Here is a 56233-nt window from a genome sequence, read left to right as displayed (position 1 = left end):
CGCCAGCCCGGCGCCGCGGGCGTCATCCTCGGCCTCCTGGCGCGGCATCAGACGCGGCGCTTCCCCGGGCAGGGCGGCATAGACCTGATCGCGCGGCGCAGGCACGGCGGGCAGGGTGCCTTCGGCAGCGCGGGCCTCAAACCCGTCAACGCCCACGGCCGGAACCTCCAGCCCCAGCGCAAGACCGCGCGCCGCGGAGACCGCGATGCGGATGCCGGTAAAATTGCCGGGGCCGACGCCAACGCCGATGGCATCGAGGTCTTTCCAACTGGCGCCGCCCTCGGCCAGCACCTCCTCCAGCAGCGGCATCAGCCGCTCGGCCTGGCCGCGGGTCATTTCTTCCAGCCGGGACGCCAGCACGGCGTTCCCGCGCAGCAAAGCGGCCGCGCAATGCGCGGCCGATGTGTCAAACCCCAGAACCAGTGGTTCGGACGCCATCAGATGTCCTTTCGCAGCCGGTCAGACGGCAACCGGGCGCACCTCGGTGACTTCCGGGATGTAATGGCGCAGCAGGTTCTCGATGCCCATCTTCAGGGTCAGGGTCGAAGACGGGCAGCCCGCGCAGGCGCCTTGCATGTGCAGGTAGACAACGCCGCGGTCAAAACCGTGGAAGGTGATGTCGCCGCCGTCCTGCGCCACTGCCGGGCGCACGCGGCTGTCCAGCAGCTCCTTGATCTGGTTGACGATTTCGGCGTCTTCACCGGAATGCTCAGCATGGCCCGACGCCGGATCGGCAGAGCCGTCCGCCATCACCGGCTGGCCGGACTGGTAGTGCTCCATCACCGCGCCCAGGATGGCGGGTTTGATGTGGTCCCAGTCAATCCCCTCCGCCTTGGTCACGGTCACGAAATCATTGCCGAAGAACACGCCGGTCACGCCGTCGACCGCAAAGATGCGGGAGGCCAGCGGCGATTTGCCCGCGGCGTCTGCGCTGGGGAAGTCGGCGGTGCCCGCCTCAAGAACGGTCTGGCCCGGCAGGAATTTCAGCGTCGCCGGGTTGGGCGTGGATTCAGTCTGAATGAACATGTCGGGTCTCCGTTAAGCGTGCTCCCGATATGCGCCTTGCAGCGCGCCAAGTCAAGATTTGGAACTATTCTAAATCTGGTGGCCCGCAGCGTGCTCCAGGGCCTGCTCCAGCCGGTCATCGCCCCAGAACAGTTCCGCCCCGCTGATAAAGCTGGGGGCGCCGAAGATGCCAGCCGCAATCGCCTCTTCTGTCTGCGTCCGCAGCGCCGATTTGATGGCAGGCGCCCGGGCGCGCAGCATAAGCGCCTCGTCAAGGCCCGCCCGGCGCAGGCAGCCCTGAAGGACAGCGTCGCTGGAGATATCCGCGCCATCGCCGAACTGCGCCTGAAACACCGTCTTCGTGAAAGCTTCGATGCGGTTCTGCTCCGCAGCGGCAAGTGCCAGGCGCGCCGCCTTCAATCCGTTTTGCGGGAAGGGATCGGGGCGCCGGAAGGGCAGCCCGCGCGCCGCGCAGATTCGTTCCATGTCGCGCCACATGTAGCGGCCCTTGGCGGGGTAGATATTGAACGGGGAGGTGTCCCAGCCCTGGGCGGCAAACACCGGCCCCAGCAGGAACGGCTTCCAGGTGACGGCAACAGAACGGCCGGCGGCCATCTCGCCGATCCGCATCGCGCTGAGATAGGAATAGGTGGAGGCGAATTCGAACCAGAATGTCAGTCTGCCGCGCATCGCCGCCGCCCCGCCGCCCCGGTCAGGTGATCGCTTCCAGCTTCTCTTTGCTGAGGTCGCCGGGCACGATGGTGATCGGCACCGGCAGGGTGCCGGAGTTCTTGGTCAGCTGAGTGACCAGCGGGCCCGGTCCCTTGCGGCCGGTGCCGGCGCCCAGCACCAGCACGCCGATTTCCGGATCGCCCTCGATAAAGTCGAGGATCTCCGGCACCGGTTCGCCCTCGCGGATCACCAGTTCCGGGTCGACGTTCTGGCGGTCGCGCATCCATTTGGCAAAGACCTCGAAATGCGCATGGATCCGTTCGCGGGCTTCTTCCCGCATCACTTCGCCGACGCCGATCCAGTGGTTGAACTCATCCGGCGGGATCACCGACAGGATGGTGACGCCGGCGCCGGTATGCGCCGCGCGCATGGCGGCGAACCGCATGGCGTTCAGGCATTCGCGGCTGTCGTCCAGTACCACAAGGAATTTGCGCATTTTCGCTCTCTCGTTGTTCCACCGCGGATCATGACGCATGCGGGGGCATCAGGCAATAGAGCCAAACCCGCTGAGCCGTTTCAGAAAACTGGCGCTAGGCCGGGGCAGGGAACGCTCCCGCGCCCGCAGGGCCTCCCGGCTGCGCCGGCAGACCCTTGACGGCCTTGGGCCCGGCGCCGCGCAGGGCGCAGCGCGGCACCGTGCGCAGGCACGGTGCGATGCCCAACCGTGCAGCGGCCTTTTGCAAAAGGCCCGCAGCGGGCGGGAGCCTCCGCATCCGGCGCAGCGCCTGGTGTCAGGTCCGGCTGCGGGCCCAGTCCCAGTACATCTCGCGCACCCGCTTGGCGACGGGGCCGGTTTGATACTGGCGGCTGTCGAAGGCGGTGACCGGTGTCACCTTGCTCATGTTACCCGACAGGAAGACCTCGTCGGCCTCCTCAAAGTCCTGATAGCCCAGCACGCATTCATGCACGGCAATGCCATCGGCACGCATGTTGCTGATGTGGCGGGCGCGGGTGATGCCGGCCAGGAAGGTGCCGTTGGGGATCGGGGTAAAGACCTCTCCATCGCGCACCATGAAGACATTTGTGGTGGCGGTTTCCGCCACATTGCCCATGGCATCCAGCACCAGCGCATTGCTGAATCCCTTGCTGCGCGCCTCGCGCAGCATCCGGGCGTTGTTGGGATAGAGGCAGCCGGCCTTGGCATTCACCACCGCGTTTTCCAGCACCGGACGGCGGAAGCGGGTGCGGGTCAGCGTGGCGGTGGCCTCAGGCGCCGCCATCGGGATTTCCTCCAGGCTGACCGCAAAGCGGGTGCTGTCCGGGTCCGGTGCGATCAGCGTCGCGTCGCCGTCGGTGGCCCAGTACATCGGCCGGATATAGACGGCAGCGCCGGGGGCAAACCCCTCCAGCCCCTCGCGGATCAGCGCCGTCATCTGCTCCGCCGAATGGGTCGGTGTCATCAGCAGCGCCTCCGCCGAGGCATTGGTGCGGGCGCAGTGCAGGTCGAGGTCCGGCGTCACCCCGTCAAAGAAGCGCGCGCCGTCGAACACCGAAGAGCCCAGCCACATCGCATGGTCCGCCGCCCGCATCACCGGCAGGTCGCCGTCGTGCCAGCTGCCGTTGAAGTAGGTCCGGATTGTGCCGCTTACAGCCATGTTTCCCCTCCCTTTGCTTGCCGCTAGGGTAGGCAGGGAAAGGTCATAGGTCCAGACCTAACATCGCCCCCGATGGCGTCGGAGACGGCGGCGGCTTCGCTGCTTTTCCTATTCTTTTCAGTATGCTGGCGATAATATTGGCGCATTCTGACGCTGCGTCTTTTGGGTCAGTCCTGCTGACCAATTGTTTCGCGCGCGAAACATTCGGGCAGCAGGGCTGACCTACTCAACCTCTGCGAGCAACGCCTGCAGGTCCAGGGCCTCCGTGCCCATCGCCAGGCTTCCGTCCGCCGCTCGCGGCCACTCCGCCTCCGCCCGGTCGCGGTAAAGCTCCACCCCGTTGCCGTCCGGGTCGCGCAGGTAAATCGCCTCGGACACGCCGTGATCGGCGGCGCCCTCCAGCGCAATGCCTGCGTCCAGCACCCGGAGCAGCACCGCGGCCAGGCTCTTGCGGTCCGGCAGCAGGATGGCGGTGTGGTAGAGGCCGGTCGCATTGGCCGCCGGGGCAGGACCGCCGCGCGACTGCCAGGTATTCAGGCCGATGTGGTGGTGATAGCCGCCCGCCGACAGGAAGGCGGCGGAGCTGCCCAAACGCTGGGTCACTTCAAACCCCAGGACGCCGCTGTAAAAGCCGATCGCCCGCTCCAGGTCCGAAACCTTCAGGTGGACATGGCCGATGCGGGTGCCTGCGGGAAGGGGTGGTGTGCGTGTGCTCATTGCAGCCTCCATCTGTCTGGTGCTGCAGATATGGCCGCTGTGCGGCCCGGCTGCCATTCCGCAGCGCCGCACCATGTGCCTGTGGATTTGCACAGCCGCAGCGGTGCTGCGCGCCGGACGCGCCGCAAGGCGCGCCGGGCCCGGGCGAAAGTTTTGCGGGTGAGGATCAGGCGGCCGGTTTCAGGCCGGCCTTGCCCAGAATGGCCTCGGCCTCCTGCTGCCAGCGGGCCTTCAGATCCGCATTCGGGGTGCGGCGCAGGCCCATGGCCTTCAGCCCTTCGAATTTCTCGGAGTCCTCCTGGCCGAAACTGGCCGCGACCCGCGGCCACCAGTAGTCAACCAGCTCCTGCAGCCCATCGGGGCCCTGGGCCTCGACCAGCACCATCAGGCCTTCCTCGGCCAGCTCCGCGTGCCGGGTCTCCACCGGCAGGATGGCGCGGAAGGCTTCGGCCAGCGGCTGGTAGGAGACATGGCTCAGCTCCTCCAGCTGCAGCGCCACCGCGCGGCCCATCAGCAGGTTCATCACCACCGCATCGGCCCAGCCTTCCAGCGGGTAGTTGAACACCGCCAGACGCATGTCGTGCTTGGTGCGGCTCTGGCCGATATCGGCCTCCCGCTCCAGCCGCGCGGTCCAGGGGTGATGGTCGGCATAGCGCTCGGTATCGGCGCCGAAGTCGCCCATGATCCGCAGCACCTTCTCGGCGTGGTCGGTCTTTTCCAGCACGATCCGCGCCGCGGCGATACGGGCCTTGATGCCGGGGCCTTCGTTGATGATGTCGGCAAAGCCCGCGGCCCCGGCCAGTTCGCTGTCGACGAAGGTCGCCATCAGCTTCATCAGCTCGGCGCGGTAGCGCGGCGGCACGTTGGACGGGTTGCTTAGCACGCCGCCCTGCGCCAGATAGCTGGTGATGCTCATCTCGTCAGTCATGATCTTTCCTCCCTCGGGCAGGTTTTACTGGTCGTAATCGACCACGACGGTATCGGTCACCGGATAGGCCTGGCAGGACAGCACATAGCCCTTTTCGACCTCGTAGTCCTCCAGCGCGTGGTTGGCGACCATCTCGACCTCGCCTTCCAGCACCTTGCAGCGGCATGTGGAGCACACCCCCGCCTTGCAGGCATAGGGCGCGTCCATCGCGTTTTCCAGCGCCGCATCCAAGAGGGTCATGTCCTTGCCCATCTGGATGGTCTGAGTGGCGCCGTCCAGGGTGATCGCCGCCTTGGTCTGGTTGGCGCTGCTGGCCGCACCGGTTGCGGCGGCCTTGCGCTTGGCCCGGCCCGGCTGGGCAGAGGCAAACAGTTCGAACTTGATCTGGCTGTCATCAAGCCCCGCATTGCGCAGGGCGGCGGCGATGCCCAGCATCATCGGCTCCGGGCCGCAGATGAAGGCGGTGTCCACGTTTTCGATGTCGATCCAATGCTTGAAAAGCTGAGCGCATTTCTCCTCTGTCACCAGGCCGGTGAACAGGTCGATTTCCTGGGCGTCGGATTCCAGAATATGGATCACGTTGAAGCGGCCCATGTAGAGGTTTTTCAGATCCTCCAGCTCCTCGCGGAACATGATCGTGTTCACGCCCTTGTTGGCGTAGACCAGCGTGAAGGAGGATTTGGGCTCCGCCGCCAGCGTGGTCTTGAGGATCGACAGCACCGGCGTGATGCCGGAGCCGCCGGCAAAGCCCAGGTAGTTTTTCTCTGCACCTGCATCGAGCGGGGTGAAGAAGGTGCCCGTCGGTGCCATCGCCTGCAGCGTGTCGCCGGCCTTAAGCTCGGTGTTGGCCCAGGTCGAGAACGCGCCGCCGTCGACGCGTTTGATGCCGACCTGCAGGATGCCTTCGCCCTTGCCCGCGCAGATCGAGTAGCTGCGGCGCAGCTCCTCGCCGTCGAAGTCGCGGCGGAAGGTCAGGTACTGGCCTTGGGTGAAATCAAATTCCTCAGCCGCGCCGTTCACGGGCTTCAGGGTGACAACCACCGCATCGCGGATGGTCTTGCGGACATCGGTGACTTCAAGGTCGTGAAAGCGCGCCATCAGGGTCTCCTCAGATGCACTTGAAATAATCAAAAGGTTCGAGGCAGTCCTGGCAGCGCCAGTGGGCCTTGCAGGGGGTCGAGCCGAACTGGCTGACCTTGGTGAGGTTCTTGCTGCCGCAACGCGGGCATTTTTCCGGGCCGCCCGCGGGCTGGGGCGGGGCGATGCCGAACTCCTCCAGCTTGGCGCGGCCCTTTTCCGACAGCCAGTCGGTGGTCCAGGCGGGGGAGATCTGGGTTTCGATCTTCAGGTCTTCGATCCCCTTGCTGCGCAGCGCAGTCTCGATGTCGAGGCTGATGATCGAGGTCGCCGGGCAGCCCGAGTAAGTGGGGGTGACGGAAACAACCAGGGTTTCGCCCTGCCATTCCACACCGCGGACGATGCCGAGGTCGACGACCGAGATCACCGGGATTTCCGGATCCGGCACGGCGTCGAGCCACTCCCAGATCTGGTCAGTGCTTGGCTGAGTTGTCACTTGGCTCATGCGGTTACCCTCATTGGCTGTTCCGCCCGGCAGTGCGCCGGGCAACGCCCATTGCGCCCCCGCGGGGCGGGGGTCCAACGCCCGCCGCTCGTGACGGGCGTTGCCTTCAGTTCGCTGGCCGCGGCCTTACCACTTGGCGCCGGGATAGGCGCGCTGCAGCCATTGCATCTGGGTCAGCAGATGGCCCAGGTGCTCGGTATGCATTGCACCGGTGCGGCCGCCCTTGTGGGCAAAGCTGCTGTCCGGAACGGTCAAGGTCGCATCGCTCAGGATGCGGGAGATCAACGCGTCGTATTCTTCGCGCAGGCTCGCCGGGTCGGGCGCGATGCCTGCCTTGACCATTTCGGCGTCGGTCTCGTCCGACTGGAACATCTCGCCCACATAGGGCCACAGATAGTCCAGCGCCTCCTGCATCCGCCGGTGGCTTTCCTCGGTGCCGTCGCCCAGGCCGACCACGGTGTCGGCGGAACGCTCCAGATGATAGGCCACCTCTTTCGAGGCCTTCTCGGCAATTGCGGCGACCCGCTCGTCCGAGGATTTCATCAGCCGGCCCAACTGGATCGAATGCCAGGCGTCGAACAGGAACTGGCGCATCAGGGTGCGGCCGAAGTCGCCGTTGGGCACCTCGCACAGCAGCACGTTGCGGAAATCCCAGGCGTCGCGCAGGAAGGCGAGGTCGTCGGCGGATTTGCCTTCGCCCTGCACTTCACCGGCAAGGCCAAGCCACATCTGGGTCTGGCCGATCAGGTCCAGCGCGGTGTTGGCCAGCGCGATGTCCTCTTCCAGCACCGGCGCGTGGCCGCACCATTCACTGACCCGGTGGCCGAGGATCAGGGTGTTGTCCCCCATCCGCAGCAGGAACTGGGTAAATGCGTCGTCGCGGGTCATTACATTGCCCCCACTTCTTCGGGGATGTCGAAGAAGGTCGGGTGGCGGTAGACCTTCGACTCGGACGGCTCATAGAGCGGGCCCTTGTCGCTGGGCGAGGAGGCGGCGATGTGGTTCGCCTCGACCACCCAGATCGACACGCCTTCGTTGCGGCGGGTATAGACGTCGCGGGCGTTCTTGATCGCCATTTCGGCGTCCGGCGCATGCAGCGAGCCGACGTGGCGGTGGCTCATCCCGTGCTGGCCGCGGATGAAGATTTCCCAGAGGGGCCATTCGTTTTTCATGTCTCAAATCCTCCTGGCTGAGGGGGCGCTGCGCCGGGTCCCGGCAGGGGAGCGGAGCGCCGGAATGCTTGGGGTTACTCGGCGGCGTGCTGGCGCGCGGCTTTCTTCCTGGCGTGGGCCAGCAGGCCGTCGCGGACCCAGGCACCGTCGTCCCAGGCCTTGTTGCGGGCGGCGAGCCGGTCGACGTTGCAGGGGCCGTTGCCCTGGATCACGTCGAAGAACTCCGACCAGTCCGGGTCGCTGTAGTCGTAATGGCCGCGCTCCTCGTTCCACTTGATCGTGGGGTCCGGCAGGTCGAGACCGAGGAATTCGATCTGCGGCACCGTCTGGTCGACGAATTTCTGGCGCAGCTCGTCGTTGGTGTTGATCTTGATCTTCCAGGCCATCGACTGGGCGGAATGGACCGAGTCCTTGTCGGACGGGCCGAACATCATCAGCGCCGGGAACCACAGCCGGTTGACCGCATCCTGCGCCATTTTCTTTTGAGCAGGCGTGCCCTCGGCCATCTTGCGGATAGCGTCGAACCCCTGGCGGGCGTGGAAGCTTTCTTCCTTGCAGATGCGGATCATCGCGCGGGAATAGGGGCCGAACGAGGTCCGCTGCAGCGGCACCTGGTTCATGATCGCCGCGCCATCCACCAGCCAGCCGACTGCACCGATGTCGGCCCAGTTCAGCGTCGGGTAGTTGAAGATCGAGGAGTATTTCATGCGCCCATCAAGCAGCATTTCGGTGAGCTCGTCGCGCGACACGCCCATGGTCTCCGCCGCGCAGTAAAGGTACAGGCCGTGGCCTGCCTCATCCTGCACCTTGGCGAGCAGGATCGCCTTGCGCTCCAGCGTGGGGGCGCGGGTGATCCAGTTGCCCTCGGGCAGCTGGCCGACGATTTCCGAATGGGCGTGCTGGCCGATCTGGCGGATCAGCGTCTTGCGGTAGCCTTCGGGCATCCAGTCCTTGGGTTCGATCTTTTCTCCGGCATCAATGCGGGCCTGAAAGGCGGCCAGCTTTTCCGGATCGTCCTGGGTCGCTTCGGATTGGACCATCTGAGCATACATGTCTGGGACCTCCTCAGGGTTTCGTTAAACGCGTTCGAGGATCAGGGCGGTGCCCTGTCCGACGCCGACGCACATGGTGCAGAGCGCGTAACGCCCGCCGGTGCGCTGCAGTTGGTAGGCGGCGGTCAGCACCAGCCGCGCGCCGGACATGCCGAGCGGGTGGCCCAGTGCAATGGCACCGCCATTGGGATTAACATGGGGCGCATCGTCCGGAAGGCCAAGCTCGCGCAGTGTCGCAAGGCCTTGGCTGGCAAACGCCTCGTTCAGTTCGATCACGTCCATCTGTTCGATGGTCAGGCCGGTGCGGGCCAGAACCTTGCGGGTGGCGGGCACCGGACCGATGCCCATGATGCGCGGCTCGACGCCTGCGGCGGCCATGCCGACGATGCGGGCCATCGGTTTCAGACCGTTCTTCGCCGCAGCCGCTTCATTCGCCATCAGGATCGCTGCGGCACCGTCGTTGACGCCGGACGCATTGCCTGCGGTCACGGTCTTGTCCGGGCCGTTGACGCCCTTGAGGCCCGCCAGCTTCTCTGCCGAGGTGCCGGGGCGGGGGTGTTCATCGGTGTCCACCACCAGATCATCGCCCTTGCGCTGCGGGATGGTGACCGGGGTGATTTCGTCCTTGAAGATGCCGGCCTCATGCGCGGCGGCCCAGCGGGCCTGGCTGCGGGCGGCGAATGCGTCCTGATCCTCGCGGGAGACGCCGTAGTCGTCGGCCACGTTGTCGGCGGTCTGCGGCATCGAGTCGGTGCCGTACAACTCGTGCATTTTCTTGTTCACGAAGCGCCAGCCGATGGTGGTGTCGTAAACCGCATTGGCGCGGGTGAAGGCAGAAGTTGCCTTGGGCATCACGAAGGGCGCGCGGCTCATGCTTTCGACGCCGCCGGCGATGGCCATGTCATAGTCGCCCGCCTTGATCCCGCGGGACGCCATGCCGACCGCATCCATGCCGGAGGCGCAGAGACGGTTGATGGTGGTGCCGGGCACAGAGGTGGGCAGGCCCGCCAGCAGCGCCGCCATGCGGGCCACGTTGCGGTTGCTTTCACCGGCCTGGTTGGCATCGCCAAAGATCACATCGTCAAGGGAGCCCCAGTCCACGTCCGGGTTGCGCGCGGCGAGCGCGGCAATCGGCAGGGCGGCAAGATCATCGGTACGCACCTGGCTCAGCGCGCCGCCGTAGCGGCCGATCGGGGTGCGGGTGGCATCGCAGATGAAAGCATCCATGGGTGTTCGCGTCTCCTGTGGCGGCGGCGGGATAAGCCGACCGTTGGGTCGGTATTACGCCGGAAGATGATTCGCGGCAAGTGAAATGTAACCTGAAACTTTCACCTTTGAAAATTCTGTAACGTGTTGGGGCGGAACGCCCCCGCTGCCGCAGCGAACGCGGGGTTACAGTTGCAAGGCCAAGGCCTTGGCGGTCAGGCTGGCAGCAGGGGGCCGCCGTTTGCGGGCAAATCCGTGTATGCTGTGCACCGGATGGCGGCCAAGGGGAGGAGCAATGCCACAAGGACTGCGCATCGGCGGCGCTGCCGGGTTCTGGGGGGAGGCCGCCCTGGCCACGCCGCAGCTGCTGGCGGCGGGGGGCTTGGATGTCCTCGTCTATGATTACCTGGCCGAGATCACCATGGCGGTGCTGGCGCGGGCGCGGGCAAAGGATCCGCAGGCGGGCTATGCAACAGATTTCGTGACCGCGGCGATGGCACCGAACCTGGCGGAGATCGCCCGGCAGGGGGTGCGGGTCATCTCCAACGCGGGCGGCGTCAACCCGCAGGCCTGCGCCGCGGCCCTGCGGCAGGAGATCGCTGCGCAGGGGCTGGAACTGAAGGTGGCGGTGGTCGAAGGCGACGACCTGCTTGGACGCGCGGCGGAGCTGGCGGCGGCCGCGCCCGAGGATATGTTCACCGGCGCGCCGTTTCCGCCGCTGGAGGAGATCGCCAGCATCAACGCCTATCTCGGCGCCTTTCCCATTGCCGCAGCCCTGGACCGCGGCGCGGACATTGTGGTGACCGGGCGCTGCGTGGACAGCGCGGTGACGCTGGCGGCCTGCATCCACCGCTTCGGCTGGGGGGCGGCGGACCTGGACCGGCTGGCGGGCGGCAGCCTGGCGGGCCATATCCTGGAGTGCGGGCCGCAGGCGACCGGCGGCAACTTCACCGACTGGCAGGCGGCGGCTGCGGGCATGGCCGCGATCGGTTACCCCATAGCGGAGATCTGCGCGGATGGTTCGTTTGAGGTGACCAAGCCCGCGGGCACCGGCGGCTTGGTCTCCCGCGCGACGGTGGCGGAGCAGCTGCTGTATGAGACCGGCGATCCGCAGGCCTACGTGCTGCCGGATGTGGTCTGCGATTTCTCTGCCGTCACGGTGACGGAGACCGGGCCGGACCGGGTGCGGGTGGCCGGCGCCAGAGGGCGCGGGGTGCCGGGTGCGTATAAGACCTGCATCACCTGGCAGGACGGTTTTCGAAGCGGCCATTACTTTACCTTCTACGGCCTCGATGCCGAAGCCAAGGCGCGGGCCTTTGCCAAGGCGGCGCTGGCCCGGTCGCGGGAGGTTCTGCGGCGCATGAAGCTGCCGGATTTCAGCGATGTGAACATCGAGCTGATCGGCAGCGAAAGCCAGTTCGGCGGGCTGCGGCAGAGCGAGCCCGCGCGGGAGTTGGCCGCCAAGATCGCAGTGCGCCATCCGGAGGCCAGGGGAGTGGGCGTGTTCCTGAAGGAGGCAGTGGGCCTCGGCCTGTCGGCGCCGCCGGGGCTTAGCGGGTTTGCAGGCGCGCGGCCCCGGCCGTCGCCGGTTCTGGCCTTGTTTTCCTGCCTGCTGCCCAAGGCAGAGGTGCCCGTGACCGTGCGGGATGCGGCGGGCACCTGCGCTGTGCCTGCGGCGGCGGGTATCCCGGTGCAGACGGCGGAGCCGCCTGCGCCGCCGCCGGTGCCGCAGGCGAAGCGGCTGGCGGAGGTCCCCTTGATCCGCCTCGCCTGGGCGCGCAGCGGCGACAAGGGCGACATCGCCAATATCGGCGTCATCGCGCGCCGGCCGGAGGTGATGCCCTGGATCTGGGAGGCGCTGAGCGAAACTCATCTGCGCCGGGTGTTCGGGCATTTCTGGGACGGGCGGATGGAGCGGTTTTATCTGCCCGGCAGCCACGCGATGAACATTCTGCTGCACGGCGCGCTGGGCGGCGGCGGCACGTCGTCCTTGCGCAATGATCCGCAGGCCAAGGGCTATGCGCAATTGCTGCTGGCGGTGCCGGTGCGGGTGGATGCGGACTTGCTGGAGGCAGCGGTATGATGTGCGCCGGGCGGAAGGCCAATTGGGAAAGCAGTTCATGAGTGAATTCCAGACCAAAATCAGCCCGGACAGCGAAACCTTCGCCCGAAACCGCGAAGACATGCTGGCGCTGGTCAAGCGAATGCGCGATTTGGAAGCCCGCGCGGCAGCGAAATCCGAAGAACGCCGCCCGGTCTTCGACAAGCGCGGGCAGCTGTCGCCGCGGGAGCGGGTCTCGGCACTGCTGGACCCTGGGCTGCCGTTCCTGGAACTGTACAACATGGCCTCCTACCTGGTGGATGATCCGGACCCGGACACCTCGATCCCCGGCGCCTCGATCATCCTGGGGATCGGGTATGTCGAGGGCGTGCGGGCGATGGTCTTTGCCGATGATGCCGGGATCAATGCGGGGGCGATGACGCAGAAATCGGTGGACAAGGCGCTGGGCGCGATCGCCATCGCCGAGCGGCAGAAGCTGCCCTTCATCCATCTGGTGGAAAGCGCCGGGGCTGACCTGATGCGCTACACGGTGGAGCTTTGGGCGCATGGCGGCGGCATGTTCGCGGGGCTGGCGCGGCTGTCGGCGGCGGGCATTCCGGTGATCACGGTGCTGCATGGCGCCTCCACCGCGGGCGGGGCCTATCAGCCGGGGCTGTCGGATTATGTGATCGGGGTCCGGGGCAACGGCATGGCAATGCTGGCGGGCGCGGCGCTGGTGCAGGCGGCGACCGGCGAGACGGCGCAGGACGCGGACCTCGGCGGCGCGGAGATGCATGCCGCAACCACAGGCCTGGTGGAGTATCTGGCCGCAAATGACGCCCATGGCATCGAAATCGCCCGCGAGGTGGTGGCCGGGCTGGGCTGGACACCCTGCGGGCCCGCGCTGGCGGATTACGCCGAGCCGGTGCTGCCGCCTGATCAGATTGCGGGCGTGGTGCCGGTCGACTACCGCACCCCCTGCGACATGCGGGAGGTGGCGGCGCGGATCGCGGATGGCTCGGACTTGCGCGAATTCAAGCCGGATTTCGGTCCGGCGACGCTCTGCCTGCAGGCGCGGGTCATGGGGCAGCCGGTTGGCCTGCTCGGCAACAACGGCCCGCTGGACCCGGACGGGGCGGCCAAGGCCACGCATTTCCTGCAGGCGATGGACCAGGCCGGCACGCCGGTTGTCTTTTTGAACAACACCACCGGTTACATGGTCGGCACCGCCTCAGAGCGTGCGGGCATGATCAAGCACGGCGCCAAGATGATCCAGGCGGTGACCAATCTGCGGGTGCCGAAGATCGCCCTTTATACCGGGGCCAGCTTCGGGGCGGGGAATTACGGCATGTGCGGCTATGCCTTCGGGGCCGATTTCCTGTTCACCTGGCCCAATGCGATGACCGGGGTGATGGGCGGCGCGCAGGCGGCGCTGACGATGGAGCAGGTCGCCCGGCGCACGGCCGAACGCAAGGGCGTGGAGGCGGACGAGGCGCGGCTGGCGGGGCAGCGCGCAAAGATCACTGCGCATTTCGACCGGCAATCGGATGCCTTCTACACCTCGGGGCGGGTGCTGGACATGGGGATGATCGACCCGCGCGACACCCGGGCGGTGCTCGGCTTCTGCCTGCAAACCTGCCAGGAGGCGCGGGCGCGGCAGCTGAACCCCAACAGCTTTGGCGTGGCGCGGATCTGAGGGGGGCGGGATGAGCAGTTTTGACACGATCCTGGTGGCCAACCGCGGCGAGATCGCGCTGCGGGTGATGCGCACGGTGCGGGCGATGGGGCTGAAAAGCGCTGCGGTTTATACCGATGCGGATGCCGGCAGCCCGCATGCGGATTTTGCCGGTACCGCCATCCGCATCGGCGCGGGCCCCGCGGCGGACAGCTACCTTGCGATAGACAAGATCATTGCGGCAGCCCGGGAGGCGGGCGCGGGCGCGGTGCATCCGGGCTATGGCTTCCTGTCGGAAAACGCGGAATTCGCCCGCGCTTGTGCGGCTGCCGGGCTGGTCTTTATCGGCCCTGCACCGGAGGCGATTGACCTGATGGGAAACAAGGCCGCGGCCAAGCGCAGGATGCTGGCGGCGGGTGTTCCCTGCGTTCCCGGATATGAGGGTGCGGATCAGGCGGCGGATGTGCTGGCGGCAGAAGCGGCGCGGATCGGCTTTCCGGTGATGATCAAGGCCGCTGCGGGCGGCGGCGGCAAGGGGATGCGGCTGGTGCGGCAGGCGGCGGATTTCGGCGCTGCACTGGATCTGGCCCGCAGCGAGGCGCTGGCCGCCTTCGGCTGCGGGGATGTGATCCTGGAAAGGGCGCTGCTGCATCCGCGCCATGTGGAGGTGCAGATCTTTGGCGATGCGCATGGCACTGTGATCCACTTGGGCGAGCGCGACTGCTCTATCCAGCGCCGCCATCAGAAAGTGGTGGAAGAGGCGCCAAGCCCGGCCGTGGACGCAGCCTTGCGCGCCCGGATGGGGGCGGCGGCGGTCACGGCGGCGCAGGCCATCGGCTATCAGGGGGCGGGCACGGTCGAGTTCCTGCTGGACCGGGACGGGGCGTTCTATTTCCTGGAGATGAACACCCGGCTGCAGGTGGAGCATCCGGTGACGGAGATGATCACCGGCCTGGACCTGGTGGAACTGCAGATCCGGGTGGCGCGGGGTGAGCCCTTGGGGCTGGCGCAGGGTGATGTGCAGCTGGAAGGCCACGCGATCGAGGCGCGGCTCTATGCGGAGGATGCGGCGCAGGGCTTCCTGCCGCAATCCGGGCGGATCGCCCATTGGCAGCCGCCCTGCGGTGACGGTGTGCGCGCCGATAGCGGGATCGTTTCGGGGCAGCAGGTGCCGGCATTCTACGATCCGCTGCTGGCCAAGCTGATCGCGCATGGCCGCACCCGGGCAGACGCGCGGCTGCGCCTGATGGCGGCGCTGCAGGACTGCGTGCTGTTCGGGCCGGTGTGCAACCGGGATTTCCTGCTGCAGGTGCTGGCGCATCCGCAGTTTGCGCAAGGGGATATCACCACCGCATTCATCGCCAGCCATTTTCCGGACGGGCTGGCGGTGGCGGTGCCCTCCAGCATCTGGGCGCTGGGTGCAGCCCTGATCCACCGGGCGGAACAGCAGCGCTGCGCCGCCGCGGCGGGCGGCGTGGCAGCGGAACTGCTTGGCTGGTCGAGCCGGGGCAGCCTGCACGCCTTTGTCGGGCTGAGCTGCAACGGCGAGACCCAAAGTGTGCAGGTGAGCGATGAGCCGGGCCGGCTGCGCGTCGCTGGCCCCGGGTGGCTGCACCGCGTGACGGGAGAGGGCGAGGGCCTGCGGGTGGACGGCAGGCGGGCGGACCTCAGGTCCTGGCGGCTGGTGGGGGACAGGCTGCAGGTCGCAACTGCTGCGCAGATCGTCACCTTCACCCGCCAGCGGGCCACCTGCGGCGCGCAGACCGCCGGGCAAGCCGGGCAGGTCGTTGCGCCGATGCATGGGGTTGTCCGGGACATCTGCGTGGCAGAGGGGGACCGGGTCGCCGCGGGCAGCCGTCTTGCGGTGATGGAGGCCATGAAGATGCAGCACGAGATCCGGGCGGCCGCGCCGGGTGCCGTTGCGGCGGTGGCGGTGCGTTCCGGGGCGCAGGTGCAGGCGGGACAGGTGCTGCTGGTGATCACCCCGCAGGAAGACGCCGGCACGTGATCCCGCAGCCGCCGGGTTCAGGTTTCTGCAGGGGGCCAGCTGCCGCGATACTGCAAAACATCGTTGAGGTACTGGCTGTCCTGAACCTGAAAAAAGGTCTGCCCTGCCGGTTCAAAGCCGTGCCGGAGATAGAAGGCAATGGCGCGCGTGTTCTGCGCGTTGGCCGCAAGCCACGGCGCGTCCCAGCCTTCTGACCGGCAAGTCTTTAAACCGGCTTCCAGAAGATGCCGCCCGATGCGCCTGCGCTGATGCCGGGGCTGGACATAAAGCGTCGAAATCTCGGTGCGCGAGGGGCCGCCCGCCGGGCTTGGCCTGCCATGGCTGATACGGATGCAGCCGTCGATACCTTCCTGGTTTTGCGAAACGATCAGGCGTTCGGCAGGGTTTTGCAAGGCACCGGCAAAATGGTCCGGCGTGTAGGTGGAAAGGACGTAATCCGAGAACAAGCGGTTGATGCCGTTGCGCAAATAAGTGCCCAGCCAGACCTCTATGGACAGGGCGGCCAGGCTGGAACAGTCGTCCTGGGTCGCGGGCCGCAGGGAAACGGCGTGCAGTTCCGGGGTCATGATGGCTTTCTGAAACAGTCTCACAATGTGCTCCACTGTTCGGCTGCATTGGCCGGGCAGTCAAGGAAACACCCTCGTCAAGGTTGCTTCACCTGTTTATCAATGTGGCAGCACTGTGCGGGAGGCGCCGATGAACATCCTCTACATCATGTTCGACCAGCTGCGGTTCGATTACCTGAGCTGCGCGGGCCATCCGCATTTGCAGACGCCGCATATCGACGGGCTGGCCGCCAAGGGCGTGCGCTTCACCCGCGCCTATGTGCAGTCGCCCACCTGCGGCTCGTCCCGGATGTCGAGCTATACCGGGCGCTACCCCTCCAGCCACGGGGTGCAGTTCAACAGCTACCCCCTGCGGGTGGGCGAGTGGACGATGGGAGACCATCTGCGCAAGGCGGGCATGGGCTGCCACCTGATCGGCAAGACGCATATGGTGGCGGATGCGGAGGGGATGCAGCGGCTGGGGCTGGCGCCGGACAGCGTGATCGGCGTGCGCCAGTCGGAATGCGGCTTTGACCCCTGGGTGCGCGATGACGGGCTGTGGGCGGAAGGGCCGGACGGGTTCTATGACAGCAAGCGCAGCCCCTATAACGAATACCTGAAGGGCAAGGGCTATCCGGGTGAAAACCCCTGGAGCGACTTCGCCAATGCCGGGGTGGAGGGGCAAGACATTGCCTCGGGCTGGTTCATGGTCAATGCGGACAAGCCCGCCAACATCGCCGAGGAAGACAGCGAAACCCCTTGGCTGACCACGCAGGCGATGGAGTTCATCGCGCAGGCCGAAGGCCCCTGGTGCGCGCATCTGAGCTATATCAAGCCGCATTGGCCCTATATCGTGCCGGCACCCTATCACGATATGTACGGGCCGGAGCATGTTTTGCCGGCGGTCCGTTCGGACGCGGAACGCGAGGATGCGCATCCCGTCTTTGGCGGCATGATGAACAACATGATCGGCAAGACCTTCAGCCGCGATGAGGTGCGCGAGAAGGTGATCCCCGCCTATATGGGTCTGATCAAACAGGCCGATGATCAGATGGGCCGCCTGTTTGCCTGGCTGGAGAAAACCGGCCGGATGCAGGACACGATGATCGTGGTGACCTCGGACCACGGGGATTACCTGGGCGACCATTGGCTGGGTGAGAAGAACCTGTTCCACGAGCCGTCGATCAAGGTGCCGCTGATCATTTATGACCCGCGCGCTGAGGCCGATGCCACCCGCGGCACCACCTGCGATGAGCTGGTGGAGGCCATTGATCTGCTGCCCACCTTCCTGGAGGCGGCGGGCGGCGAACCGGCGCCGCATATCCTGGAAGGGCGCTCGTTGATGCCGTTGCTGCGCGGCGAAACCCCCAAGTGGCGGGACTATGCGATTGCCGAGTTCGACTATTCCACCATGCCGCTCTGCGAAAAGCTGGGGCTTGAGCCCAAGGACGCACGGCTGTTCATGGTGACGGACAAGCGCTGGAAGTTCATGCACGCCGAGGGCGGGCTCAGGCCGATGCTGTTTGACATGGAAAACGACCCGGATGAACTGGCGGACCTGGCCAAGGGCGGCGGACATCAGGGGATCATCGACCTGATGTACAGCCGTCTGCTCGAATGGGGGCTGAGGATGTCGCAGCGGATCACCCTGTCCGATGCGCAGATCACCGCGCGCCGCGGCACTTCCGGGCGCAAGGGGATCCTGCTGGGGGTTTATGAGGCCGATGAGGCCGCGCCCGAGCTGACGGCGAAGTACCGCGGACCGGTGCCGCGATAACCGCCTGGCATTTTCACCTTTTCACAAATACTCCGGGGGAGCCCGCAGGGCGGGGGCAGCGCCCCCAGCCTGCGTTGCCAAGCGGCGGAGGGGCGCCTAAATTGGCCGGAAACGCACAAAAGGCGGCACAATGGCAGGGCAGACGGAACAGGTTCTGAACGCAATCCTGAGAGATATCGAGACCGGCCGGCTGGTGCCCGGCGCGCCGCTGGAGGAGAGCGAGCTGGTGGAGCGTCACGGGGTGTCGCGCACGCCGGTGCGGGAGGCCTTTATCCAGCTGGAAGCGATCGGGCTGATCAGGCGGCTTCCGCGCAAGGGGGCGGTGCTGTTCAAGCCGACGCTGGAGGAGTTTCTGGCCATTCTGGAGGTGCATGCCCGGCTGGAGGGGCAGGCGGCGGCGCTGGCGGCGCGGCGGCTGTCTTCGGCGCAGGCCAGGGATCTGGAGGCGGCGGTGGCCGCCTGCGAGACACACGCGGCGGAGAAGGGCGATGGCGATCCGGCCGGGTATTATCAGCTGAACCTGCGGTTCCACGCCTGTGTGGCGGAAGGGTCCGGCAATCCGTTTCTGGTCGAGATGATCAAGACCAATGCGCGCAAGCTGATGGCCTATTACCGGGCGCGCTACCGCTATCCCGGGGTGATTGCACAGTCGGCGAGGGAGCACCGGGAAATTGCCGCGCTGATCCTTGCCCATGACCGGGAGGGCGCTGAGGCGGCAATGATTGCGCATGTGCAGTTCGATCAGGTCACGGTGATGGATCTGCTGGCGGCGCTGGGCTGAAAGCGCGCTGAACGGCGCCTTGCGGCCCCGTGCCTGCGGCGCGAGTATTTTTCAGAAAGATGAAATCTCAGCAGGCTGACTGCTCGAAGAAGCACGCGAGGCTTTCCGCAAAGGCGTGCTGATCGGAAGGCTCTGCCAGGCTGTTCAGGGCGCGGGCATGGACAGCCGGGCCGAGTTCGTCCCGCATCTCATGGCTTAGCGCGAGGATGAAATCATGGGACATCTCCGGGTGGTGCTGGGTGGTGAAGATGTGGCGGCCCTGGGTGAAGCCCGTGTTCATGCCGTTGCTTTCGCTGAGCGCTGCTGCGCTCTCCGGCAGCGCGCTGACGCATTCGCTGTGGGAGCCGTAGAGTTTGACTTCGTCCGGCAGTCCCGCAGCCCAGTCCGGACGGTAGAGCAGTTGGTTGCGGGTCAGCCCGTGGACCCAGCCGCCGGGGTTGCGGTCAAGGCTCCCGCCGAGCGCCAGCGCGATGGCCTGATGGCCGAAACAGGCGCCGAACAGCGGAAAGTGCCGGGCATGGGCGCCGCGGATCAGCTCCAGCAGTTGTGAGATCCAAGGGGCGCCGGATCGGACGGAGGCCGGGCTGCCGGTGATCATCGCGCCATCGAAGTCAAACAGATCCCGTGGGAACTCCCCGTCCTTCACCGCAAACACCGTGGCGCGCCAGTCCGGCCGCGCCATCTGGATCAGGCTGGTGAATTTCTCGCCATCCTTGGGGTGCCTCTGGGCGAAGTCGCTTTCGTCGGTGTTGGTCATCAGGATGGCCAAGTGCATGAGGCAGCTCGCAAGATTTCGTTTTACATATTTATAGTCAGCAATAATATACATTGAGCCAGCAGGACAGGAAAGCCCGCCATGACAGTTTGGACCCCGACGGATGACGGCCATGCGGATCTGAGCAGCCATGACGCCTTTGCAAACGGCGCGCCTCATAACACTTTTGCCCGACTGCGGCGGGAGGACCCGTTGCACTGGACCGAATACGAAGGCGGCAAGAACTTCTGGTCGGTGACCCGCTATGCGGACATCACGGTGATGAACAAGAACACCGAGGTGTTTTCCTCCGCGCGCGGGATCCGGATGGAGGATCAGTCCTATGAGGAATACCTGGCGCGGCGCACCTTTCAGGAAACCGATCCGCCGGAGCATTCCAAGGTGCGGATGAAACTGCTGAAGGCGTTCTCGAAGACCACTATGGCGCAATATGAGCAGGACATCCGGGACCTGTGCGCGGATATTCTGGATCAGGCGCTGGCCAAGGGGGAATTCGATGCCACCAAGGAGATCGCCCGCCAGCTGCCGATGCGGATGCTGGGCCGGGTTGTGGGCCTGCCGGAGGCTGATCTGCCCTGGCTGGTGGAGAAGGGCGACGCGCTGATAGCCAATACCGATCCGGACTTCACCTCCCATGTGCTCGACAAGATGCAGACGGATGAGTTCCGGATGATGCCCTTCAACTCGCCTGCCGGGGCGGAGCTCTATGTCTATGCCAAGGAGCTAATGGAGGAGAAGGCGCGCAAGGGCGATACCTCGGGCGTGCTGAACCTGATCCTGGAGCCGGCCAAGGACGGCTCGGTCATCACCGAGACCGAGTTCCGCAATTTCTTTTGCCTTCTGGTGGCGGCGGGCAATGACACCACGCGCTATTCGATCGCTGCGGGCATTCAGGCGATGTGCCATCAGCCGGACCTGCTGGCGCAGATGCAGGCGGGCGGGGCAGTGTGGGAAACGGCGGCGGATGAGATCATCCGCTGGGCGACGCCTGCGCTCTACTTCCGCCGGACCGCGACGCGGGATCATGAAATGCACGGCAAGACCATCCGAGCGGGCGACAAGGTGCTGTACTGGTTTGTTTCTGCCAACCGGGACGAGACGCAGTTCGACGATCCATTTCACGTGAATCTGCACCGCAGCCCGAACCGGCACCTGTCGTTCGGGCAGTTCGGCCCGCATGTGTGCCTTGGCATGTGGCTAGCACGGCTGGAGGTCACGGTGCTGTTCCAGGAACTGGCCAAACGCCTCCGCCATATCGAGGCGGCAGGTCCGCATAAGTTCCTGCGCTCGAACTTCGTGGGCGGCATCAAGGCGCTGCCGGTCAGGGTGGAGGCCGCGTAGCTGTCAGGCCTGCCGGCAGGAAAGACTCTGAGAAAACCGCTAAATATGTTAAGCAAAACAGTACGGGAAGACGCTGCCGAAGACTGTCCAGCAGGGAAGGACCTTGAGCCATGAAGACCCGCTTGCGCGCGATGTTCTGCGACCACCTCAGCATCATGCGGGGGAAATACCTGCCAAATTCCAAGATCGGGGATGACTCGACACGGTTCTGCCGGTCGGTTTTTGGCACCCATTACGACAAGGATCTGCTGGATGCGCCGGGTGCGATGGTGAAGCAAGGCCTGCCGGACATGGAACTGCGATGGCTGCATGACGACATCCGCGACAGCTGGCATGCCTCCACCAAGGTGGTTCTGGGCGATCTCTATGACGATGAGGGGGAGCCGCTGGCGCTGTGCCCGCGCCGGGCGCTGAAGCGGGCGGTTGCGGATTGGCAGAAGCTTGGGTTGACGCCGAAGGTCGGGATCGAGCTGGAGGCCTATGCCTTGCAGGCGGACGACCGCGGGCGGCTGATGCCCTATGATGCGCCCGGCGGCGTGGTTTACGGCACCGGTCCCTTTGCCGACCCGTTGCGGTTCAACGACCGGATCTGGGCGATGGCGGATGACATGGGCTTCTCGCTCGACATGATCACTGCCGAGTTCGACAGCCCCCAGTTCGAGTACACGCTGACCTTTGATGATGCGGTGAAGGCGGTGGATGACATCGTGCTGTTCCGCCTGATGGCGCGGGAGGTGGCGCTGGAGTACGGCATCGTCCTCACCTTCATGCCGAAACCGGTGGCAGAGGCCGGAGGGTCCGGGATGCACCTCAATTTCTCCTTCCTCGACGAGGCGGGCGGCAATGCGCTGTCCGCAGGGCCGCGGGGCGGGCCGGAGTATATGAACGATCTGGCGCGCGGCTGCCTGGCGGGGCTATTGCATCATCACAAGGGGCTTGCGGGGCTGATTGCGCCCACCGCCAACAGTTATATGCGGCTGCAGCCGGGAACGCTGTCAGGCTACTGGCGCAACTGGGGCGGCGACCACCGCAATGTGACCACGCGGATCAGTTCCGAAGGCGGCGCCAAGGCGCGGCTGGAGCACCGGACGGCGGATGCCTCGGCCAATCCCTACACGGCGGTGGCGGCTGTTCTGCAGGCGGCGCGGCTGGGGGTTCAGAACAGCTACCAGCTGCCGCCGATGGAAACCGGTGACGGCTTTGACCGCACCGATGCGCGCGAGGGCACGGCGGTGGACCTGAAAGGGGCGATGGACGACCTGGAGCGGGACACCGCGCTGGCGGAGGCCGTCGGGGCAGAGCTGGTCGCCAGCCACGTCTTCATGAAACGCAAGGAAGTGCGCAAGACCCGCGATCTGGAAGGCGACGCGATGCGCGATTTCTACGTGCATTTCATCTGACCGGCCGCAGCCGGTACCGGCACACTCGGCTCACACTCAATCTGCCGGGCTGTAAGGCTGCCGCTGAAAGCGCAGTGCACCGCCATGGCATCTGGTGGCGCCCGGTCCTGTCGGCCCGGGCGCGGGTGCGCCTGGCACAGGCGTCAGCTCACCGCAGCAAAGCCTGCGTCGAGGGCAGAGAGGATCGTGTCCGCCTCCGCTTCGCTCAGGATCAGCGGCGGCGACAGGATGATGTTGGGGCCGGAGACCCGCACCATTGCGCCCGCCTCATAAGCCGCTTCCTGCAGCCTGCCGATGGTCTTCTTGTCCACCGCGGCCTTGGTGGCGCGGTCAGCAACCAGTTCCAGCGCGCACATCAGGCCGTGGCCACCGCGGACGTCGCCGATCAGATCGTACTTCTGCTGCAGCGCCAGCAGGCCCTGATGGATCTGGGCACCGCGGGCGGCGGCGTTTTCCGGCACGTTCAGGCGCAGGGTCTCGGCAAGGCAGGCCAGGGCAGCAGCCGCGCCGACCGGGTGGCCGGAATAGGTGTAGCCGTGGCCGATCGCGGCCTTGCCGGTGGTGTCCTTCTCGAAGACTTCAGTCATGTGGTCCGCGATCATTACCGCGCCAAAGGGGAAGTAGCCGTTGGTGATGGCCTTGGCGGTCGCCATCATGTCCGGCTGCACGCCCCAGTGGCGCGAGCCGCTCCAGGATCCGGTGCGTCCGAAGGCGGTGATCACCTCGTCCGCGATCAGCAGGATGCCGTGTTTCGAGCAGATCTCGCGCACGCCGGGCATGAAGCTTTTGTGCGGCGGGATCACGCCGCCTGCGCCCAGGACCGGCTCCATGATGAAGGCCGCAATTGTGCCCGCGCCCTGGAAAGCGATCTCGTCCTCCAGCGCCTGGAGGCAGAGCTGGGCCAGTCTTTCCGGATCGGTTTCGTTGAACGGGTTGCGGTAGGTGTAGGGCGCCGGGATGTGGTGGCAGCCGGGCAGGAGCGGCTCGTACTGGGTGCGGAAATTGGCGTTGCCATTTACGGACGCGCCGCCCATGTGGGTGCCGTGGTAGCCCTTCTTGAGGCTCAGGAACTTGGTGCGGCCCTCCTCGCCGCGGATCTTGTGGTACTGGCGGGCGAGCCGCAGGGCGGTTTCCACAGAGTCCGAGCCGCCGGAGGTGAAGAAGGCGCGGGTGAGACCGTCAGGCGCGAAGAATTTGCGCAGCTCCTCGGCCAGCTGGATCACCTGGTCGTTGGTGGTGCCGCGGAAGGTGGAGTAGTAGGGCAGCACGTCCAGCTGCGCAGCGATGGCATCCTTGACCGGCTGGCAGGAGAACCCGAGGTTCACGTTCCACAGGCCGCCGACCGCGTCGACCACCTCATGCCCGTCGATGTCGGTGATTTTCACGCCCTGGGCAGAAGTGATGATGGCAGGCGGGTTGGCCAGGCTGTCGCCGGGATGCGCCATCGGGTGCCAGAGGGATTTGGCGTTGTGTTCTTTCAGAAAGTTGGAGTCTTTCATGGGGCAGCTCCTGGATGCGGCCCGTATGAGGCCGGTAACAAGGGTCAGGCGGTCTCGTCCCGCGGATAGTCCGCGGGGGCAGAGCCGCCGATGCGATGGGTGAGGGTGGCACCCGCACGGCGCAAGGCCGCCGGGATCAGCTGTTTCTGCTCCGCGCTCATACGGGACACCGGCGCGGCAACGGCCAGCGCGCCGATCACCTTGCGGTCGGGGCCAAAGACCGGGACCGCGTGGGAATGCACATCCGCCTCAAAGCCGCCGATCGACTGGGCAATGCCTGTGCTGCGGATTTCACCCAGCTGGGCGCGGATTTCCTGGGGATCTGTGATGGTTTCGGGGGTGCGGGCCGCGAGCGGCTGGGACAAGACATCCTCGGCAAAGTCCGGGTCCGCATAGGCCAGCACCGCCATGCCGGAACTGGTGCCGTGGAAGGTCAGCACTTCGGCGTCCTCCATCATCACCTTGGTGGCATTGCGCGGCGAGTAGGCGTGCGACAGGGAGTTGAGCTGGCTGCCCTGCAGCAGCGACAGGTGGGTCGTCTCGCCGGTCTCGTCGCTCAGATCCCGCAGCACCCGGCGCGAGACGGACAGGATCGGAACAGCAGCCTCGCGCAGTGCGGCAAGGCGCAGAACCTGCGGGCCGAGACGGTAAGACCGGTCGCTTCCGGCCTGTTCGACAAAGCCTGATTCCTGCAGTTCGCTCATCAGCCGGTAGACCGTGGCCTTGTTCATGCCGGACAGGCGCGTGAGGTCGCTGAGGCCGATTTCAGTCCGCCCGTGGTTGAAAAACGTCAGTAATGACAAGGCTTTGGTTACAGTTCCCATGCTCTTGCCGGTGCTCCCTGTCTGGTCCAGCCGGGTGGTATCCGCGCAAAAAGACGCACCCGCGATGCAATTTTGTTGACAGATAACAGGGCGGGCTGTCAATCTAAATTCAAACCAACGGTTCGAATAATGAACCATGTGGCAGAACTGGGAGGAAAGCCATGAAACTCAAAACCCTCATGCAAGGGGCGGCTGCAGCGGCGGCGCTGGGGCTCAGCGCAGTTGCGGCGCAGGCCGAGTATCCGGAGAAGCCGGTGAATTTCATCGTGCCGTGGCCGCCGGGTGACCTGGAGGATGTACTGACGCGGATGATTGCCGAGGATTTTCAGAACGAATACGGCGTCGCGGCGGCGGTGGTGAACAAGCCCGGCGGCGGCGGCGGGCCGTTCCCCGGCGCCATCGAGGTCGCCAACGCGCCGGCAGACGGCTACACCATCGGGTCCTTCGTGATCGGCGTGCCGGTGATGGGGCATCAGATCGACATTCCGCCGCTGACACCGGCCAAGTTCGATCCGCTGGGGATTTTCCTGACCTATCCCTTCGTGATCGCCACCTCCGCAGATGCGCCCTACAGCACGATGGAAGAGCTGGCCGCCTATGCCAAGGAAAACGACGTGGCGCTGGGCCATTTCGGAGACGTGCTGACCCCGACCCAGGTGACCAAGGCCTATGCCAAGAACGCCGGGTTCGAATGGGGCTCGGATGCGGCCTTTGACGCGCTGGACTGCAACACGCTGGCCTCGGGCGATGCGGATGTGATCAACACCACGCTGCAGCTGGTGCTGCCCTGTCTGGATCAGGTCAAGGTCCTGGCCGCCATTACCGACGAGCGTATTCCGCTGGCGCCTGACGCGCCCACCATCGGCGAACTGGACGAAAGCCTGAACATTGCCCTGTGGAACGGCCTGTTTGTGGCCAAGGACACGCCGCAGGACGTGCGCGACAAGATCGTTGCTGTGGCCGAGAAGACGGTGGTGAGCGAGCGCGCCCAGAACGTGGCCAAGGAAACCGGCGCGCTGGTATATTGGCAGGGCGCCGAAGACAGCGCGGCGCGGGTTGCCAGCGATATCGACACCATGGCGCGTATCAGCGGCCTGCTGTCCGAGTAATCCTCCCCCACTGCATCGGGGCCAAGCACGGCCCCGGTGCCTTTTGAACGCGCGGACAAAGAGCTTCTCAGATGCCTTCGGAACGTGAACGCCGTTTTGCCGGGCCGCGGCGCGGCCAGCTGGTCTTTGCCCTCGTCATGGTAGGGGCGGCGCTGCTGCTGCTGGTGCTGATCACGGAACAGACCGCCTGGGTCCAGAACACCAAGCTGTTTGCCCAGCCCCGGTTCTGGCCGGCTGTCGCCATTGGCGGCATGGTGCTGCTGGGCGGGCTGCACCTCTATAAACTGCCCTGGCGCCGGGTCAGCCGTTATGACCTGTGGGAGGTCAAGCGCTGGGGGCAGGTGCTGGAATTCGCCGGCTGGTTCATGGGCTATGTCCTGCTGGTGCCCGTCATCGGCTATCTGCCCGTGACGCTGGCGTTCGTGCCGCTTCTTAGCTGGCGGATGGGCTACCGCAGCCCTTTCATGCTGTGGACCAGTGCCGGTTTTGCCGTGGCAGTGGTGGTGCTGTTCAAGGCCTTGCTGTCAGTCAAGATCCCCGGTGCGCTCATCTATGAGTATCTGCCGGATTCTCTGCGCAGCTTCTTCATTCTCTATCTCTGAGTGCCCGTCATGGACCTGATCCTCTCTGCAATAGATATCCTGATGCGCTGGGACGTGGCGCTGGCGCTCTTGGCGGGTTCGGTGGGCGGGGTGCTGATCGGGGCCATTCCCGGCGTCGGCCCGGCAGTGGCCATTGCGATCCTGCTGCCCGCAACCTTCTCGATGGACCCGATTGTCGGGCTGACTGTGCTGCTGGGGATTTACGGCTCCTCCATGTACGGAGGTGCAATCCCGGCGATCCTGATCAATACGCCCGGCACTGCGGTCAATGCGCTGACCACCTATGACGGCTACCCGATGACCGCGCGGGGCGAGCCGCGCCGGGCGCTGAGCCTGGCTTATTCCGCCAGCTTCTTTGGCGGCATCTTCTCGGTCATCTGCCTGATCCTGTTTGCCCCGGTGCTGGCCAGGATCGCGCCGATGTTCGGCTCGCGCGAGATCTTCTTGGCGGCGCTTCTGGGCCTCATCCTTGTGGTGGTCGCCCACCGCGGCCAGGCGCTGATTGCGGGCACGCTGGCCTGTTTCGGGATCTTCCTGCAGACCATCGGGCTGGAGCCGGTGAAATACACCCAGCGCTACACCTTCGGGCAGGATTTCCTGGGGGGCGGCATCAATCTGATCGTGGTGGTGCTGGGGCTGTTTGCGATCTCGCAGGCCTTTGTGCTGCTGACGGACGAAGATGAGAAGGTCCGCATGACCCGCCTGCGCGGCGGCATGTTGCAGGGCTTGCGCGAACTGGCACGTCATCCGCGGGTGGCGGGAGTATCCGCGTCCTTCGGCGTCCTGATGGGAATGATTCCGGGGGTGGGCGAGTTCACCGCGCAGTTCATGTCCTACACCTATGCGCAAAAGACCTCGAAACGGCCGCAGGATTTCGGCAATGGCTCCTCCGAGGGGCTGATCGCGGCGGAGACCGCCAACAACGCGGTCCCGGCGGCTGCCATGGTGCCGCTCCTGGCGCTGGGCATCCCGGGCGAGGCGCTGACGGCGATGATGCTGTCGGTGTTCTACGTTCACAACGTGGTGCCGGGGCCGGGGCTGTTTCAGAACCAGATGGATTTTGTGGTGGCGCTGTACCTCGCGCTGCTGATCCTGAACGTGCTGGTGCTGCTGTTCCTGCTGTTTGCCACCCGCTCGCTCATTCAGGTTGTCCGCATCCCCAACCGGTTCCTGGGCGTCTGCATCCTGACGCTCAGCTTTGTCGGGGTCTATTCCCTGCGCAATTCCGCCACCGACTGCGTAATGGCGGCGGGCTTTGGCATCCTCGGGTACATCCTCAAGCGGCTCTCGCTGCCTTCGGTGCCTATCATCCTGGGCATGGTCCTGGGCGGCATTATGGAGGTGAAGCTGCGCGCGGGCATGGCGCGGGTGAAGGAGCCCCTCGATTTCATTGATCGCCCCGTGGCGTTCATCCTGTTTTGCATCATCATCATCGTTCTGGCGGTCCACATCCTGCGGGTGCTGAAGGACCGGAAGGAACTGAAGGAGGCCGAATGGCAGACCAATCGCGCATCGACAAGCTTCGGCAGCTTGATGTGGCGCCGCAGAAACTCTTTCTTGAAGGATCATGGCAAGAAGGTTCGGGCCAGACACTCGAAGTTGCTTCGCCGGTTGACGGATCTGTTCTGACCACGCTGGCGGGCGCCTCTGCAGCCGATGTCGAAAACGCTGTCGCATCGGCGCGGCGGGCTTTCGAGGACCGCCGCTGGGCGGGACAGAGCCCCGCCGCACGGAAGCAGGTGCTGCATAGGATCGCGGACCGGATCGCAGCCGAGGCGGTGGAGCTGGCTGTGCTGGGCGTGCGCGACAACGGCACAGAGTTCAATATGGCGCTGAAGGCCGAGCCGGGATCGGCGGCGGGCACCTTCCGCTATTATGCAGAGGCTCTGGACAAGGTGGCGGGAGAAGTCGCGCCGACCGCACCGGATGTGCTGGGGCTGGTGCACCGGATGCCGGTGGGCGTGGTGGGCGCCATCGTGCCCTGGAACTTCCCGCTGATGATCGGCGCCTGGAAGCTGGCGCCCGCACTGGCGATGGGCAACTCGGTGGTGCTGAAGCCTGCGGAAACCGCCTCCCTGACGCTGCTGCGGCTGGCGGAGATCTGTTCCGAATGCGGCCTGCCGGACGGGGTGCTGAACCTGGTGACCGGCTCCGGCGCGGAAACCGGCGCGGCGCTGGCGGCCTCAAACGGCGTGGATGTGCTGGCCTTCACCGGCTCCGGCGCGACCGGCCGGAAGCTTTTGGAGGCTTCGGCGCGCTCGAACCTTAAGCGCTGCTATCTGGAGCTGGGCGGCAAGTCGCCCAACATTGTCTTTGCGGATGCACCGGACATGGCGAAGGCCGCGAAAACCTCCGCAGCGGGCATTTTCCGCAACTCCGGGCAGGTCTGCATCGCGGGGTCCCGTTTGCTGGTCGAGGCCTCAATCCACGACGAATTTGTGGAGCGGCTGAAGGCCGAGGCGGAAGCGCTGCGGGTCGGCGATCCGCTGGACCTGAACACGCAGATCGGCGCGGTGAACTCCGAGGAACAGCTGCGCCGCAACTTGTCCTTTATGGATATGGCGCGGGCCGAGGGCGGGCAGGTGGTGACCGGCGGGGCGCGCATACTGGAGGAGACTGGCGGCACCTATATGTCGCCGGCCATCGTCACCCGTGTCGCGCGCGATCACGCTCTGTTTCAGCGCGAGGTGTTCGGGCCGGTGCTGGCGGTCACGAAATTCGAAACCGAGGAGGAGGCGCTGAGCCTGGCCAATGGCACCGAGTTCGGGCTGGCGGCTGCGGTCTGGACCGAAAACCTCAGCCGTGCGCACCGGATGGTGGCGGGCGTCCGCGCCGGGGTGGTGCATGTGAACACCTATGGCGGCTCGGACAACACGGTGCCTTTGGGCGGCGTTGGACAATCCGGCAACGGACATGACAAGTCGCTGCATGCGCTGGACAAGTACACTGATCTGAAAACGGCCTGGATCCAGCTGTGATGCAGGTTTTGCAGGGGCAAAACCTGCAGCCTCCGGCGGGAGTATTTGGGGAAAGATGAAAGGCGGCCTGGCTGCAGAGCGCAGGCCGAGGGGAGGACGGTATATGACGGCCAAAACGATCCTGGTTGCCGGGACATATGACACCAAGGACGACGAGCTGGGCTATCTGGCGGAGGTGATCCGCGGCCAGGGCGGCACGGTGCTGACAATGGATGTGAGCGTGCTGGGCGACCCCAGCCAACCAACGGACGTCAGCAAGCACGAGGTGGCCGAGGCGGGCGGCAGCTCGATCCGGGAGGCAATCGGCGCGGCTGACGAAAACGCGGCCATGCAGATCATGGGCCGGGGCGCGGCGGCCAAGGCGCAGGAGCTGTACCGGGCGGGGCGCGTTGACGGCGTGATCGTGCTGGGCGGCACCATGGGCACCGATCTGGCGCTGGACATGTGTGCCGCACTTCCGGTCGGCGTGCCAAAGTACATCGTCTCCACCGTTGCCTTCTCGCCGCTGATACCGCCGGAGCGGATTCCGGCGGATGTGCAGATGATCCTGTGGGCGGGCGGTCTGTATGGGCTCAACTCGATTTGCAAGGCGTCGCTCAGCCAAGCCGCGGGCGCGGTGCTGGGCGCGGCGCGGGCGGTGGAGCCTCCCAGGCGGGACCGGCCGCTGATCGGCATGACCTCGTTCGGCAAGACCGTGCTGCGGTATATGGTGACGCTGAAACCGGCGCTGGAGGCGCGCGGCTTTGAGGTCGCCGTATTCCATGCCACCGGCATGGGCGGGCGGGCGTTTGAGAGCCTGGCGGCTGAGGGCGCCTTTGCCGCAGTGATGGATTTCGCGCCGCAGGAGGTTTCGAACCACCTGTTCGGCGGGCTGTCCGCAGGGGCGGACCGGATGACCAATGCAGGCCGTGCGGGCATACCGCAGCTGGTGGCGCCGGGCTGTTATGACCTGGTGGATTTCGTCGGCTGGCAGGAAACGCCCGCGCAGCTTCAGGGGCGCGAGACCCATGCCCATAACCGTCTGCTCACTTCCGCCTTGCTGCAGGCGGATGAGCGGCGGCAGGTGGCGCAGGCGCTTTGCGGCAAGCTGGCAGCCGCCCGGGCGCCGGTGGCCGTGCTGCTGCCGGCGGGCGGCTGCAACGAGTGGGACCGGCCCGGCGCGCCTTTGCACGATGCGGCGGGGCTGGCGGCGTTCTGCGATGAAATGCGCCGCCGCTGTCCCGGAAACGCCAGCCTTCATGAGCTGGACTGTCATATCAACGATGCAGAGTTCGCGGCCAAGGCATTGGAGATCCTCGATTCCTGGATCGCCAGCGGCGTTGTGCAGGGCGGCTGACCCGCCGCCCGCCTTGTCCGGTGGCGCGGGGGCGGGATAAGGTGTTTCAAGAAGTTTGATTTCCCTCTGCATTCTGTTACGTAATCCCGGCAGAACAGCCGCTGCGGCCCGGTGACGTGTGACGCGGGGTCTGCCGGAGCGCGGCGGTTTTTGGGGCTTGGCGCGGAGACGGGCGCTGTGCCTAATCAGTTGGGGCGCGGGCCTGCATCATGGGCTCCCGCAGGAGAGAGGAAGACCGGATGAGTGAAGCCATTGCATATGAGCGCGTGGGCGATATTGCCGTTCTGAAGGCGCAGAACCCGCCGGTGAACGCGCTGGGTGTGGATGTGCGCAAGGGGCTGCTGGCCGGAATCGAACGCGCCGAACAGGACGGTGCCAAGGCGGTTTTGATCTATGGCGACGGTAAGACCTATTTTGCCGGGGCCGACATCCGCGAGTTCGGCAAGCCGCCGCAGGAGCCCTGGCTGCCCGGGCTGTGCAGCCGGATCGAGGCCACGCCGCTGATCGTGGTTTCTGCCATGCACGGCACCGCGCTGGGCGGCGGGCTGGAAGTGGCCTTGGCTTCGCATTACCGGATTGCGGTGCCTTCGGCCAAGATGGGGCTGCCGGAAGTGAACCTGGGCATTCTGCCCGGCGCAGGCGGCACCCAGCGGCTGCCGCGGGTGGCCGGCACCGAGGCCGCGCTGGAGATGATCACCACCGGCCGCCACATCAGCGCGGCGGAGGCGCTGGACAAGGGCATCATCGACCGGATCGAAGAGGGCGAGCCGCGGGAGATCGGCCTTGCCTATGCGCAGGCACTGCTGGACCAGGGTGCGCCGCGCCGGGCCGTGGGCGAAATGCCCGCGCCGGAAGCGGTGGATTTCGATGCGGTCTATGGCGCCACGCTGAAAAAAGGCCGCGGCCAGCTGTCGCCTGCCGTGGCGGTGCGCGCGGTTCAGGCGGCGGCTGAAGCCGAAAGCTTTGAGGCCGGGCTGAAGCGCGAGCGCGAATTGTTCATGGAGCTGATGGACTCCGATCAGCGGCAGGGGCTGATCCACGCCTTCTTCTCGGAACGCGCGGTCAGCAAGCTGCCGGAGCTGGACGGCGTTGCACCCCGCGAAGTTGCCTCGATGGGGGTGATCGGCGGCGGCACCATGGGGGCAGGGATTGCCACCGCGGCGCTGCTGGCGGGGCTGCCGGTGGTGCTGATCGAAATGACGGACAAGGCCGTGACGGCGGCGCGCGGCAGGATCGAGGGCAACCTGAAAGGCGCCCTGAAGCGCGGCAAGATCAGTCAGGCGCAATATGATCAGCTGACCGGCGAGGCGCTGACGGTGGCGACGGACTATGCGGCGCTTTCGGACGTTGACCTTGTGGTCGAAGCGGTGTTCGAGGACATGGGCGTCAAGCGCGAGGTCTTCGGCAAGCTGGATGCCCATTGCAAGCCGGGCGCGGTGCTGGCGACCAATACCTCCTACCTGGACGTGGATGAGATCGCCGCGGCGACCTCCCGTCCCGAGGACGTGATCGGGCTGCATTTCTTCTCGCCCGCGCATGTGATGAAGCTCTTGGAAGTTGTGGTGGCGGAGAAAACCGCGCCGGAGGTTCTGGCCACCGGCTTTGCGCTTGGCAAGCGGCTGAAGAAGGTCGCGGTGCGCTCCGGCATATGTGACGGCTTCATCGGCAACCGGATCATGAACGCCTACCGCAAGGCGGCGGAATATGTGGTGCTGGATGGTGCCTCGCCCTATCAGGTGGACAAGGTCGTGACCGGTTTCGGCTTCCCGATGGGGCCGTTTGCGATGGGGGATCTGGCGGGGCTCGACATCAACTGGGCCGCCCGCAAGCGCCGCGCGCCCACCCGCGACCCGCGCGAGCGGGTGCCGCGTTTCTACGAGATGCTCTGCGAGGGTGGCGATTTCGGCCAGAAGACCGGCAAGGGCTTCTACATCTACGAGGAAGGCCAGCGCGGCGGTGTGCCGAACCCGGAAGTGGCAGCGCTGATTGCCAAGGATCAGGAGCAGCAGGGCGTGTCCCCGCGGGAGTTCTCGGACGCGGAGGTGCTGCGCCGCTACATGTGCGCCATGGTCAATGAGGCCGCCAAGGTCGTGGGCGAGGGCATCGCGCGCCGCCCGCTGGACGTGGATATGGTGATGCTGTTCGGCTACGGCTTCCCGCGGTTCTGGGGCGGGCCGCTGAAATGGGCGGATCTGCAGGGGCTGGATGGCATCCTGGCCGATATCCGGGCTTATGCGGCAGAGGACGGATTCTTCTGGCAGCCCGCGCCGCTGCTGGAGCAGCTGGTGGCAGAAGGCAGAACCTTCGACTCCCTGAACAAAGGCAGCTGAGCAGGCGGGCGGGGCGCGCAGACGCTGGCCGTATCACGAAAAAGCGCCGCGCGGAACGCGCGGCGCCTGGCCCACAAGAGCGGCGCATCTTTGATGCGCCTGGCGATTGGCGGGAGTTCCGCGTGCCTTAGGCCCAAGTGCCTTCGGTGGCGGACCGGATCTTGCGGATGTTCTCGCCATAGACCTCCGGGGTGCTGACCGATCCGCCCTTGAACACGGCGGAGCCTGCGACCAGCACATCGGCGCCGGCCTCGGCCACCAGCGGAGCGGTGGCCGGGTCGACGCCGCCGTCGATCTCGATATGCACGGGACGGTCGCCGATCATTGCGCGCAGGCGGCGGATCTTGGCGGTCATGTCGATGAATTTCTGGCCGCCGAAGCCCGGGTTCACGGTCATCACGCAGACCAGATCGGTCAGGTCCAGGAGGTGCTCCACCGCCTCGGCCGGGGTGCCGGGGTTCAGCGCCACACCGGCCTTCATGCCCGCCCCGCGGATGGCCTGCAGGGTGCGGTGGATGTGCGGGCCTGCCTCAAAATGCGCGGTGAGCACGTCGGCGCCGGCATCGGCGTAGGCGTCGATATAGGGATCGACCGGCGCGATCATCAGGTGCACGTCCATCACCGTCTTCACATGCGGGCGGAACGCCTTCACCGCCTGCGGGCCGAAGGTGAGGTTCGGCACGAAATGCCCGTCCATCACATCCACATGCACCCAATCGGCGCCCTGGGCTTCGATCGCCTGGATCTCCTGGCCGAAGTTGGCGAAGTCGGCGGAGAGGATGGAGGGCGCGATCTTGATCTTGCGGTCAAAGGACATCTGGCAGCTTCCTTTTGCGAAGGGGAATAAGGAGTCGCAGGCCATATAGACCCTCCGGCCCGTTGTTGACAGGGGCAGAATGCGCTGCCGGGCGGTTTCCCTGCAAGCACCGCCCGCGGGGTGCATGTCTGCGGGTTGCAATGGGCGGCGTTACAAAACTTTCACGGCAGTGACACATGAGCTTTGAGCGCAGGCTCTAGGCAGTCCCGGAACGAGAAGGGAGCGCCACGTGCTGCGCATTGACAAGCTGACAAAGAAATTCGGCGGCAAGATTGCGGTGGATGCCGCCACGCTGGACATCGACAAGCCCTGTATGATCGGCATCATCGGCCGCTCCGGCGCGGGCAAATCCACCCTGCTGCGGATGCTGAACCGGCTGGAGGACGCGAGCGGCGGCCGCATCCTGTTCGAGGGGCGGGAAATCACCGGGCTGAAGGGCAAGGACAAGCGCGCCTGGCAGTCCGACTGCGCGATGATTTTCCAGCAGTTCAACCTGGTGCCGCGGATGGATGTGGTGTCCAACGTGCTGCACGGCACGCTGAACCGGCGCAATGCGATGGCGACGCTGTTCAACCTCTATCCGATGGCGGACATTCACACGGCGATCGACATCCTCGACCGGCTCGGCATTGCCGAACACGCGGCCAAGCGGGCGGAGGCGCTGTCGGGCGGCCAGCAGCAGCGGGTGGCGATTGCCCGGGCGCTGATGCAGGACCCGAAAATCATTCTGGCGGATGAGCCGATTGCCTCGCTCGATCCGATGAACGCCCAGACCGTGATGGAGGCGCTGCGCCGCATCCATGAGGAAGACGGCCGCACCGTCATCGCCAACCTGCATACGCTGGACACCGCGCGCCGCTATTGCGACCGGGTTGTCGGCATGCGCGACGGGCGCATCGTGTTTGACGGGCTGCCGGAGCAGCTGACCACAGGTGTCGCCCGCGAGATCTATGGCGCCGGAGAACATTTCTCTGAGGCAGCCACCTCAACCGAGATCGAAACGCTGGAAAAAACGGACGCCTTGCGTGCCGCGATTCCCGCCGAATAACCCCTGACCTGATTTCATCGACCCCGGGGGCTGCTCCCCGGGGCAGACCAACCGGAGAAGTATAAGATGAAAAAGCTGATTGCTGCCGTCCTGGCGACCACCGCGCTGACCGCCCCCGTTGCGGCAGAGGAAATCACTGAATTCCGCATCGGCATCCTGGGCGGCGAGAACGCTCAGGACCGTTTGAACAACAACGAATGCCTGCGCGAATACACCGAAAAAGAGCTGGGTGTCGAAACCAAGCTGTTTGCCCCTGCCGACTATAACGGTGTGATCCAGGGGCTTCTGGGCGGCACCATCGACATGGCCTGGCTGGGCGCGTCCGGCTATGCAAAGACCTACCTGTCAGACCCGGAAGCGGTCGAGCCGGTGCTGGTCAAGGTGAACACTGACGGCAGCTACGGTTACTATTCCATCGGCTTTGCCCGCAAGGACAGCGGCATCACCTCGCTGGAAGACCTGAAGGGCAAGACCTTTGGTTTCGGCGATCCGAACTCCACCTCGGGATACCTGATCCCGTCGATTGAAATCCCCAACAAGATCAATGCCAGCATGGAATCCGGCGACTACTTCGGTGAGGTGAAATTCACCGGCGGCCATGAGCAGACCATTGTTGCAGTTGCAAACGGCGACGTGGACGGCGGCGTTAGCTGGGCCGACGGCCTGGGTGAGTGGGAAGACGGATACAACTCGGGCGCGCTGCGCCGCGCCGTGGATGCCGGCTTGGTCGACATGAACGACATGGTCGAAATCTGGAAATCCGCCCCGATCCCGGAAGGCCCGGTGGTTCTGCGCAAGGCCCTGCCGGCAGAGGTCAAAGCGAAGATGACCGCCCTGATGGACAACCTCAGCGAAATCGACCGTGACTGCTTCTACGGTGTCGCTGCGGGGGAGGCCAAGAGCTTCGACCCGATCACCCACGACGCCTATGAGGTGATCATCGAAGCCCGGAAACTGAAGTCCGAGTAATTTCAGCCCAGCACGTATTGAACTGTGTTCTGCGGGGGTCCGGGCCTGTCTTGGATCCCCGCAATTTCCCGATGGCTTCTGCAACGGCCGTCCCGTAAAGACCAGGATCCCCAAATGGCAGAACTGACAGCCGCCCGGCCGGGCATCGAGGATATCCGGCAGCACTACACTGCTCATACCCAGCGCAAGCGGCTCTATGGCGGCATCCTTCTGGCGGTTTTTGTCGCGCTGATGGCAGCGGGGTTCCGCACTGCGGATGCGCGCAATGCAGGCTCCTTTGCGGATGGCTTCACCCGCGTTTTCGACTACCCTGCCGAAGTGCTGGCGGAAGCCGCCGAGAAGGCTGCGCAGCTGCCGGGGCATCTGGTGCATTTCTTCCCGGCGCTGGTGGAGACGCTGAACATCGCTGCCGCCTCGACCCTTGTGGGCGCCGTGTTCGGAACCCTGCTGTCGCTGCTGGCGACCCGCGGCATGGCGCCGTGGCCCGCACTGATCCCGCTGTTCCGCCGTATCAGCGACATCTGCCGTGCCATTCCGGAAATCGTCATCGCGCTGGTGCTGATCTTTGTGCTGGGCGGCGGGCCGGTGCCCGCGATGATTGCCATCGCCATCCACACTGCTGGCGCGCTGGGCAAGCTGTTTTCCGAAGTGAACGAAAACGCCTCGCTGAAACCGGTCGAGGGCCTCGCCTCTGTCGGGGCCACCTGGGCGCAGCGGATGACGCTGGGGGTGATCCCGCAGGTCGGCCCGAATTACGTCAGCTACGCGCTGTTGCGGTTTGAGATCAATATCCGCGCCTCCGCCATCCTCGGCTTCGTCGGCGCGGGCGGCATTGGCTACGAACTGAAGAACGCCATGTCCTGGGGGCAGGGGCGTTATGACGAGGCCGCCGCGATTTTCCTTCTCCTGTTTGTCACCATCGTGGCCGTTGACCAGTTGTCCGGCCTGCTGCGTGACCGCCTGACCCATGGAGCGAAGGCATGACCACTTTTGACACCACCCTGACGCCGGCAGACCTGAAGTCGGACATCTCGCGGCTGTTTCTGAAAAAACGGCTTGTGAACTTTGCCCTGCCTGCCGCGGTGCTGGCCTATCTGGCCTATGTGTTCGTGGCCTTCAATATGCCGGGGCTTTGGGAACGGGCCAGCCTGGACAACGCGCGGACGCTGGTCAGCGACAGCTACAGCTACAAGACCCATGTCACCCGCGACAACCGCAGCGGCGAAGTGTCGGTGGCGATCGAGGGCGAGCGGAAGGGAGCCTATCCTGACGGCATGTCGCCGGACTGGGTGGCTCTGGGCGAGACTACGGTGATTGATCTGGAGGATGGCCATGTTGTTACCTTCGGGCCGGAAACCATCGAATACATGATCCCAGGCTATGGTGCCGTGCGCGCCACTCCGAGCCGCAGCGCAGGGGTGCGGACGGAGCTGCCGGCAGGCGATGTGCCGGAGTGGATCAGTGTTTCAAAGAACCGCCTGGCGATCACCACAGACGCCGGCCGCCTGACCGTGACCCGCAACCGGGCCGAGGTGTTCCGCTATTTCGCAGGGTGGGAGCTGTACTTCTTCACCCTCGACAGCCCATACTACGGCATGGGGGCAGGGGAGCTGCTGCAGCGCGCGGCCACCGGTGAGACCGGTGCGATTTTCCAGGAGTTTTGGACCAACAAGATGTGGCGCCATCAGGATGTGGCCTGGGCGATTGCCGAAACCTTGCTGATGGCGTTCCTTGGCACCATTGGCGCGGGCATCATCGCGCTGCCGCTGGCCTTTGCCGCGACCCGCAACTTCATGCCACTGCGCAGCATCCGCTTTGCCATGCGCCGCCTGTTTGACTTTGTGCGCGGCGTCGACTCGCTGATCTGGACCGTGGTGCTGGCCCGCGCCTTTGGCCCCGGACCGCTGACCGGTGCGCTGGCAATCCTGGTGACGGACACCGGCACCTTCGGCAAGATCTTCTCCGAGGCGCTGGAAAACGTCGACCAGAAGCAGATCGAGGGGGTTGCCTCCACCGGTGCGGGACCGGTGCAGCGCTACCGCTTCGGGGTGATCCCGCAGATCACGCCGGTTTTGCTGAGCCAGCTGCTCTATTTTCTGGAATCCAATACCCGCTCCGCCACCATCATCGGCGCGATCACCGGCGGCGGCATCGGGCTCTTGCTGACACAGGCGATCATCACCCAGAAGGACTGGGAGGAAGTGGCCTATTACATCACCCTGATCATCCTGATGGTGATGCTGATGGACTGGTTTTCCGGCTGGCTGCGCCGCCGCCTGATCAAGGGAGAGGGCGGCAAAGCCAAGCGCAAGGCGCGCAAGGGCGACGCCTTCCTGCTGCCCTGATCCGTGCGCAGGAAGATGGGAAAGGACAGAGCATGGCCCGCTTGAACGCAGAAGCGCCGCTCATTCACCCCGGCTGCCAGATCACCGGCAGCACCTTCGGCGCCTATGTCGAAATCGGCGCCGGCAGCCGGGTCGCGAATTCGGCGGTCGGAAACTACAGCTATTGCGACCGGACCTGCGACATCGCCAATGCGCAGATCGGCAAGTTCGCCAATATCGCAAGCTTCGTCCGCATCGGGGCAACGGATCACCCGATGGAGAAGGCGTCGCAGCATCATTTCCTCTACCGCTCCGCGAGCTATTGGGAGGATGCGAAGGATGACGCGGACTGGTTCGCCCGCCGCGCCGGGCGGATGGCGCGGATCGGCCATGACACCTGGATCGGCCACGGCGCGATGATCAAGCCGGAGGTGACTGTCGGCGATGGCGCGGTTGTGGCTTCGGGCGCGATTGTGACCAAGGATGTGGCGCCCTATACGATTGTCGGCGGCAACACCGCGCGGGTGATCCGCCGCCGCTATCCGGAAGCCGTGGCCGAGCAGATGATGACCCTGGCCTGGTGGGACTGGGAGCACGATGCCTTGCGTGCAGCGCTGCCCGATTTCCGCCAGTTGCGGGCTGAGGAATTCCTGGAGAAATACGCCTGATCCGGCGGGCGGCGGCTCCCGCCTGTTTGCGGACATTCAGGGAATGCCCGTAACAGTTGGGCGTGGCGCCGCTGCGCGGCGCATCCGGCCTGCTGAGGTGCGCTTCAGGGGCAGGTTTGCCCTGAAGCGCCCTTGTTAGGATGTGGACTGCCTTCCCGGCCTCGAGGGCGAACGGTGCTGCGCACCGCCGCTTTGCGGCGCTTGACCCGGGCCTGGCAGGGTTACGCAGCGCCTGCGTCAACCAATTGGGTGGCAATGCCGAGGAAGACCTTGGCCTGAGCGCTACCGGGCTTGGCGGCCACGATCGGCGTGCCGCTGTCGCCTGCCAGGCGCACGTCCAGATGCAGCGGCACTTCGCCCAGCAGCGGGACGCCGAGTTTCTTGGCTTCCTGCGCCACGCCGCCATGGCCGAAGATATGCTCCTCATGGCCGCAGTTGGAGCAGATGTGGGTCGACATGTTCTCAATCATGCCGAGCACCGGCACGTTCATCTTGCGGAACATGTCGATGCCCTTGCGGGCGTCGATCAGCGCCACGTCCTGCGGGGTGGAGACCACGATGGCGCCATCCACATGGGTCTTCTGCGCCAGCGTCATCTGCACGTCGCCGGTGCCGGGCGGCAGATCGACGATCAGCACGTCGAGATCGCCCCATTGCACCTGCAACAGCATCTGCTGCAGCGCCCCCATCAGCATCGGCCCGCGCCAGATCACCGCCTGATCCTCGCCCGTCATCAGCCCCATCGACATCATGGTGACGCCGTGGTTGCGCAGCGGCAGGATGGTTTTGCCGTCGGGGCTGGCGGGACGGCCGCTGACCCCCAGCATCTTGGGCTGCGACGGGCCATAGACGTCGGCGTCCAGCAGCCCCACCTTGCGCCCCTGCATCGCCAGCGCGCAGGCGATGTTGGCCGAAACGGTGGATTTCCCAACCCCGCCCTTGCCGGAGGCCACGGCGAGGATCCGCGCCACGCCGGGCACTTTTTGCGGCGCCTGCTGCTGCGGCTGGGCGGCCTTCTTGGGCTTCAGGTCCGGCGGTGCCTTCCCGGAATGGGCGGTCAGCATGGCGGAGACCTTCTCCACCCCCGGCAGTGCTGCCACTGCTGCGTCGGCCTTGTCTCGCACCGGGCCGTAAGCGCCGGACTTGCCGGGCTCGATCTCCAGCACAAAGCGGACGGTGCCGCCCTCCACCGTGACCGCACGCGCAATGCCGGCACTGACGATATCGCTGCCGCTGACGGGATCGGTAATGGTTCTGAGCGCCTCAAGGACGGTTTCACGGGTGACGGTCACGCCGGTCTCCTGTAGCTGGTCATGCGTTGCGCCTGTTGTGGCGCAATTCACAACGGCACGCCACCCGTACCCGGCCCGGAGTTTGCTTTACCGCATCCTCGAGTCATCTTTTGGCCGCGGGCCGTGCAAAAAGCGCGCAGAAGGCCTGAGCTGAACGCAGCAGCGCCGCGCATCAGCGCGGCGCCGGGCCCAACGGGAGGAGGCCCCAAGGGGGCCGGACGACGGGCGGGAGAGCCCCGTCAGCTGGCCAGTGCGATCCCGGCGCTGCCCATCACCGCGCCGATGCGGCGGCCGGTGTCGACCATCCGGTTGGAAAAGCCCCATTCGTTGTCATACCAGCTGACCACCCGCACCAGACCTTCGGCGGTGACCGCGGTCTGCGCGGCGGCAAAGCAGCTGGAGTGGGGATCGTGGTTGAAGTCGACGGAGACCAGCGGGTCTTCCTCGTAGGACAGGATACCCTCCAGCCCGTTGCCGGACGCCGCCTTAACCGCCGCATTGACCGCTTCAGCGGTGGCCGGGCGCTCCGGCACAAAGCTTAGATCCACCACGGACACATTGGCCGTTGGCACCCGGATGGCGGAGCCTTCCAGCCGGCCTTTCAGATGCGGCAGCACCTCGGAAATCGCCCGCGCGGCGCCGGTGGAGGTGGGGATCATCGACAGCGCGGCAGCCCTTGCGCGGTACAGGTCCTTATGGCTGGTGTCATGGGTCGGCTGATCGCCGGTATAGGCGTGGATTGTGGTCATGTAGCCGGTCTTGATGCCAAAGGCATCGTCCAGCACCTTGGCCAGAGGCGCCAGGCAGTTTGTCGTGCAGGAGGCGTTGGAGACGATCACATCCTCTGCCGTCAGGTCCATGTGGTTCACGCCATAGACCACGGTGCGGTCGGCATCCTTGCCGGGCGCGGAGATCAGCACCCGCTTGGAGCCGTTTTTCAGATGCCGCGCCGCCTGATCCCGTGCGGTGAACAAGCCGGTGCATTCATAGGCGATGTCCACGTCCTGCCAGGGCAGCTCTTCCGGGGTGCGGATGGCGGTGAGGCGGATGCTGTGATGGCCGACCCTGATCAGATCGTCAGCCAGAAATACCGGTGTTTTCAGCCGCCCGTGCACACTGTCGTATTTCAGCAGATGCACCAGGGTTTCGGGCGGCGACAGGTCGTTGATGGCCACAACCTCGATATCCTCGGTGCCGCTTTCCAGCAGCGCCCGCAGCACGCCGCGGCCAATCCGCCCGAATCCGTTGATTGCAATTTTCAGTGTCATCTCTGATCTCCGGCTGTGGCACCGGATCAAGGCCGGTAGCGATAACGGTTTCGGTACCGATACCGATAACGGAAGCCAAAATCAACCCCCTTGGCGGCAGAGCTGCCCTTGCAGCGGCAGGCAATCTGCAGGAGCATGGCGGCATGACCAAAAAACTGCTTCTGAAAGACGTGGCCCGGCTGGCCGGCGTCAGCGAAATGACCGCCTCCCGCGCGCTGCGCGGGGCGCCGGATGTCTCCGCGAAAACCAAGGCGAAGATCGAGGAGATTGCCCGCAGCCACGGATATGTGCCGAACCGGATTGCCGGCTCCCTGTCTTCGCAATCGGTCAATCTGGTGGCGGTAGTGGTGCCCTCGCTCAACAGCTTTGTCTTTCCTGAGGTGCTGTCGGGGATTTCCGCGGTGCTGAAGGACAGCCCGCTGAAACCGGTGGTGGGGATCTCCGGCTATGACCTGGAGGAAGAGGAAAGCGTCATCCGCGAAATGCTGAGCTGGCGGCCTTCGGGGCTGATCGTGGCGGGGCTGGAGCACACGGAGGCCACCTGCCGGATGCTGCAGCAGGCCGATTGCCCGGTGGTCGAAGTGATGGATGTGGACGGTGACCCGGTGCGCCACTGCGTTGGCATCTCGCATTTGCAGGCGGGACGCGACATGGCGGCGCAAATCCTCGCCCGCGGCTACCGCAGGATCGGCTTTATCGGCACCAAGATGCCGCAGGACTTCCGCGCGCGGAAACGGTTCGACGGCTTCACCGACGGGCTTGCGGCGCAGGGCGTGACGCTGAGCGATATCGAGCATTATTCCGGAGAAAGCGCGATCCAGACCGGCCGCCAGCTGACGGCGCAGATGCTGGCCCGCAGCCCGGATCTCGACTGCATTTATTTCTCCAGCGATGTAATGAGCGTAGGCGGGCTGATGCACTGCCTGGCCGCCGGGCTGACGGTGCCGGGGGACATTGCGCTTGCGGGGTTCAACAACCTGCAGATCCTGCAGGGGCTGCCGCAGCAGCTGGCCACGACGGACGCCTGCCGCCGGGAGATCGGCGAGCGCGCGGCGGGCATCATCCTGCAATCGCGCGAGGCTGGCGGCACGGAGGGGCTGGTGTTTGACCGGCTGTGCCCGGCGATCAGCCTGGGCGAAACGCTCTGACCAGACCTCTGGTGCTGGACCGTGCGGCCGGTTTTCCGGAGGGGCAGGACTGGGGGGCGGCTGCGGCGCTTTTCGATGGCTTTGCGGCACGCCTTGAGGCAGCCTGTAGCCAGCCCGTTCAGTCACGCCAGCCGGAGAAGGAGCCCAGATGCCCCAGTACAACGATATGTTCGAACTGTCCGTTGCGGATATGGAGCTGATCGAAACCGCCCTGCAGACCGCCCGCGACGCGCTGTCAGAGGCGCTGCCCGCAGCGGGCAGCGGCGAGGAGGACACGCTGCGCCGTATTCACGATTTGCTGGGCCGGCTGCACAATCAGAAAATCTTCTACTACCCCAAGGGCAAGGTCTACGTCAGCGGCTGACGCAACCGTGCACAGCAGCGGTGCCGGAATGAAAACGCGCTCCCCGCCGGGCGGAGAGCGCTGCAGCCTGCCAAAGGCTCCTGCTTACATCGCAGCCTTGAACAGCTGCGCGAGGTTTTCCTCAGTCAGTTCAACCGGATTGCCGCCGCAGGAGGGGTCGATGATCGCGCCCTTGACCAGTTCGGGGATGGCATCCTCGGTGACGCCCAGATCGGACAGCCCGCGCGGGATGCCAAGGGAGTCGTTCAGCTCCTGCACGAAGCCGCGGAACCCGTCAAAGCCGCCGCCGATGCCTAAATAGGCCGCGGCCATGGTGAACCGGTCCGCGATCGCGGAGGCATTGAATTCCAGAACCGCAGGCATGCAGACCGCATTGGTGGTGCCGTGGTGGGTATTGAAATGCGCGCCGACCGGATGGCTCATCGCGTGGATCGCGCCAAGGCCCTTCTGGAAGGCGGTCGCGCCCATCGCCGCTGCCGACATCATCTGGGCGCGGGCCTCGATGTCACTGCCGTCCGCATAGGCGCGCGGCAGATAGTCCTTGACCAGCCGCATGCCCTCCAGCGCGATGCCCTGGGACATCGGGTGGTAATGCGGGCTGCTGAACGCCTCGACGCAATGGGCAAAGGCATCCAGACCGGTGCCCGCGGTGATGAACTTGGGCATGCCCACGGTCAGTTCGGGATCGCAGATCACCACCGTTGGCAGCACCTTGGGGTGGAAGATGATCTTTTTCTGATGGGTGACAGAGTCGGTGATCACCGATGCGCGGCCCACTTCGGAGCCGGTGCCAGCCGTGGTCGGCACCGCGATGATCGGCGCGATGGCGTCCGCATCGGCGCGGGTCCACCAGTCGCCGATATCCTCGAAATCCCACACCGGCCGGGTCTGGCCCGCCATGAAGGCCACCATCTTGCCGAGGTCCAGGCCGGAGCCGCCGCCGAAGGCGACCACCCCGTCATGCCCGCCCGCCTTGTAGGCGGCGACGCCTGCGTCCAGGTTTTTCTCATTCGGGTTCGGGTCGACCTCGGAGAACATGCCGCGGCCCAGGCCGGCGGCCTCCATGATGTCCAGGGTCGATTGGGTGACGGGCAGATCCGCCAGACCCTTGTCGGTCACCAAGAGCGGTTTCTTGATGCCGGCGGCGGCGCAGGCGTCCGCCAGTTCCTTGATCCGGCCTGCGCCGAACTTGATTGCGGTCGGATAGGACCAGTTTCCAACGAGAGACATATCGTTTTCCTTTGATGCAAAGGCCCGCCCCGGGGAGGAGACGCCGGGGCGGGCGGGGCCGCCCTTAGCCGGTCACCTTTTTCAGGTGATAGGACTTCGGGCGGGTCAGATTGTGATAGCCGATCACCGACAGGCCGCCGCCGCGGCCGGTGTCCTTGCATCCGGTCCAGCACAGGCCCGGGTCCAGGTAGTCGGCACGGTTCATGAAGACGGTGCCGGTCTCGACTTGATCCCCGACACGCTGCGCCCGCTCAACATCCTTGGTCCAGAGCGAGGCGGTCAGGCCGAAGTCGCTGTCGTTCATGAGCTCAATGGCTTCCGCGTCGGAGGAGACCTTCATGATGCCCACGACCGGGCCAAAGCTTTCCTCGCGCATCACCCGCATATCGTGGGTGACATTTGTCAGGATCTGCGGCGTGAGATAGGCGCCGCCGTCATCCTTGGCAAAGGTTTCGATATGGGCCACGGCGCCCGCGGCAACCGCCTCGGCGATCTGGCTGCGCACCTCTTCGGCAAAGCGCACATTGGCCATTGGCCCGATGGTGGTCTCGGCATCCAGCGGATTGCCCAGCTTGTAGCCCTTCACGATGGCAATCGCCTTTTCCACGAAGGCATCATACAGGCTTTCATGCACATAAATCCGCTCGATGCCGCAGCAGCACTGGCCGGAGTTGAACATCGCGCCGTCAATCAGCGTGTCCACCGCCGCGTCCAGATCGGCGTCCTCCATGACATAGCCCGGATCCTTGCCGCCCAGCTCGGTGCCGACGCCGGTGAAGGTGCCCGCAGCGGCGCGCTCCATCGCCTGGCCGCCGCCGACCGAGCCGGTGAAGTTCACGAAGTTGAAGGCGCGGTTCGCAATCAGTTCGGACGTGGTGCCGTGGTCCAGGAACACATTCTGGAACACATCTTCGGGGATGCCGGCAGAATGGAAGGCCCGCGCCATCCGCTCCCCGACCAGCAGCGTCTGGGTCGCATGTTTCAGCACAACGGTATTACCGGCAATCAGTGCAGGCGCCACGGTGTTGATCGCGGTCATATAGGGGTAGTTCCAGGGGGCAACCACAAACACCACCCCATGCGGAACGCGCTTGATGTAGCGTTTGAAGGTGGCGTCCTCGCCGACCTCGATGTCCGCCAGCGACTCTTCGGCGATCTTCGCCATGTGGCTGGCGCGCTCGTTGAAGCCGCCGAACTCGCCGCCGTAGCGCACCGGGCGGCCCATCATATGCGCCAGTTCTGGCACGATCTCGTCATTCATCGCGCCAACAGCGGCCACGCCCGCCATCACCAGATCGATGCGCTCCTGCAACGGCCGTGCGGCCCAAGCGGCTTGCGCCGCCCGGGCGCGTTCCGCCGCCGCAAAGGCGTCCTCGCGCGACAGCACTTCGCGCTCTGCAAAGACCGATCCGTCGACCGGCGAGATACACTTCAGGGTCTGGCCCATCGCCATTCACTCCATTCAGGAAAGGGCAAAGCCCTCTTCATCTTTCGAAAAATACTCCGGGGGTCCGGGGGCAGGCCCCCGGCGGCTGCCGGATCACGCCCGCTCAAACCCGCGCGCAATCTCGTAATCGGTGACCACCCGGTCGAAATCCTCGATCTCCACCTCCGCCGCGCGGACGTAGTGGTCGACCACATCATCGCCAAGGGCTTTGCGCAGCATCTCCGAGCCTTTCAGCGCCGCCGCCGCATCGCGCAGGGTCGAGGGGATCATGCCGGTGTCGCCCTGGTAGACATCGCCCTTGGCGGGCGCTTGCAGCTCCAGGCCTTCCTCGATGCCGGCAATGCCCGCCGCCAGCATCCCCGCCATCGCCAGATAGGGGTTCATGTCGGAGCCCGGGATGCGGCATTCGACCCGGATTGCCTTGCTGCCCTCGCCGCACAGCCGGTAGCCCGCGGTGCGGTTGTCCACCGACCAGATGATCCGGGTCGGCGCAAAGGTGCCCTTCATAAAGCGCTTGTAGCTGTTGATATAGGGCGCCATGAAGGCGGTGTAGTCGGGCGCGTATTTCAGCAGGCCGGCCATGTAGTTCTTCATCAGCGCCGACATGCCCAGATCGTCGCTCTCGTCAAAGAACGCGGGCTTGCCGTCCTGCCACAGGGACTGGTGCACATGGCTGGAGGAGCCAACCTTGTCATGGCTCCACTTCGGCAGGAAAGTCACCGCGTGACCCTGCTGCTCTGCGATTTCCTTCACCGCGTGCTTGGCAATGGTGTGGTATTCCGCCGTGTCCATCGCCGCGGCGTATTTGATGTTCAGCTCTTCCTGGCCGGTCTCCGCCTCGCCCTTGGTGTTCTCGATCGGCAGCCCCGCATCCCACAGGTGGTTGCGGATCGGGCGCATCACGTGCTCCTCGCGGGTGGTCTGCAGGATGCTGTAATCCTCGTTGTATCCCGAAATCGGCGCCAGATCGCGGAAGCCCGATTTGCGGATCTCGTCAAAGCTCTTCTCGAACATGAAGAATTCCAGCTCGGTGGCGCACATGGCGTCATAGCCCATCGCCTTCAGCCGGTTCACCTGCTTCTTCAGGATCGCGCGGGGGGAGTGGGGGACGTCCTCATGGGTGTGATGGTCCAGCACATCGCACAGCACCATCACCGTGCCCTCCAGCCACGGCACGGGCCGCAGGGTGGAGAGGTCCGGCTTCATCACATAGTCGCCATAGCCGCGCTCCCAGCTGGTCGAGGCATAGCCGCCCGGCGTCGCCATCGCGAGGTCGGTGGCCAAGAGGTAGTTGCAGCAATGGGTTTCCTCCCAGGCGCCATTCACGAAATGCTTGGCGTGGAAGCGCTTGCCCATCAGGCGGCCCTGCATGTCCACAAGGCAGACCAGAACGGTGTCAACGGTGCCATCGGCAACCTGGTCCTTAAGAGTGTCGAAGGAGAGCATGAGCGGCCCTTTGTCTGTTGCGCGCAAAACTTTTCCTCAAAAGTTTTGGCAAATTCCTTGAGTAAGGAATTTGGCCCGCTGCGGCGCAGGCCAAATCCCGTGTTTCAACCGGTGCCTTAGCTGTAGCGGTAGGGGCGGCCGGCCTTCTGCATGTCAGAGTTATACTTCTTGAAGATCTCCACAACCTTCGCCTTGGTTTCGGACTCGGCTGCGATTTCATCCCAGAACTTCACTGCCGCATCTTCGACCTGCTGCCATTCGTTGTCCGGAATGGTGGTCAGCTTCATCTTGTCGCCGTTCACGCGCAGGGACGCTTCGCCGCCCCAGTACCACCACTGGCGGTAGTAGTGCGACTGGTCGCAGCAGACACGGAACAGGGTCTGCAGATCTTCCGGCAGCTCTTCCCAGCGGCCCATGTTGGCAAAGAACGAGCCCGCCCAGGCGCCGGAGATGTTGTTGGTCAGGAAGTAGTCGGTCACATCGGCCCAGCCGACGGTGTAGTCCTCGGTGATGCCGGACCAGGCGATGCCGTCCAGTTCGCCGGTCTGCACCGCAACCTCGATGTCTTCCCAGGGCAGGGTGACCGGCACCACGCCGAACTGGCTCAGGAAGCGGCCCGCGGTCGGGAAGGTGAAGACGCGCTTGCCCTGAAGGTCCGCCAGCGAGTTGATCGGGTCCTTGGTGGCGAAGTGGCAGGGGTCCCACGCGCCGGCCGAGATATGCTTGACGCCGACCTTGGAATATTCCGCGTCCCAGATCTCGTTCAGGCCGTACTGGTTGAACAGCACCGGCACGTCCAGCGAATAGCGCGAGGCAAACGGGAAGTAGCCGCCGAACACGGTGACTTCGGTGGGCGAGGCCATCGAGTCATCGTCCGACTGCACAGCGTCGATGGTGCCGCGCTGCATGGCGCGGAACAGTTCGCCGGTGGGGACCAGCTGGTCGGCATAGTAGAGCTCGATCTGCATCCGGTCGCCGGCGATCTTGTTGAACATGTCGATGGCGGGTTTCACCACATGCTCGGCCAGCGCAGCACCCGCATAGGTCTGCATCCGCCACTTGATGGTGGACTGGGCCAGCGCCGGAGTGGCCAGCGGTGCCGCCATGGCGCCAACGCCCGCGGTCTGCAAAAACTTACGTCTTGTTGTCATGTCTTCCTCTCCTCTGTTGAACTTAAATCAATGCCCGTGCCCGCAGGGGGCCAGGTTCCTGAAGCCTTCGCGGAGCCGTTGCGGTGCATTCTCACGAAGGATGTCGCCATGCGCGAGCACGACGGTTTCGGGCTTCCACTCCAGCATCCGGGCAAGCGCCTTGCGCAGCTTGTCCCGGTTGCCCGCGAAGGAAAACCAGATGTCGATGGGCATCTTCCCGTTCGGGGCCAGGATGCCAGCGGCCCAGGCCAGCGGCCGCACCCACAGGGGCAGTGTCTTGGCCGGCATGTTCTCGATCAGGTCCGTCAGCACCAGCACCTTGGAGCGCTTGTGGAAGAAGACCACTTCGGTATGGGCCCTGCTGCCATGCACAATCATCTGCTCAAGATCCGCCGCCCAGTCCCGGGGCGCGCTGTCCTCCAGGTCGCGGTCGAACCGAACCTTCCACGCCCTGGCTTCTGGCCCGCTCGCGCACTTTGGGCGAGGCCCAGGCGGTGGCGTCGGGATAGGCGTCAGCCCACTCCGCGATATAGGCGTAGTGAATCCAGTTCGGGGACACCAGATGGCGGATGCGCCCGAGCGCCTCAAGCTCCGCAGCCAGCGGCTGGCTGTACCAGACCGGCGAATGCAGGAACAGATCGCCGTTTTCCAGCCGGACGACTGTCATGCGGGTCTGGAAGGGGATCTGGTAGAACTGGATGGCAGGGCCATCCGCGATCCAGATATCCGGCCCCAGCGCCTGCAGCATGGACTTACTTTCCATAGACATACTCCGGCAGCCACAGGGCGATTTGCGGGAAGATCATGATCAGGGCCAGCGCCAGCACCATCACCGCGGCAAAGGGGATGATCGAGACATAGATGTCCTTCAGCCCGATCTCCGGCGGCGCCATAGCGCGCATCAGGAACAGGTTGTAGCCGAACGGCGGCGTCATGTAGGCGATCTGGGTGGTAATGGTGTAAAGCACGCCGTACCAGATCAGGTCGAAGCCGAGCGCGCCGACCAGCGGCACGTAAAGCGGCGCCACGATCACCAGCATCGCGGTGTCATCCAGGAAGGTGCCCATCACGATGAAGCTCAGCTGCATCAGGATCAGGATCATCCAAGGGGAAAGGCCCAGCTTGGTGGTGAACAGGTCTTCGATTGCCTTGACCGCGCCAAGCCCGTCAAAGATCGCGCCGAACGCCAGGGCCGCCAGGATGATCCACATGAACATGCAGGAGATGCCAAGGGTGGAGCGCACTGAGGTTTCGAACACGTCCTTGTTCATCCGCCCCTTCAGCACCGCGGCCAGGAAGGCGGTCATCGCACCGATGGCCGAGCTTTCCACCAGCGAGGTCCAGCCGTTCACGAAGGGCACCATCATCGCGGCAAAGATCGCCAGCGGCAGCACGCCGGAGAACAGCAGGCGGTATTTCTCCTTCATGAACACGTCTTTGTAGAACACAGGGTTCGTGCGGGTCAGGAAGGACAGCGCCCCCAGGGCCAGCGCCACGCCAAGCGCAGGCTTGGCCTCCATTGCGCCGGTCAGCATCAGCAGCGGCACCAGCACCAGCGTGCCCAGCACGATATAGTTCAGACGCAGCGGGTGGTCTGTCACCTGCTCGTATTCCGCCAGATCCTCGTCGTGCATGGCGGGGCCAAGATGCGGCTGCATCCGGGCGCGGAAATAGATGTAGATGATGAACATGACGGCCATCAGCAGACCCGGAATCACACCGGCAAGCCACAGCTGCCCCACCGGCTGGCGCGCGATCATCGCATAAAGCACCAGCACCACCGAGGGCGGCACCAGAATGCCAAGCGAGGAGCCCGCCTGAATGGTGCCGGTCACCAGGATCTTGTCATAGCCGCGGCGCAGCAGTTCCGGCAGAGCAATGGTTGCGCCGATTGCCATCCCCGCCACCGACAGGCCGTTCATGGCCGAGATCAGGACCATCAGGCCGATGGTGCCGATTGCCAGCCCGCCCTTCACCGGCCCCATCCACACGTGGAACATCCGGTAGAGGTCGTCGGCGATTTTCGATTCCGACAGCACGTAGCCCATGAAGATGAACATCGGCAGCGTCAGCAGCGGATACCATTTCATCAGCTTCATCGCGGCAGAGAACGGGATCTCCACCCCGCCGGTGCCCCACAGCAGCATCCCCGCAACCGCGCCGACAAAACCGATGGCGCCGAACACCCGCTGGCCGGTCATCAGCATCAGCATCATGCCGGCAAACATGACGATAGCAATCCATTCGTAGGACATCAGATTTCAACTCCGCGCAGGCGTCCGATATCCCGGAACAGTTCGGCAAGGCATTGCAGCAGCATCAGGAAGACGCCGAGGCACAGGATGGTTTTGACGGGCCACAGGAACGGCCGCCAGGCGGTGGAGCTGCGCTCCAGATAGCCGAGCTTTTCGCCTGCCGCCGCAGGGCCTTCGCTCAGCAGCGTTTTCAGCAGGTCCCAGAAGAAGTCCAGCGGCTCCAGCCCGAAATAACCGAGCGAATAGGCGGTGGAGCTGAGGGCGCCATACATCAGGATCACCAGATAGGTGATCAGGAACAGCACGGTGACGGCATCCACCATCGCCTTGGTCTTGGTCGACCAGGCGCCGTAAAACAGGTCCATCCGCACGTTCGATCCCATCTGGATCGAATAGGGGCCGCCCAGCACATAATAGGCGACCATCACGAACTGCGCGGTCTCCAGCGTCCAGTGCGACGGGTTGAAGAAGGTCTTGGAGACCGATGACCACAGCAGCACCCCGATCAGGGCAAAGATCAGGTACATCGCAAAGCGGCCGATGAAGCGGTTCATCGCGTCGATGCCGCGGACATAGGCCCGGATTATCTTAGGCATCAGGCCCTCCCTCATCCGCCAGCGCGGCCAGGGCCGGGCGCAGCAATGTCAGCATTTCTTCTGCCATGGCCTCTTCCAGTTCCGGCGTTGCCACCAGGTCATTGCGGATTTCGATCATCACATTGGCCAGCCCGTGCGCCAGCCCGTGCAGCTTCAGCGAATGGGTGACTCCATCGGCAGGGCCATAGGGCTCATTGCGTTCCACCCGGCGGTGCGGCAGGGCAGGGGCCTCTGCCAGCATCGCGTCCGCCAGCCGACTGTCGTCATCGTGCAGGATGCCGATTTCGACGTCCCGCGGCTTGCCGAAATAGATTGGCGTGAAACTGTGCATGGTGACCAGAACAGTCTGCAGCCCGGCCTTTTTCCGCGCCTCGATCACCTCCGTCACGGTCGTGCAGAACGGCACATAGACCGTGTCCACACGTTCCTGGCGCTCCGCCTCGCTCAGCCCGAAATTGCCGGGCACCGCGACCAGTTCGGATTTCTCCGGCATGGCGCTGGCGGCCTCGGGCGGGCGGTTGCAGTCATAAACCAAGCGCGACACCCTGCTGGCCACCAGCGGCGCATCCAGCGCCTGTGCCATATGCAGGGCCACCGCCCGCGCGCCCGGATCCCACGCCGCATGGCTCAGCCGGTCCTCGTCGCGCAGTCCCAGCCCGTTGTAGCGCGCGGGAATATTGCTGGAGGCATGTTCGCACAGCAGCAGGACCGGGCTGGTGCCCTCCCGGTTCACCACCTCCACTGCTTCCCCCAAGGCGTGAGAATCGCTCTCTCGCATATGCCGCCTCCCTGCGATTTGGAAAAATGTTTCCATGAAGAGATATTTGTGTCAATATCTTTTCATGATCGGTTTCGGACAGAGATTCCTGAAAGTATCTCTTCAGGCCGGAGCCGGGTAAGAAAGTGTCTGTTCAAACGCAGGGAAGTGCCGTTGTCGAAACCGCCCGCCACAGTTCGCGAGTTGATCCGCGAGAATTATTCCTCGCTCACCCAGTCCGAGCGCAAATTCGCGAATTCGCTGCTGGAAAACTATCCCGCCGCGGGTCTCGCCTCGATCACCATCGTGGCCGCCAATGCCGAGGTTTCCACGCCAACGGTGGCCCGGATGGTGCAGAAGCTGGGTTTCAAGGGGTATCCGCAGTTTCACCAGGCGCTGTTGAAAGAGCTTGAGGCCAAGGTCTCCGGCCCCACCAAACGGCGCGACAACTGGGCGTCCGAGGCGCCCGAAGGCCATCTGCTGAACAGATTTGCACAGGCCGTCACCGACAACCTGCAACAGACGTTTTCCAATATAGACTCGGCCCAGTTCGACTCCGCCGTCCGCCAGCTCGCCAACACCGAGGGGCGGCTTTACGTGGTCGGCGGCCGCATCACCCGGGCGCTGGCGGACTACGCCTTCACCCATTTCCAGGCGATCCGGCAGCGTGTCACCCATATGACCTCCTCCTCCGCCACCTGGCCGCATTACGTGCTGGACATGGTAGAGGGCGACACCCTCCTGATGTTCGACGTGCGCCGCTACGAAACCAACCTGCAGCGGCTGGCGGAACTCGCGTCCGAGCGCGGGGTGAAGATCGTCCTGATCACCGACCAATGGGCCAGCCCCATTGCCTCGGTCTCGGAACACACCTTCAACTGCTGGGTCGAGATCCCCTCCGCCTGGGACTCAAACATCTCCACCATGATGCTCTTGGAGGCGATGATCGCCGCCACCCAGGAAGAAAGCTGGGACAAGACCAAGGACCGCTACGACCGCCTCGATGAGCTGTTCGACATGACCCGGCTGTTCCGCAAGTTCTCCTGACCCTGCCAGAAGCGACCTGGAGCATGGACATTGCTGGCGGCTTGCGCATTACTGGTCAGGGTGCGGCCTGCCGCAGGGCAGGGCGCCGGGCCGGTTTCTTTCAGGCAGGAGTAGTCAAATGCGTTTTTCCCGATTTCTGACCGCGGCTGCAGTTGCAGCGCTGGTTGCAGCGCCCGCCGCGGCCAATCCGCTCAGCCGTATTCTGGCCCAGTCCGGGCTGACGCCGCAGGACACCAACCTCATGCGCCGGGCCGAGCAGGCGCTTCTGGCCGACGGCGGCAGCGGCCAGCGGGCCAGGTGGAACAACCCGGACAGCGGCGCCCAGGGAGAGGTCCGGGTGGCCGGCAAGGAGGGCGATTGCCTTCTGCTCCAGCATCAGGCCTACCTCAAGGACAGCCAGGACGCCAAACAGGTCAAACGCAAGTTCTGCCCCTCCGGCGGGGACTGGCAGCTGTCCCAGTGATCCGCAGCAACCGTGTTCTTGCCGCAGCGGTGGGGCGGGGCTAAGCAGGGGGCAGAATTCTTCTGATCTTTATGAGCGAGGCACCCATGTCCGAAATCACCCGCAAACACACCGGCCAGCGCATGAGCCAGATCGTCATCCACGGCGAGATCATCTATCTGGCCGGCCAGGTCGGCACCGCCGGAGCCAGCGTTGAGCAGCAGACCAAGGACTGCCTGGACAAGATCGACGCGCTGCTGGCCGAGGCTGGCAGCAGCAAGACCCGTATCCTGCAAACGGTGATCTGGCTCGCCGACATGAAGGACTTTGCCGAAATGAACGCGGTCTGGGATGCCTGGGTGCCCGAAGGCCACGCCCCGGCACGCGCCTGCGGCGAAGCCAAGCTCGCCCGCGAGGATCTGCTGGTCGAATTCATCGTCACCGCCGCCAAGGGCTGATCCTGGCAGCAAGAACAAACGGGCGGGCCGGCGGCCCGCCTTTTCTTTCCCGAATGGGCCGCAAGTCAGGCGCAGGATCCAACTGCCGCGGACCGGCCCTTAAACCCGATTCACGTGCGATAGGACCCGCCGTCAGCCTGTTGCCCCCCCCCCGTGCTGCGCCTCCCGAACGGCCGCGGCGATGTGCCGGGGCGCGTGGCGGCCGGTTCCTCTTGCTTAGCGGGCCCGGAACACTCCATCCTCTATCTTCAGAAGCAGACGCGCAGGCCGCCGGCCCTCCGGTTGGACGGTTGCGGCAGATCCGGCGGCGGCTGCAAGACAGGAGGACGGGGCATTTTGGACCTTTATGCGGACCAAGACCTTCGCCGTGGCTCAGCAAGGCTAAGGCGATGAAGGCGCGTTATCAGCTCCATTACTGGCCGATCCCGTTCCGCGGACACTTCGTCCGCTTCGTGCTGGCCTATGCCGGGCTGGCATGGGATGAGCCTGGTTTTGACGCGGTGGCGGGCCTCAAGAACCGGGACGCGGCGGATCAGCCGTATCCCTTCATGGCGCCGCCGCTGCTGACCGACACCCTGACGGGCACCCATCTCAGCCAGATGCCCGCGATCCTGATGGCGCTGGGCCGCACCCACGGTCTGCTGACAGAGCCGGACCGGACCCTGCGCCTGATCTGCGATGCCTCCGATATCCTGTTCGAGATCACCCGCTTTCACGGGGCGCTGATGTGGGATGCGGCAAGCTGGACGGAATTCCATGGCAGCCGCCTGCCGCGCTGGATGCAGATCCACGAGCGGATCGTGGCGGAGGCCGGTGTCACCGCGGCGGCAGGATATCTGCGGGACGGGGCGCATCCGGGGCTTGCCGATCTTGTCCTGGGCGCGCTCTGGCACACGATGGCGGACCGCCTGCCGCCGCTGCGCCCGCTGCTGCACGCAAATGCGCCGGTGCTGGAAGGGCTGGCGGACCGTATCGCCGCCGAGCCGCCCGTTGCCGCCCTGATCGCGGACTGGGCCGGGCGCCGCCCGGTTTATTGCGGGGGCCATATCGAGGCCTCGCTGCTGAACATGCTGAATATGGAGACCGATACATGAGCACGTTTGACGAGGACCTGTTCCTCAAGGGGCTGGAACAGCGCAAATCCACCCTCGGCGCGGAGTATGTGGAGAACAACCTGGCGGCCGCCGATGATTTCACCCGCCCGTTCCAGGAGGCGATGACCGCCTGGTGCTGGGGCTTCGGCTGGGGCGACGGGGTGATTGACGCCAAGACCCGCTCAATGATGAACCTCGCGATGATCGGTGCGCTGGGCAAGATGCATGAATGGGAAATCCACTGCCGCGGCGCCCTCAACAACGGCGTCACCAGGGAGGAGATCCGCGCCATCATTCACGTGGTCGGCATCTACTGCGGCGTGCCCCAGGCGCTGGAGTGCTTCCGGGTGGCGCGCAAAGTGCTGGAGGAGCAGGTCTGACAAGCCGCCTCTGGTATTGGAGGGCAACGTTTTTGCCGTCCCTTTCTGTTTTCGGCTCAGCGCCCTTTGTCTTTGGCCGGGGTCTTGCGGGATATTTCTGGCCAGAGGAGGGGTGAGTCTGCCGGGTTTGCCGCGATTCCGGGGTTCGGGTCTGTGGATAAGGGGCGCGAGTCTGTGGGTAAGTGTTCCGGGGGCCGGTTTGGGGGTGTTTGGCGGGGTTTTCGGGGCGGGGTTGGGGCGGGAAGCGGGTCAGGGGTGCTGACTTTGTTTTGGTGTAAGCTATTGTTTTTATTGGATGAGTGATTTTTCTTTGCGGAATTCTGCGTTTTTCTGAATTTTGGGGTTGCGGGTCTGCGGGGGTAACCGTAAAAGCCCCCTCACCGGCGGCGCTGAGGCGCTGCTGAGACACACCGGACGGGGCGGCGGCGACGCGGTAACGGATCGGGAAACACGCCGGAGAGACGGCGGGACGCGCTGGAGAGACAGCGGCATCTGAGGGTTTGATGAGGCGGGCGCGCCGGAAGATTGGCGCATCGGTCTGGTTTTTGGCCTCCGGGTGTTTGCTCTTTGACATTGATGGATAACTGAAGAGATATGCGGGCGGTCACGGTTCATTTCGATGGATCAGACTTCTGTATATCGCGCCACTAGGGCTCCGGCCCGATGATGTGGTGTCAGCTTCACTGTTTGTTCGGCTTTCGGTGCCTTTGGTACTGAAGCACAACAGACAGAGACTTTCATCAGGATTAGCCTCCTGGTGAAGATGTGCAGAGGTTCGAACGTCAAGGATACGCTTTAACGAGCGTTTCAACTTGAGAGTTTGATCCTGGCTCAGAACGAACGCTGGCGGCAGGCCTAACACATGCAAGTCGAGCGCGCCCTTCGGGGTGAGCGGCGGACGGGTTAGTAACGCGTGGGAACGTGCCCTTCTCTAAGGAATAGCCACTGGAAACGGTGAGTAATACCTTATACGCCCTTCGGGGGAAAGATTTATCGGAGAAGGATCGGCCCGCGTTAGATTA

General features: G+C 65.0%; 54 protein-coding genes and 1 rRNA gene (2 of these 55 cut by a window edge). 26 read left to right on the top strand and 29 right to left on the bottom strand.

The annotated features are described in order from the left end of the window. The 13 genes from tsaB to pcaF form a co-directional block, all read right to left on the bottom strand. Positions 1–438: the 5' portion of a tRNA (adenosine(37)-N6)-threonylcarbamoyltransferase complex dimerization subunit type 1 TsaB gene (gene tsaB, locus DAEP_RS0110150; RefSeq protein WP_027244574.1), read on the bottom strand. The gene continues 159 nt to the left of window position 1, outside the view; only the first 438 of its 597 coding nucleotides appear in the window; it begins with the start codon at positions 436–438; its stop codon lies off the left edge, out of view. Between the two features lie 21 nt (positions 439–459). After that, positions 460–1026, bottom strand: coding sequence for a NifU family protein (locus DAEP_RS0110145; RefSeq protein ID WP_008555326.1), 567 nt, complete (start codon positions 1024–1026; stop codon positions 460–462). Positions 1027–1095: 69 nt separating this feature from the next. Then, the gene (locus DAEP_RS0110140; RefSeq protein ID WP_027244573.1) at positions 1096–1695 is read right to left on the bottom strand and encodes a 2-hydroxychromene-2-carboxylate isomerase; all 600 of its coding nucleotides are present in this window, start codon (positions 1693–1695) and stop codon (positions 1096–1098) included. Positions 1696–1717: 22 nt separating this feature from the next. Beyond that, complete coding sequence (locus DAEP_RS0110135) at positions 1718–2173, bottom strand: universal stress protein (protein ID WP_008554060.1); 456 nt, start codon at positions 2171–2173, stop codon at positions 1718–1720. A 295-nt stretch (positions 2174–2468) separates the two neighbouring features. Next, positions 2469–3332, bottom strand: a complete 864-nt coding sequence (locus DAEP_RS0110130) for a branched-chain amino acid aminotransferase (RefSeq protein ID WP_027244572.1) — start codon at positions 3330–3332, stop codon at positions 2469–2471. Positions 3333–3554: 222 nt separating this feature from the next. Next, complete coding sequence (locus DAEP_RS0110125) at positions 3555–4049, bottom strand: VOC family protein (RefSeq protein ID WP_027244571.1); 495 nt, start codon at positions 4047–4049, stop codon at positions 3555–3557. A 166-nt stretch (positions 4050–4215) separates the two neighbouring features. Next, complete coding sequence (locus tag DAEP_RS0110120; RefSeq protein ID WP_008553797.1) at positions 4216–4977, bottom strand: Phenylacetic acid catabolic protein; 762 nt, start codon at positions 4975–4977, stop codon at positions 4216–4218. A gap of 24 nt (positions 4978–5001) precedes the next feature. Continuing rightward, complete coding sequence (paaE, locus tag DAEP_RS0110115) at positions 5002–6075, bottom strand: 1,2-phenylacetyl-CoA epoxidase subunit PaaE (protein WP_027244570.1); 1074 nt, start codon at positions 6073–6075, stop codon at positions 5002–5004. 10 nt (positions 6076–6085) lie between these two features. After that, the gene (gene paaD, locus DAEP_RS0110110; protein WP_027244569.1) at positions 6086–6559 is read right to left on the bottom strand and encodes a 1,2-phenylacetyl-CoA epoxidase subunit PaaD; all 474 of its coding nucleotides are present in this window, start codon (positions 6557–6559) and stop codon (positions 6086–6088) included. Positions 6560–6685: 126 nt separating this feature from the next. Beyond that, positions 6686–7447, bottom strand: coding sequence for a 1,2-phenylacetyl-CoA epoxidase subunit PaaC (paaC, locus tag DAEP_RS0110105; RefSeq protein ID WP_027244568.1), 762 nt, complete (start codon positions 7445–7447; stop codon positions 6686–6688). Further along, positions 7447–7731 carry a 1,2-phenylacetyl-CoA epoxidase subunit PaaB gene (paaB, locus tag DAEP_RS0110100; RefSeq protein WP_008557866.1) on the bottom strand — a complete coding sequence of 95 codons (285 nt, stop codon included), beginning with the start codon at positions 7729–7731 and terminating at the stop codon, positions 7447–7449. The genes paaC and paaB overlap by 1 nt, the downstream gene beginning before the upstream one ends. Before the next feature lie 74 nt (positions 7732–7805). Beyond that, positions 7806–8783: a 1,2-phenylacetyl-CoA epoxidase subunit PaaA gene (gene paaA, locus DAEP_RS0110095; RefSeq protein ID WP_008557480.1), complete on the bottom strand. Its 978-nt coding sequence runs from the start codon at positions 8781–8783 to the stop codon at positions 7806–7808. A gap of 24 nt (positions 8784–8807) precedes the next feature. Continuing rightward, positions 8808–10010 (bottom strand): 3-oxoadipyl-CoA thiolase, encoded by a 1203-nt coding sequence (gene pcaF / locus DAEP_RS0110090; RefSeq protein WP_027244567.1) that lies wholly within the window; start codon positions 10008–10010, stop codon positions 8808–8810. Between the two features lie 274 nt (positions 10011–10284). Here pcaF and DAEP_RS0110085 point away from each other — a divergent pair, with 274 nt between their 5' ends. Genes DAEP_RS0110085 through DAEP_RS0110075 form a run of 3 tightly spaced genes read left to right on the top strand, consistent with a single transcriptional unit; the run spans position 10285 to position 15713 of the window. Further along, positions 10285–12072 carry an acyclic terpene utilization AtuA family protein gene (locus DAEP_RS0110085; protein ID WP_027244566.1) on the top strand — a complete coding sequence of 596 codons (1788 nt, stop codon included), beginning with the start codon at positions 10285–10287 and terminating at the stop codon, positions 12070–12072. A gap of 37 nt (positions 12073–12109) precedes the next feature. Then, complete coding sequence (locus tag DAEP_RS0110080) at positions 12110–13726, top strand: acyl-CoA carboxylase subunit beta (RefSeq protein WP_027244565.1); 1617 nt, start codon at positions 12110–12112, stop codon at positions 13724–13726. Between the two features lie 10 nt (positions 13727–13736). Next, a complete protein-coding gene (locus DAEP_RS0110075; RefSeq protein ID WP_027244564.1) occupies positions 13737–15713 on the top strand; it encodes an ATP-binding protein in 1977 nt (658 codons plus the stop codon). 17 nt (positions 15714–15730) lie between these two features. On the opposite strand, the gene DAEP_RS0110070 is transcribed toward DAEP_RS0110075, so the two are convergent. Beyond that, positions 15731–16180, bottom strand: coding sequence for a GNAT family N-acetyltransferase (locus DAEP_RS0110070; RefSeq protein WP_342665821.1), 450 nt, complete (start codon positions 16178–16180; stop codon positions 15731–15733). Positions 16181–16409: 229 nt separating this feature from the next. Between DAEP_RS0110070 and DAEP_RS0110065 the strand changes: the two genes are divergently transcribed. Together DAEP_RS0110065 and DAEP_RS0110060 are read left to right on the top strand one after the other, a co-directional pair. Then, positions 16410–18035: a sulfatase-like hydrolase/transferase gene (locus tag DAEP_RS0110065; protein ID WP_027244562.1), complete on the top strand. Its 1626-nt coding sequence runs from the start codon at positions 16410–16412 to the stop codon at positions 18033–18035. A 130-nt stretch (positions 18036–18165) separates the two neighbouring features. After that, the gene (locus DAEP_RS0110060) at positions 18166–18816 is read left to right on the top strand and encodes a GntR family transcriptional regulator (RefSeq protein ID WP_027244561.1); all 651 of its coding nucleotides are present in this window, start codon (positions 18166–18168) and stop codon (positions 18814–18816) included. A gap of 67 nt (positions 18817–18883) precedes the next feature. Here the strand turns inward: DAEP_RS0110060 and DAEP_RS0110055 are convergent, their stop codons facing one another. Continuing rightward, positions 18884–19591: a type 1 glutamine amidotransferase gene (locus DAEP_RS0110055; protein ID WP_027244560.1), complete on the bottom strand. Its 708-nt coding sequence runs from the start codon at positions 19589–19591 to the stop codon at positions 18884–18886. A gap of 81 nt (positions 19592–19672) precedes the next feature. On the opposite strand from DAEP_RS0110055, the gene DAEP_RS0110050 reads away from it, so the two are divergent. Together DAEP_RS0110050 and DAEP_RS0110045 are read left to right on the top strand one after the other, a co-directional pair. Continuing rightward, a complete protein-coding gene (locus tag DAEP_RS0110050; protein WP_027244559.1) occupies positions 19673–20932 on the top strand; it encodes a cytochrome P450 in 1260 nt (419 codons plus the stop codon). 110 nt (positions 20933–21042) lie between these two features. After that, positions 21043–22332: a type I glutamate--ammonia ligase gene (locus tag DAEP_RS0110045; protein ID WP_027244558.1), complete on the top strand. Its 1290-nt coding sequence runs from the start codon at positions 21043–21045 to the stop codon at positions 22330–22332. Between the two features lie 143 nt (positions 22333–22475). Here the strand turns inward: DAEP_RS0110045 and DAEP_RS0110040 are convergent, their stop codons facing one another. Continuing rightward, the gene (locus DAEP_RS0110040) at positions 22476–23831 is read right to left on the bottom strand and encodes an aspartate aminotransferase family protein (protein WP_027244557.1); all 1356 of its coding nucleotides are present in this window, start codon (positions 23829–23831) and stop codon (positions 22476–22478) included. Between the two features lie 44 nt (positions 23832–23875). Beyond that, positions 23876–24655: an IclR family transcriptional regulator gene (locus DAEP_RS0110035; protein WP_008557184.1), complete on the bottom strand. Its 780-nt coding sequence runs from the start codon at positions 24653–24655 to the stop codon at positions 23876–23878. Positions 24656–24816: 161 nt separating this feature from the next. Here DAEP_RS0110035 and DAEP_RS0110030 point away from each other — a divergent pair, with 161 nt between their 5' ends. From DAEP_RS0110030 to DAEP_RS0110005, 6 genes are all read left to right on the top strand, one after another. Then, a complete protein-coding gene (locus DAEP_RS0110030) occupies positions 24817–25764 on the top strand; it encodes a tripartite tricarboxylate transporter substrate binding protein (protein ID WP_027244556.1) in 948 nt (315 codons plus the stop codon). Positions 25765–25835: 71 nt separating this feature from the next. Next, complete coding sequence (locus tag DAEP_RS0110025; RefSeq protein ID WP_027244555.1) at positions 25836–26366, top strand: tripartite tricarboxylate transporter TctB family protein; 531 nt, start codon at positions 25836–25838, stop codon at positions 26364–26366. Positions 26367–26375: 9 nt separating this feature from the next. Beyond that, the gene (locus DAEP_RS0110020; protein ID WP_027244554.1) at positions 26376–27995 is read left to right on the top strand and encodes a tripartite tricarboxylate transporter permease; all 1620 of its coding nucleotides are present in this window, start codon (positions 26376–26378) and stop codon (positions 27993–27995) included. Beyond that, the gene (locus DAEP_RS23565) at positions 27902–29344 is read left to right on the top strand and encodes an aldehyde dehydrogenase family protein (RefSeq protein WP_084204420.1); all 1443 of its coding nucleotides are present in this window, start codon (positions 27902–27904) and stop codon (positions 29342–29344) included. Before DAEP_RS0110020 ends, DAEP_RS23565 begins: the two co-directional genes overlap by 94 nt. Positions 29345–29447: 103 nt before the next feature. Continuing rightward, positions 29448–30680 carry a Tm-1-like ATP-binding domain-containing protein gene (locus DAEP_RS0110010; protein WP_027244553.1) on the top strand — a complete coding sequence of 411 codons (1233 nt, stop codon included), beginning with the start codon at positions 29448–29450 and terminating at the stop codon, positions 30678–30680. A gap of 239 nt (positions 30681–30919) precedes the next feature. Further along, positions 30920–33010 carry a 3-hydroxyacyl-CoA dehydrogenase NAD-binding domain-containing protein gene (locus tag DAEP_RS0110005; RefSeq protein WP_027244552.1) on the top strand — a complete coding sequence of 697 codons (2091 nt, stop codon included), beginning with the start codon at positions 30920–30922 and terminating at the stop codon, positions 33008–33010. A gap of 127 nt (positions 33011–33137) precedes the next feature. Here the strand turns inward: DAEP_RS0110005 and rpe are convergent, their stop codons facing one another. Continuing rightward, on the bottom strand, positions 33138–33827 hold the full coding sequence (gene rpe, locus DAEP_RS0110000) for a ribulose-phosphate 3-epimerase (RefSeq protein ID WP_008557911.1): 690 nt from the start codon (positions 33825–33827) through the stop codon (positions 33138–33140). A gap of 229 nt (positions 33828–34056) precedes the next feature. On the opposite strand from rpe, the gene phnC reads away from it, so the two are divergent. The 5 genes from phnC (at position 34057) to DAEP_RS0109975 (ending at position 38836) form a co-directional block, all read left to right on the top strand. Continuing rightward, positions 34057–34875: a phosphonate ABC transporter ATP-binding protein gene (phnC, locus tag DAEP_RS0109995; protein WP_008557668.1), complete on the top strand. Its 819-nt coding sequence runs from the start codon at positions 34057–34059 to the stop codon at positions 34873–34875. A gap of 66 nt (positions 34876–34941) precedes the next feature. After that, entirely contained in the window at positions 34942–35844 is a 903-nt protein-coding gene (gene phnD / locus DAEP_RS0109990) for a phosphonate ABC transporter substrate-binding protein (RefSeq protein ID WP_027244551.1), read from the top strand. A 114-nt stretch (positions 35845–35958) separates the two neighbouring features. Continuing rightward, positions 35959–36828, top strand: a complete 870-nt coding sequence (gene phnE, locus DAEP_RS0109985; RefSeq protein ID WP_008556110.1) for a phosphonate ABC transporter, permease protein PhnE — start codon at positions 35959–35961, stop codon at positions 36826–36828. Then, the gene (phnE, locus tag DAEP_RS0109980) at positions 36825–38189 is read left to right on the top strand and encodes a phosphonate ABC transporter, permease protein PhnE (RefSeq protein WP_027244550.1); all 1365 of its coding nucleotides are present in this window, start codon (positions 36825–36827) and stop codon (positions 38187–38189) included. The genes phnE (DAEP_RS0109985) and phnE (DAEP_RS0109980) overlap by 4 nt, the downstream gene beginning before the upstream one ends. Positions 38190–38221: 32 nt before the next feature. Beyond that, positions 38222–38836 carry an LbetaH domain-containing protein gene (locus DAEP_RS0109975; protein ID WP_027244549.1) on the top strand — a complete coding sequence of 205 codons (615 nt, stop codon included), beginning with the start codon at positions 38222–38224 and terminating at the stop codon, positions 38834–38836. 221 nt (positions 38837–39057) lie between these two features. On the opposite strand, the gene DAEP_RS0109970 is transcribed toward DAEP_RS0109975, so the two are convergent. Both DAEP_RS0109970 and gap read right to left on the bottom strand, forming a co-directional pair. Then, positions 39058–40128 (bottom strand): Mrp/NBP35 family ATP-binding protein, encoded by a 1071-nt coding sequence (locus tag DAEP_RS0109970; RefSeq protein WP_027244548.1) that lies wholly within the window; start codon positions 40126–40128, stop codon positions 39058–39060. A gap of 239 nt (positions 40129–40367) precedes the next feature. Further along, a complete protein-coding gene (gap, locus tag DAEP_RS0109965; protein ID WP_027244547.1) occupies positions 40368–41396 on the bottom strand; it encodes a type I glyceraldehyde-3-phosphate dehydrogenase in 1029 nt (342 codons plus the stop codon). A 143-nt stretch (positions 41397–41539) separates the two neighbouring features. Here gap and DAEP_RS0109960 point away from each other — a divergent pair, with 143 nt between their 5' ends. Together DAEP_RS0109960 and DAEP_RS0109955 are read left to right on the top strand one after the other, a co-directional pair. Next, positions 41540–42544 (top strand): LacI family DNA-binding transcriptional regulator, encoded by a 1005-nt coding sequence (locus tag DAEP_RS0109960; protein ID WP_027244546.1) that lies wholly within the window; start codon positions 41540–41542, stop codon positions 42542–42544. Positions 42545–42692: 148 nt separating this feature from the next. Beyond that, positions 42693–42908: a hypothetical protein gene (locus DAEP_RS0109955; protein WP_008556338.1), complete on the top strand. Its 216-nt coding sequence runs from the start codon at positions 42693–42695 to the stop codon at positions 42906–42908. 84 nt (positions 42909–42992) lie between these two features. Here the strand turns inward: DAEP_RS0109955 and DAEP_RS0109950 are convergent, their stop codons facing one another. The 9 genes from DAEP_RS0109950 to DAEP_RS0109915 form a co-directional block, all read right to left on the bottom strand. Then, positions 42993–44138, bottom strand: a complete 1146-nt coding sequence (locus DAEP_RS0109950) for an iron-containing alcohol dehydrogenase (protein WP_027244545.1) — start codon at positions 44136–44138, stop codon at positions 42993–42995. A gap of 64 nt (positions 44139–44202) precedes the next feature. Next, the gene (locus DAEP_RS0109945; protein ID WP_027244544.1) at positions 44203–45585 is read right to left on the bottom strand and encodes an aldehyde dehydrogenase family protein; all 1383 of its coding nucleotides are present in this window, start codon (positions 45583–45585) and stop codon (positions 44203–44205) included. A gap of 93 nt (positions 45586–45678) precedes the next feature. Next, positions 45679–47031 (bottom strand): glutamine synthetase family protein, encoded by a 1353-nt coding sequence (locus DAEP_RS0109940; RefSeq protein ID WP_008554550.1) that lies wholly within the window; start codon positions 47029–47031, stop codon positions 45679–45681. Positions 47032–47147: 116 nt separating this feature from the next. Beyond that, complete coding sequence (locus DAEP_RS0109935; protein ID WP_008555059.1) at positions 47148–48182, bottom strand: TRAP transporter substrate-binding protein; 1035 nt, start codon at positions 48180–48182, stop codon at positions 47148–47150. 27 nt (positions 48183–48209) lie between these two features. After that, positions 48210–48554: a DUF4336 domain-containing protein gene (locus tag DAEP_RS24365; protein WP_245595077.1), complete on the bottom strand. Its 345-nt coding sequence runs from the start codon at positions 48552–48554 to the stop codon at positions 48210–48212. 10 nt (positions 48555–48564) lie between these two features. Next, a complete protein-coding gene (locus tag DAEP_RS24360; protein WP_245595076.1) occupies positions 48565–48945 on the bottom strand; it encodes a DUF4336 domain-containing protein in 381 nt (126 codons plus the stop codon). Next, the gene (locus DAEP_RS0109925; protein ID WP_027244543.1) at positions 48935–50437 is read right to left on the bottom strand and encodes a TRAP transporter large permease; all 1503 of its coding nucleotides are present in this window, start codon (positions 50435–50437) and stop codon (positions 48935–48937) included. The genes DAEP_RS24360 and DAEP_RS0109925 overlap by 11 nt, the downstream gene beginning before the upstream one ends. Continuing rightward, a complete protein-coding gene (locus DAEP_RS0109920) occupies positions 50437–51033 on the bottom strand; it encodes a TRAP transporter small permease subunit (protein WP_008554558.1) in 597 nt (198 codons plus the stop codon). Before DAEP_RS0109920 ends, DAEP_RS0109925 begins: the two co-directional genes overlap by 1 nt. Next, entirely contained in the window at positions 51026–51811 is a 786-nt protein-coding gene (locus DAEP_RS0109915; protein ID WP_027244542.1) for an N-formylglutamate amidohydrolase, read from the bottom strand. The genes DAEP_RS0109920 and DAEP_RS0109915 overlap by 8 nt, the downstream gene beginning before the upstream one ends. 153 nt (positions 51812–51964) lie before the next feature. On the opposite strand from DAEP_RS0109915, the gene DAEP_RS0109910 reads away from it, so the two are divergent. From DAEP_RS0109910 to DAEP_RS0109885, 6 genes are all read left to right on the top strand, one after another. Then, complete coding sequence (locus DAEP_RS0109910) at positions 51965–52837, top strand: MurR/RpiR family transcriptional regulator (RefSeq protein WP_027244541.1); 873 nt, start codon at positions 51965–51967, stop codon at positions 52835–52837. A gap of 118 nt (positions 52838–52955) precedes the next feature. Beyond that, a complete protein-coding gene (locus DAEP_RS0109905) occupies positions 52956–53300 on the top strand; it encodes a hypothetical protein (RefSeq protein ID WP_027244540.1) in 345 nt (114 codons plus the stop codon). Between the two features lie 86 nt (positions 53301–53386). Next, positions 53387–53737: a RidA family protein gene (locus DAEP_RS0109900; protein ID WP_027244539.1), complete on the top strand. Its 351-nt coding sequence runs from the start codon at positions 53387–53389 to the stop codon at positions 53735–53737. Positions 53738–54126: 389 nt separating this feature from the next. Continuing rightward, positions 54127–54831: a glutathione S-transferase gene (locus DAEP_RS0109895; RefSeq protein ID WP_027244538.1), complete on the top strand. Its 705-nt coding sequence runs from the start codon at positions 54127–54129 to the stop codon at positions 54829–54831. After that, complete coding sequence (locus DAEP_RS0109890) at positions 54828–55211, top strand: carboxymuconolactone decarboxylase family protein (RefSeq protein ID WP_008556845.1); 384 nt, start codon at positions 54828–54830, stop codon at positions 55209–55211. The genes DAEP_RS0109895 and DAEP_RS0109890 overlap by 4 nt, the downstream gene beginning before the upstream one ends. Positions 55212–56019: 808 nt before the next feature. Further along, positions 56020–56233: ribosomal RNA gene (locus DAEP_RS0109885) — 16S ribosomal RNA — on the top strand (it continues 1250 nt past the right edge of the window).

This window comes from Leisingera daeponensis DSM 23529, assembly GCF_000473145.1.
GTDB lineage: Bacteria > Pseudomonadota > Alphaproteobacteria > Rhodobacterales > Rhodobacteraceae > Leisingera > Leisingera daeponensis.
The sequence above is the reverse complement of the archived record's forward strand: the minus strand, read 5'-3'. Positions and strand labels throughout refer to the sequence as shown.

Bases quoted from the DNA above. Each gene is read 5' to 3' on its own strand.
- phnE (WP_008556110.1), top strand. From the start codon at position 35,959: ATGGCAGAACTGACAGCCGCCCGGCCGGGCATCGAGGATATCCGGCAG.
- DAEP_RS0110005 (WP_027244552.1), top strand. From the start codon at position 30,920: ATGAGTGAAGCCATTGCATATGAGCGCGTGGGCGATATTGCCGTTCTG.
- DAEP_RS0109935 (WP_008555059.1), bottom strand. From the start codon at position 48,182: ATGACAACAAGACGTAAGTTTTTGCAGACCGCGGGCGTTGGCGCCATG.
- paaB (WP_008557866.1), bottom strand. From the start codon at position 7,731: ATGAAAAACGAATGGCCCCTCTGGGAAATCTTCATCCGCGGCCAGCAC.
- DAEP_RS0110050 (WP_027244559.1), top strand. From the start codon at position 19,673: ATGACAGTTTGGACCCCGACGGATGACGGCCATGCGGATCTGAGCAGC.
- DAEP_RS0110045 (WP_027244558.1), top strand. From the start codon at position 21,043: ATGAAGACCCGCTTGCGCGCGATGTTCTGCGACCACCTCAGCATCATG.
- DAEP_RS0109925 (WP_027244543.1), bottom strand. From the start codon at position 50,437: ATGTCCTACGAATGGATTGCTATCGTCATGTTTGCCGGCATGATGCTG.
- DAEP_RS0110120 (WP_008553797.1), bottom strand. From the start codon at position 4,977: ATGACTGACGAGATGAGCATCACCAGCTATCTGGCGCAGGGCGGCGTG.
- paaA (WP_008557480.1), bottom strand. From the start codon at position 8,783: ATGTATGCTCAGATGGTCCAATCCGAAGCGACCCAGGACGATCCGGAA.
- DAEP_RS0110065 (WP_027244562.1), top strand. From the start codon at position 16,410: ATGAACATCCTCTACATCATGTTCGACCAGCTGCGGTTCGATTACCTG.
- phnD (WP_027244551.1), top strand. From the start codon at position 34,942: ATGAAAAAGCTGATTGCTGCCGTCCTGGCGACCACCGCGCTGACCGCC.
- DAEP_RS0110140 (WP_027244573.1), bottom strand. From the start codon at position 1,695: ATGCGCGGCAGACTGACATTCTGGTTCGAATTCGCCTCCACCTATTCC.
- DAEP_RS24360 (WP_245595076.1), bottom strand. From the start codon at position 48,945: ATGGAAAGTAAGTCCATGCTGCAGGCGCTGGGGCCGGATATCTGGATC.
- DAEP_RS0110085 (WP_027244566.1), top strand. From the start codon at position 10,285: ATGCCACAAGGACTGCGCATCGGCGGCGCTGCCGGGTTCTGGGGGGAG.
- paaC (WP_027244568.1), bottom strand. From the start codon at position 7,447: ATGACCCGCGACGACGCATTTACCCAGTTCCTGCTGCGGATGGGGGAC.
- DAEP_RS0109890 (WP_008556845.1), top strand. From the start codon at position 54,828: ATGAGCACGTTTGACGAGGACCTGTTCCTCAAGGGGCTGGAACAGCGC.
- rpe (WP_008557911.1), bottom strand. From the start codon at position 33,827: ATGTCCTTTGACCGCAAGATCAAGATCGCGCCCTCCATCCTCTCCGCC.
- DAEP_RS0110030 (WP_027244556.1), top strand. From the start codon at position 24,817: ATGAAACTCAAAACCCTCATGCAAGGGGCGGCTGCAGCGGCGGCGCTG.
- pcaF (WP_027244567.1), bottom strand. From the start codon at position 10,010: ATGGATGCTTTCATCTGCGATGCCACCCGCACCCCGATCGGCCGCTAC.
- DAEP_RS0109940 (WP_008554550.1), bottom strand. From the start codon at position 47,031: ATGCTCTCCTTCGACACTCTTAAGGACCAGGTTGCCGATGGCACCGTT.
- gap (WP_027244547.1), bottom strand. From the start codon at position 41,396: ATGACACTGAAAATTGCAATCAACGGATTCGGGCGGATTGGCCGCGGC.
- DAEP_RS0109975 (WP_027244549.1), top strand. From the start codon at position 38,222: ATGGCCCGCTTGAACGCAGAAGCGCCGCTCATTCACCCCGGCTGCCAG.
- DAEP_RS0110125 (WP_027244571.1), bottom strand. From the start codon at position 4,049: ATGAGCACACGCACACCACCCCTTCCCGCAGGCACCCGCATCGGCCAT.
- DAEP_RS0110135 (WP_008554060.1), bottom strand. From the start codon at position 2,173: ATGCGCAAATTCCTTGTGGTACTGGACGACAGCCGCGAATGCCTGAAC.
- DAEP_RS0109895 (WP_027244538.1), top strand. From the start codon at position 54,127: ATGAAGGCGCGTTATCAGCTCCATTACTGGCCGATCCCGTTCCGCGGA.
- DAEP_RS0110075 (WP_027244564.1), top strand. From the start codon at position 13,737: ATGAGCAGTTTTGACACGATCCTGGTGGCCAACCGCGGCGAGATCGCG.
- DAEP_RS0109915 (WP_027244542.1), bottom strand. From the start codon at position 51,811: ATGCGAGAGAGCGATTCTCACGCCTTGGGGGAAGCAGTGGAGGTGGTG.
- phnE (WP_027244550.1), top strand. From the start codon at position 36,825: ATGACCACTTTTGACACCACCCTGACGCCGGCAGACCTGAAGTCGGAC.
- DAEP_RS0110145 (WP_008555326.1), bottom strand. From the start codon at position 1,026: ATGTTCATTCAGACTGAATCCACGCCCAACCCGGCGACGCTGAAATTC.
- DAEP_RS0110130 (WP_027244572.1), bottom strand. From the start codon at position 3,332: ATGGCTGTAAGCGGCACAATCCGGACCTACTTCAACGGCAGCTGGCAC.
- paaE (WP_027244570.1), bottom strand. From the start codon at position 6,075: ATGGCGCGCTTTCACGACCTTGAAGTCACCGATGTCCGCAAGACCATC.
- DAEP_RS0110025 (WP_027244555.1), top strand. From the start codon at position 25,836: ATGCCTTCGGAACGTGAACGCCGTTTTGCCGGGCCGCGGCGCGGCCAG.
- DAEP_RS0109905 (WP_027244540.1), top strand. From the start codon at position 52,956: ATGCGTTTTTCCCGATTTCTGACCGCGGCTGCAGTTGCAGCGCTGGTT.
- DAEP_RS0110035 (WP_008557184.1), bottom strand. From the start codon at position 24,655: ATGGGAACTGTAACCAAAGCCTTGTCATTACTGACGTTTTTCAACCAC.
- DAEP_RS0110080 (WP_027244565.1), top strand. From the start codon at position 12,110: ATGAGTGAATTCCAGACCAAAATCAGCCCGGACAGCGAAACCTTCGCC.
- DAEP_RS0110020 (WP_027244554.1), top strand. From the start codon at position 26,376: ATGGACCTGATCCTCTCTGCAATAGATATCCTGATGCGCTGGGACGTG.
- DAEP_RS0109920 (WP_008554558.1), bottom strand. From the start codon at position 51,033: ATGCCTAAGATAATCCGGGCCTATGTCCGCGGCATCGACGCGATGAAC.
- DAEP_RS0110055 (WP_027244560.1), bottom strand. From the start codon at position 19,591: ATGCACTTGGCCATCCTGATGACCAACACCGACGAAAGCGACTTCGCC.
- DAEP_RS0110060 (WP_027244561.1), top strand. From the start codon at position 18,166: ATGGCAGGGCAGACGGAACAGGTTCTGAACGCAATCCTGAGAGATATC.
- paaD (WP_027244569.1), bottom strand. From the start codon at position 6,559: ATGAGCCAAGTGACAACTCAGCCAAGCACTGACCAGATCTGGGAGTGG.
- DAEP_RS0109960 (WP_027244546.1), top strand. From the start codon at position 41,540: ATGACCAAAAAACTGCTTCTGAAAGACGTGGCCCGGCTGGCCGGCGTC.
- DAEP_RS0109900 (WP_027244539.1), top strand. From the start codon at position 53,387: ATGTCCGAAATCACCCGCAAACACACCGGCCAGCGCATGAGCCAGATC.
- DAEP_RS0110040 (WP_027244557.1), bottom strand. From the start codon at position 23,831: ATGAAAGACTCCAACTTTCTGAAAGAACACAACGCCAAATCCCTCTGG.
- DAEP_RS0109955 (WP_008556338.1), top strand. From the start codon at position 42,693: ATGCCCCAGTACAACGATATGTTCGAACTGTCCGTTGCGGATATGGAG.
- DAEP_RS0109945 (WP_027244544.1), bottom strand. From the start codon at position 45,585: ATGGGCCAGACCCTGAAGTGTATCTCGCCGGTCGACGGATCGGTCTTT.
- DAEP_RS0110010 (WP_027244553.1), top strand. From the start codon at position 29,448: ATGACGGCCAAAACGATCCTGGTTGCCGGGACATATGACACCAAGGAC.
- DAEP_RS0109950 (WP_027244545.1), bottom strand. From the start codon at position 44,138: ATGTCTCTCGTTGGAAACTGGTCCTATCCGACCGCAATCAAGTTCGGC.